This is a genomic window from Streptomyces albus subsp. albus (assembly GCF_000719865.1).
In the GTDB taxonomy this organism is placed as follows: Bacteria; Actinomycetota; Actinomycetes; order Streptomycetales; family Streptomycetaceae; genus Streptomyces; species Streptomyces albus_E.
In genome coordinates, this window is the sequence record NZ_JOID01000032.1 from 1 (window position 1) to 57,482 (window position 57,482).

49 protein-coding genes and 2 pseudogenes (1 of these 51 running past the window's edge) are annotated in these 57,482 nt (G+C 72.0%); 11 read left to right on the forward strand and 40 right to left on the reverse strand.

Annotated elements, in window-relative coordinates; translation table 11 throughout:
- The 5 genes from IF83_RS0125640 to rarD all read left to right on the forward strand — a co-directional run.
- A partial coding sequence (locus IF83_RS0125640) for a sensor histidine kinase (RefSeq protein ID WP_030548069.1) occupies positions 1-297 on the forward strand: 297 nt, incomplete at its 5' end.
- 242 nt (positions 298-539) lie between these two features.
- On the forward strand, positions 540-1,199 hold the full coding sequence (locus tag IF83_RS0125645; RefSeq protein WP_030548071.1) for a response regulator transcription factor: 660 nt from the start codon (positions 540-542) through the stop codon (positions 1,197-1,199).
- Between the two features lie 572 nt (positions 1,200-1,771).
- On the forward strand, positions 1,772-3,697 hold the full coding sequence (locus tag IF83_RS0125650; RefSeq protein WP_030548073.1) for a 2-oxoacid:acceptor oxidoreductase subunit alpha: 1,926 nt from the start codon (positions 1,772-1,774) through the stop codon (positions 3,695-3,697).
- Positions 3,690-4,829 carry a 2-oxoacid:ferredoxin oxidoreductase subunit beta gene (locus IF83_RS0125655; protein WP_030548075.1) on the forward strand — a complete coding sequence of 380 codons (1,140 nt, stop codon included), beginning with the start codon at positions 3,690-3,692 and terminating at the stop codon, positions 4,827-4,829. The genes IF83_RS0125650 and IF83_RS0125655 overlap by 8 nt, the downstream gene beginning before the upstream one ends.
- A gap of 229 nt (positions 4,830-5,058) precedes the next feature.
- Positions 5,059-6,156: an EamA family transporter RarD gene (rarD, locus tag IF83_RS0125660; RefSeq protein ID WP_051723407.1), complete on the forward strand. Its 1,098-nt coding sequence runs from the start codon at positions 5,059-5,061 to the stop codon at positions 6,154-6,156.
- 143 nt (positions 6,157-6,299) lie between these two features.
- Here rarD and IF83_RS0125665 read toward each other — a convergent pair whose 3' ends face one another.
- The 3 genes from IF83_RS0125665 to IF83_RS0125675 form a co-directional block, all read right to left on the reverse strand.
- Positions 6,300-6,710: an ester cyclase gene (locus IF83_RS0125665; RefSeq protein ID WP_030548079.1), complete on the reverse strand. Its 411-nt coding sequence runs from the start codon at positions 6,708-6,710 to the stop codon at positions 6,300-6,302.
- A 102-nt stretch (positions 6,711-6,812) separates the two neighbouring features.
- Positions 6,813-7,412: a Uma2 family endonuclease gene (locus IF83_RS0125670; protein WP_051723409.1), complete on the reverse strand. Its 600-nt coding sequence runs from the start codon at positions 7,410-7,412 to the stop codon at positions 6,813-6,815.
- Between the two features lie 163 nt (positions 7,413-7,575).
- Positions 7,576-8,238: an alpha-ketoglutarate-dependent dioxygenase AlkB family protein gene (locus tag IF83_RS0125675; RefSeq protein ID WP_030548083.1), complete on the reverse strand. Its 663-nt coding sequence runs from the start codon at positions 8,236-8,238 to the stop codon at positions 7,576-7,578.
- Between the two features lie 290 nt (positions 8,239-8,528).
- Here IF83_RS0125675 and IF83_RS0125680 point away from each other — a divergent pair, with 290 nt between their 5' ends.
- Positions 8,529-9,914: a M28 family metallopeptidase gene (locus IF83_RS0125680; protein WP_078843871.1), complete on the forward strand. Its 1,386-nt coding sequence runs from the start codon at positions 8,529-8,531 to the stop codon at positions 9,912-9,914.
- Between the two features lie 251 nt (positions 9,915-10,165).
- Here IF83_RS0125680 and IF83_RS0125685 read toward each other — a convergent pair whose 3' ends face one another.
- The 10 genes and pseudogenes from IF83_RS0125685 to IF83_RS0125730 all read right to left on the reverse strand — a co-directional run.
- Positions 10,166-11,257 (reverse strand): sulfite exporter TauE/SafE family protein, encoded by a 1,092-nt coding sequence (locus IF83_RS0125685; RefSeq protein WP_347877125.1) that lies wholly within the window; start codon positions 11,255-11,257, stop codon positions 10,166-10,168.
- Positions 11,254-11,850 (reverse strand): rhodanese-like domain-containing protein, encoded by a 597-nt coding sequence (locus IF83_RS0125690; protein WP_030548089.1) that lies wholly within the window; start codon positions 11,848-11,850, stop codon positions 11,254-11,256. The genes IF83_RS0125685 and IF83_RS0125690 overlap by 4 nt, the downstream gene beginning before the upstream one ends.
- A gap of 275 nt (positions 11,851-12,125) precedes the next feature.
- Entirely contained in the window at positions 12,126-13,514 is a 1,389-nt protein-coding gene (locus tag IF83_RS0125695) for an MBL fold metallo-hydrolase (RefSeq protein WP_030548092.1), read from the reverse strand.
- A 197-nt stretch (positions 13,515-13,711) separates the two neighbouring features.
- Positions 13,712-14,938 (reverse strand): NAD(P)/FAD-dependent oxidoreductase, encoded by a 1,227-nt coding sequence (locus IF83_RS0125700; protein WP_394297377.1) that lies wholly within the window; start codon positions 14,936-14,938, stop codon positions 13,712-13,714.
- Positions 14,939-15,105: 167 nt separating this feature from the next.
- A complete protein-coding gene (locus IF83_RS0125705) occupies positions 15,106-16,146 on the reverse strand; it encodes an ABC transporter permease (RefSeq protein ID WP_244177206.1) in 1,041 nt (346 codons plus the stop codon).
- Positions 16,133-17,200, reverse strand: coding sequence for an ABC transporter ATP-binding protein (locus IF83_RS0125710; RefSeq protein ID WP_030548098.1), 1,068 nt, complete (start codon positions 17,198-17,200; stop codon positions 16,133-16,135). The genes IF83_RS0125705 and IF83_RS0125710 overlap by 14 nt, the downstream gene beginning before the upstream one ends.
- A 427-nt stretch (positions 17,201-17,627) precedes the next feature.
- Positions 17,628-19,001, reverse strand: a complete 1,374-nt coding sequence (locus tag IF83_RS0125715; protein WP_030548099.1) for a LolA family protein — start codon at positions 18,999-19,001, stop codon at positions 17,628-17,630.
- 443 nt (positions 19,002-19,444) lie between these two features.
- The gene (locus tag IF83_RS0125720; protein WP_030548101.1) at positions 19,445-20,455 is read right to left on the reverse strand and encodes a polyprenyl synthetase family protein; all 1,011 of its coding nucleotides are present in this window, start codon (positions 20,453-20,455) and stop codon (positions 19,445-19,447) included.
- Between the two features lie 302 nt (positions 20,456-20,757).
- Positions 20,758-21,951: an NAD(P)-binding domain-containing protein gene (locus IF83_RS0125725; RefSeq protein ID WP_030548103.1), complete on the reverse strand. Its 1,194-nt coding sequence runs from the start codon at positions 21,949-21,951 to the stop codon at positions 20,758-20,760.
- A gap of 657 nt (positions 21,952-22,608) precedes the next feature.
- Positions 22,609-23,826: pseudogene (locus IF83_RS0125730) on the reverse strand (carboxylate--amine ligase); the annotation flags it as partial.
- Positions 23,827-24,110: 284 nt separating this feature from the next.
- Here IF83_RS0125730 and fahA point away from each other — a divergent pair.
- Positions 24,111-25,334: a fumarylacetoacetase gene (fahA, locus tag IF83_RS0125735; protein WP_030548107.1), complete on the forward strand. Its 1,224-nt coding sequence runs from the start codon at positions 24,111-24,113 to the stop codon at positions 25,332-25,334.
- Positions 25,335-25,410: 76 nt separating this feature from the next.
- On the opposite strand, the gene IF83_RS0125740 is transcribed toward fahA, so the two are convergent.
- The 16 genes from IF83_RS0125740 to IF83_RS0125815 form a co-directional block, all read right to left on the reverse strand.
- Positions 25,411-25,803, reverse strand: coding sequence for a PIN domain-containing protein (locus IF83_RS0125740; protein WP_051723411.1), 393 nt, complete (start codon positions 25,801-25,803; stop codon positions 25,411-25,413).
- On the reverse strand, positions 25,803-26,084 hold the full coding sequence (locus IF83_RS0125745; protein ID WP_030548111.1) for a ribbon-helix-helix protein, CopG family: 282 nt from the start codon (positions 26,082-26,084) through the stop codon (positions 25,803-25,805). Before IF83_RS0125745 ends, IF83_RS0125740 begins: the two co-directional genes overlap by 1 nt.
- A gap of 163 nt (positions 26,085-26,247) precedes the next feature.
- Positions 26,248-27,900, reverse strand: a complete 1,653-nt coding sequence (nuoN, locus tag IF83_RS0125750) for an NADH-quinone oxidoreductase subunit NuoN (RefSeq protein WP_030548112.1) — start codon at positions 27,898-27,900, stop codon at positions 26,248-26,250.
- Entirely contained in the window at positions 27,897-29,540 is a 1,644-nt protein-coding gene (locus tag IF83_RS0125755) for an NADH-quinone oxidoreductase subunit M (protein WP_030548114.1), read from the reverse strand. Before IF83_RS0125755 ends, nuoN begins: the two co-directional genes overlap by 4 nt.
- A gap of 2 nt (positions 29,541-29,542) precedes the next feature.
- Complete coding sequence (gene nuoL / locus IF83_RS0125760) at positions 29,543-31,483, reverse strand: NADH-quinone oxidoreductase subunit L (protein WP_030548116.1); 1,941 nt, start codon at positions 31,481-31,483, stop codon at positions 29,543-29,545.
- 12 nt (positions 31,484-31,495) lie between these two features.
- Complete coding sequence (nuoK, locus tag IF83_RS0125765; protein WP_019707766.1) at positions 31,496-31,795, reverse strand: NADH-quinone oxidoreductase subunit NuoK; 300 nt, start codon at positions 31,793-31,795, stop codon at positions 31,496-31,498.
- Positions 31,792-32,616: an NADH-quinone oxidoreductase subunit J gene (locus IF83_RS0125770; RefSeq protein WP_030548119.1), complete on the reverse strand. Its 825-nt coding sequence runs from the start codon at positions 32,614-32,616 to the stop codon at positions 31,792-31,794. The genes nuoK and IF83_RS0125770 overlap by 4 nt, the downstream gene beginning before the upstream one ends.
- The gene (gene nuoI, locus IF83_RS0125775) at positions 32,613-33,224 is read right to left on the reverse strand and encodes an NADH-quinone oxidoreductase subunit NuoI (protein ID WP_030548121.1); all 612 of its coding nucleotides are present in this window, start codon (positions 33,222-33,224) and stop codon (positions 32,613-32,615) included. The genes IF83_RS0125770 and nuoI overlap by 4 nt, the downstream gene beginning before the upstream one ends.
- Complete coding sequence (gene nuoH / locus IF83_RS0125780) at positions 33,214-34,626, reverse strand: NADH-quinone oxidoreductase subunit NuoH (protein WP_051723413.1); 1,413 nt, start codon at positions 34,624-34,626, stop codon at positions 33,214-33,216. The genes nuoI and nuoH overlap by 11 nt, the downstream gene beginning before the upstream one ends.
- Positions 34,623-37,235 carry an NADH-quinone oxidoreductase subunit G gene (locus IF83_RS0125785; protein WP_030548125.1) on the reverse strand — a complete coding sequence of 871 codons (2,613 nt, stop codon included), beginning with the start codon at positions 37,233-37,235 and terminating at the stop codon, positions 34,623-34,625. The genes nuoH and IF83_RS0125785 overlap by 4 nt, the downstream gene beginning before the upstream one ends.
- A complete protein-coding gene (nuoF, locus tag IF83_RS0125790; RefSeq protein WP_037681379.1) occupies positions 37,232-38,617 on the reverse strand; it encodes an NADH-quinone oxidoreductase subunit NuoF in 1,386 nt (461 codons plus the stop codon). Before nuoF ends, IF83_RS0125785 begins: the two co-directional genes overlap by 4 nt.
- On the reverse strand, positions 38,614-39,414 hold the full coding sequence (gene nuoE, locus IF83_RS0125795) for an NADH-quinone oxidoreductase subunit NuoE (RefSeq protein WP_037681390.1): 801 nt from the start codon (positions 39,412-39,414) through the stop codon (positions 38,614-38,616). Before nuoE ends, nuoF begins: the two co-directional genes overlap by 4 nt.
- Before the next feature lie 41 nt (positions 39,415-39,455).
- A complete protein-coding gene (locus tag IF83_RS0125800) occupies positions 39,456-40,778 on the reverse strand; it encodes an NADH-quinone oxidoreductase subunit D (RefSeq protein WP_030548131.1) in 1,323 nt (440 codons plus the stop codon).
- Positions 40,779-40,887: 109 nt separating this feature from the next.
- Positions 40,888-41,664 carry an NADH-quinone oxidoreductase subunit C gene (locus IF83_RS0125805; RefSeq protein WP_030548133.1) on the reverse strand — a complete coding sequence of 259 codons (777 nt, stop codon included), beginning with the start codon at positions 41,662-41,664 and terminating at the stop codon, positions 40,888-40,890.
- Complete coding sequence (locus IF83_RS0125810) at positions 41,661-42,215, reverse strand: NuoB/complex I 20 kDa subunit family protein (RefSeq protein WP_030548135.1); 555 nt, start codon at positions 42,213-42,215, stop codon at positions 41,661-41,663. Before IF83_RS0125810 ends, IF83_RS0125805 begins: the two co-directional genes overlap by 4 nt.
- An 18-nt stretch (positions 42,216-42,233) precedes the next feature.
- Positions 42,234-42,593, reverse strand: coding sequence for an NADH-quinone oxidoreductase subunit A (locus IF83_RS0125815; protein ID WP_019707756.1), 360 nt, complete (start codon positions 42,591-42,593; stop codon positions 42,234-42,236).
- 827 nt (positions 42,594-43,420) lie between these two features.
- Between IF83_RS0125815 and IF83_RS0125820 the strand changes: the two genes are divergently transcribed.
- Positions 43,421-44,248 carry a C40 family peptidase gene (locus IF83_RS0125820; RefSeq protein WP_030548137.1) on the forward strand — a complete coding sequence of 276 codons (828 nt, stop codon included), beginning with the start codon at positions 43,421-43,423 and terminating at the stop codon, positions 44,246-44,248.
- Between the two features lie 137 nt (positions 44,249-44,385).
- Here the strand turns inward: IF83_RS0125820 and IF83_RS0125825 are convergent, their stop codons facing one another.
- From IF83_RS0125825 to IF83_RS0125840, 4 genes are all read right to left on the reverse strand, one after another.
- On the reverse strand, positions 44,386-44,811 hold the full coding sequence (locus IF83_RS0125825; protein ID WP_030548144.1) for a PIN domain nuclease: 426 nt from the start codon (positions 44,809-44,811) through the stop codon (positions 44,386-44,388).
- Positions 44,808-45,017 (reverse strand): type II toxin-antitoxin system VapB family antitoxin, encoded by a 210-nt coding sequence (locus tag IF83_RS0125830; protein ID WP_030548146.1) that lies wholly within the window; start codon positions 45,015-45,017, stop codon positions 44,808-44,810. Before IF83_RS0125830 ends, IF83_RS0125825 begins: the two co-directional genes overlap by 4 nt.
- Positions 45,018-45,082: 65 nt before the next feature.
- Positions 45,083-46,369, reverse strand: coding sequence for a geranylgeranyl reductase family protein (locus IF83_RS0125835; protein ID WP_030548147.1), 1,287 nt, complete (start codon positions 46,367-46,369; stop codon positions 45,083-45,085).
- Positions 46,370-46,814: 445 nt separating this feature from the next.
- Positions 46,815-47,813: an asparaginase gene (locus IF83_RS0125840; RefSeq protein ID WP_030548148.1), complete on the reverse strand. Its 999-nt coding sequence runs from the start codon at positions 47,811-47,813 to the stop codon at positions 46,815-46,817.
- A 237-nt stretch (positions 47,814-48,050) separates the two neighbouring features.
- Between IF83_RS0125840 and IF83_RS0125845 the strand changes: the two genes are divergently transcribed.
- Together IF83_RS0125845 and IF83_RS0125850 are read left to right on the forward strand one after the other, a co-directional pair.
- Entirely contained in the window at positions 48,051-48,506 is a 456-nt protein-coding gene (locus IF83_RS0125845) for an Lrp/AsnC family transcriptional regulator (RefSeq protein WP_030548149.1), read from the forward strand.
- Between the two features lie 389 nt (positions 48,507-48,895).
- Positions 48,896-50,557 carry a cation:proton antiporter gene (locus IF83_RS0125850; RefSeq protein ID WP_030548150.1) on the forward strand — a complete coding sequence of 554 codons (1,662 nt, stop codon included), beginning with the start codon at positions 48,896-48,898 and terminating at the stop codon, positions 50,555-50,557.
- Between the two features lie 141 nt (positions 50,558-50,698).
- On the opposite strand, the gene IF83_RS33875 is transcribed toward IF83_RS0125850, so the two are convergent.
- The 3 genes and pseudogenes from IF83_RS33875 to IF83_RS35060 all read right to left on the reverse strand — a co-directional run bounded on the left by IF83_RS33875 (position 50,699) and on the right by IF83_RS35060 (position 52,280).
- Positions 50,699-51,010, reverse strand: a complete 312-nt coding sequence (locus IF83_RS33875; RefSeq protein ID WP_158711106.1) for a hypothetical protein — start codon at positions 51,008-51,010, stop codon at positions 50,699-50,701.
- Positions 51,011-51,375: 365 nt separating this feature from the next.
- Positions 51,376-51,837: pseudogene (locus IF83_RS35055) on the reverse strand (polymorphic toxin-type HINT domain-containing protein); the annotation flags it as partial.
- Positions 51,795-52,280, reverse strand: a complete 486-nt coding sequence (locus IF83_RS35060; protein ID WP_244177207.1) for a hypothetical protein — start codon at positions 52,278-52,280, stop codon at positions 51,795-51,797. The gene IF83_RS35060 and the pseudogene IF83_RS35055, both read right to left, overlap by 43 nt.
- Positions 52,281-52,682: 402 nt before the next feature.
- Between IF83_RS35060 and IF83_RS0125865 the strand changes: the two genes are divergently transcribed.
- Positions 52,683-54,470, forward strand: coding sequence for a stealth family protein (locus tag IF83_RS0125865; protein WP_030548153.1), 1,788 nt, complete (start codon positions 52,683-52,685; stop codon positions 54,468-54,470).
- Positions 54,471-54,595: 125 nt separating this feature from the next.
- Here IF83_RS0125865 and IF83_RS0125870 read toward each other — a convergent pair whose 3' ends face one another.
- The 4 genes from IF83_RS0125870 to mqnC form a co-directional block, all read right to left on the reverse strand.
- Entirely contained in the window at positions 54,596-55,288 is a 693-nt protein-coding gene (locus IF83_RS0125870; protein WP_030548154.1) for a demethylmenaquinone methyltransferase, read from the reverse strand.
- A 68-nt stretch (positions 55,289-55,356) separates the two neighbouring features.
- Positions 55,357-55,971: a Uma2 family endonuclease gene (locus IF83_RS0125875; protein WP_030548157.1), complete on the reverse strand. Its 615-nt coding sequence runs from the start codon at positions 55,969-55,971 to the stop codon at positions 55,357-55,359.
- A gap of 114 nt (positions 55,972-56,085) precedes the next feature.
- Positions 56,086-56,673: an imidazolonepropionase-like domain-containing protein gene (locus IF83_RS0125880; protein ID WP_030548159.1), complete on the reverse strand. Its 588-nt coding sequence runs from the start codon at positions 56,671-56,673 to the stop codon at positions 56,086-56,088.
- Between the two features lie 46 nt (positions 56,674-56,719).
- Positions 56,720-57,482, reverse strand: partial view of a cyclic dehypoxanthinyl futalosine synthase gene (gene mqnC / locus IF83_RS0125885; RefSeq protein WP_030548160.1) — the 3' portion only. 452 nt of this gene lie beyond the right edge of the window; only the last 763 of its 1,215 coding nucleotides appear in the window; the start codon falls outside the window, past its right edge; the stop codon is at positions 56,720-56,722.

Genomic DNA, 57,482 nt, shown 5'->3' on the forward strand with positions numbered 1-57,482 from the left:
GCCATCGAAGGCATCGCCTACTTCACCGTCTCCGAACTCCTCCAGAACATCAGCAAACACAGCCACGCCCACCACGCCACCATCGACATCTGGCACACCCGGAACCGACTCCTCATCCAGGTCACCGACGACGGCAAAGGCGGCGCGGCCGCGGCCATGACGGCCGACGGACCGGCGCCGGGAACGGGGCTGGCCGGGCTGGCGGAGCGGGTCGAGGCGGTGGACGGCGTCCTCGCCGTGGACTCCCCCGCCGGCGGCGGCACCGTGGTCACGGCCGAGCTGCCCTGGCGGGACTGACCGCCGGGGCACGGCGAAGGAGCACGACGCGGGAACACGGCGAAGGAGCACGGCACGGACGGCGCGGCGGGGGAGCACGGCCCCGCCCCTCGGCTCCGTCCGCGTTCGACCGGCGACAGGCGCGCGCCCGTATCCGATACCTGGGATGCTGGTGCCGACCGTCGGGGGAACGCGGAACTGGGGGACCGAACGTGAACGACACGGGCAGCACGGCACGGACGCGGGAGCGGGAGAACAGCAGGGTGCGCGTGGTCATCGCCGAGGATTCGGTTCTGCTCCGGGAGGGGCTGACCCGGCTGCTCACCGACCGGGGCCACGAGGTCGTCGCCGGAGTGGGCGACGCGGAGGCCCTCCTCAAGGTCGTCGGGGAACTGGCGGCCGACGCGGCGCTGCCGGACGTGGTGGTCGCCGATGTGCGGATGCCCCCGACCCACACCGACGAGGGCGTGCGGGCGGCGGTGTCGCTGCGCCGCGACCATCCGGACCTGGGCGTGCTGGTGCTGTCGCAGTACGTGGAGGAGCAGTACGCGACCGAGCTGCTGGCGGCGAGCAGCAGGGGCGTGGGCTATCTGCTCAAGGACCGGGTCGCCGAAGTGCGCGAGTTCGTCGACGCGGTGGTGCGGGTGGCCGGCGGCGGCACCGCCCTGGACCCGGAGGTCGTCGCCCAGCTGCTCGGCCGCAGCCGCAAGCAGGACGTGCTCGCGAACCTCACCCCGCGCGAGCGCGAGGTGCTGGGGCTGATGGCCGAGGGACGGACGAATTCGGCCATCGCGCGGCAGCTGGTGGTGAGCGACGGCGCGGTCGAGAAGCATGTGAGCAATATCTTCCTGAAGCTCGGCCTCTCGCCGAGTGACGGGGATCACCGCCGGGTGCTGGCGGTACTCACGTATCTGAAGTCCTGACCACCGCCCGGCCGGGCTGTCGTGCTCTCCCCGGAAGGGGCCGGGCGGGCTCCCGGTACGCCCGGGAGGCCGCTCCCCCGCCGGGTCCGCCGGGTCCGGGCCGGGCGGGCGCGGAGGCACGGCGGTACCGGGCGCGGGGTCCGCCGTCACGCCCGCGCGGGCCGGTGACCGGGGCGGAAGAGAGCCGGTCACCGGGGTGTTGGACCATGGGCCGGGCGGGGCGCGACGCAAGGGTGCACTGCGCCCCGACCGCGGGTTACCGTCGGTACGTCCATCGCCCGGGGCCGCGGACGCCGCGACTCCGCGGACGGAGCGGAGCGGGGCGGGACCGCGGGACGGAACGACGGCGGAGGGACGGAGGAACCAGCCATGGGCACCACCGGAGGCCGCCCGGAAAGGCACTGGGGAATGACGGAAATGACCGGTACTGGCCTTTCATGTCCGTCTCATAATCAAGTCCACCATATGAACTATCCAGGGAAGGCCACCCTTACCGACGTAGAGTGGCCAGCGGGACGGCCGGCCGACGTGTCCGGATCCCGGAGTCGCCGCCTCAAGGGAGGTCCAGTTCAGTGACCAGCCAGGTCAGTAGCCCAGCCGAGCAGGACGGCGGGGCAGCCGCCGGGAACCACGCGCCCGGCACGAAGGAAGTCCGCCGTCTCGACCGTGTGATCATCCGCTTCGCGGGCGACTCGGGCGACGGCATGCAGCTGACGGGTGACCGTTTCACCTCGGAGACCGCCTCCTTCGGCAACGACCTCTCCACGCTGCCCAACTTCCCCGCCGAGATCCGCGCCCCCGCCGGCACCCTGCCCGGCGTCTCCAGCTTCCAGCTGCACTTCGCCGACCACGACATCCTCACCCCGGGTGACGCGCCGAACGTCCTGGTCGCGATGAACCCGGCCGCGCTCAAGGCGAACATCGCCGACCTGCCGCACGGCGCGGAGATCATCGTCAACACCGACGAGTTCACCAAGCGCGCCATGGCCAAGGTCGGCTACGCCGCGAGCCCGCTGGAGGACGGCTCCCTGGAGGCGTACCGGGTCCACCCGGTGCCGCTGACCACGCTGACCGTCGAGGCCCTGAAGGGCTACGACCTCTCCCGCAAGGACGCCGGCCGCTCCAAGAACATGTTCGCGCTGGGCCTGCTGTCGTGGATGTACCACCGGCCGACCGAGGGCACCGAGCGCTTCCTGCGCAGCAAGTTCGCCAAGAAGCCGGAGCTCGCCGAGGCGAACGTCACGGCCTTCCGGGCGGGCTGGAACTTCGGCGAGACCACCGAGGACTTCGCGGTCTCCTACGAGGTGGCCCCGGCCGCCGCCGCGTTCCCCACCGGCACCTACCGGAACATCTCCGGCAACCTCGCGCTGTCCTACGGACTGATCGCCGCGTCTCAGCAGGCGGACCTTCCGCTCTACCTGGGCTCGTACCCGATCACCCCGGCCTCGGACATCCTGCACGAGCTGTCCAAGCACAAGAACTTCGGTGTGCGCACCTTCCAGGCCGAGGACGAGATCGCCGCCATCGGCGCGGCGCTCGGCGCGGCCTTCGGCGGAGCGCTGGCGGTGACCACCACCTCCGGCCCCGGTGTGGCGCTCAAGTCCGAGACCATCGGCCTCGCGGTCTCCCTGGAACTGCCGCTGCTGATCGTCGACATCCAGCGCGGCGGCCCCTCCACCGGCCTGCCCACCAAGACCGAGCAGGCCGACCTGCTGCAGGCGATGTACGGCCGCAACGGCGAGGCCCCGGTACCGGTCGTCGCCCCGGCGACCCCCGCGGACTGCTTCGACGCCGCCATCGACGCCGCCCGGATCGCGCTCGCCTACCGCACCCCGGTCTTCCTGCTCTCCGACGGCTACCTCGCCAACGGCTCCGAGCCCTGGCGCATCCCCGAGGTCGAGGACCTGCCCGACCTCACCGTGCGCTTCGCCTCCGGGCCCAACCACGAACTGGCCGACGGCACCGAGGTGTTCTGGCCCTACAAGCGCGACCCGCACACCCTCGCGCGCCCGTGGGCCGTGCCCGGCACCCCCGGCCTCGAACACCGCATCGGCGGCATCGAGAAGCAGGACGGCACGGGCAACATCTCCTACGACCCGGCCAACCACGACTTCATGGTCCGCACCCGCCAGGCCAAGGTCGACGGCATCGAGGTCCCGGACCTCGTGGTCGACGACCCGTCCGGCGCGGCGAAGGTGCTGGTCCTGGGCTGGGGCTCGACCTACGGGCCCGCCACGGCCGCGGTCCGCCGCGTCCGCGCGGAGGGCCGTTCCGTCGCCCAGGCCCATCTGCGCCATCTCAACCCCTTCCCGCGGAACCTGGGCGAGGTGCTGGAGCGGTACGACAAGGTCGTCGTACCGGAGATGAACCTCGGCCAGCTCGCCGCGCTGCTGCGGGCGAAGTACCTGGTCGACGCCCGCTCGTACAACCAGGTCAACGGGATGCCGTTCAAGGCCGAGCAGCTTGCCGGCGTGGTCAAGGAGGCCATCGATGACTGAGACAGTGGCGGAGGGGGCGACCGCGGGGGCGGCGAACGGCAGGTCCGGCGCCCCGTTCGAGGCGCTCTCCCTCGTTCCCCGGGCCGGGGCCCCGCAGTCGATGAAGGACTTCAAGTCGGACCAGGAGGTCCGCTGGTGCCCCGGCTGCGGTGACTACGCCGTGCTGGCCGCCGTGCAGGGCTTCATGCCCGAGCTGGGGCTGGCCAAGGAGAACATCGTCTTCGTCTCCGGCATCGGCTGCTCCTCCCGTTTCCCGTACTACATGAACACCTACGGGATGCACTCGATCCACGGCCGCGCCCCGGCGATCGCGACCGGTCTCGCCTCCTCACGGCGCGACCTGTCCGTCTGGGTCGTCACCGGCGACGGCGACGCGCTCTCCATCGGCGGCAACCACCTGATCCACGCGCTGCGCCGCAACGTCAACCTCAAGATCCTGCTGTTCAACAACCGGATCTACGGGCTGACCAAGGGCCAGTACAGCCCGACCTCCGAGGTCGGCAAGATCACGAAGTCGACGCCGATGGGCTCGCTGGACGCGCCCTTCAACCCGGTGTCGCTCGCGATCGGCGCCGAGGCGTCCTTCGTCGCCCGCACGGTCGACTCCGACCGCAAGCACCTCACCGAGGTGCTGCGCCAGGCCGCGGCCCACCCGGGCACCGCGCTGGTGGAGATCTACCAGAACTGCAACATCTTCAACGACGGCGCCTTCGAGGTACTGAAGGACAAGCAGCAGGCGCAGGAAGCCGTCATCCGCCTCGAACACGGCCGGCCGATCCGCTTCGGCCTCCCGTGGAGCGAGGAGGACGGCGGCGACGGCCTCGGCTCCAAGGGCGTCATCCGCGACCAGGCCACCGGCGACCTCCTCGTCGTCGACGTGACGGCGGAGAACGCCGCCGCGGTCCTGGTCCACGACGCCCACGCCACGTCCCCGACCACGGCCTTCGCCCTCTCCCGGCTGGCCGACGCGGACACCCTGCACCACACGCCCATCGGCGTGCTGCGCAGCGTCGAGCGCCCGGTCTACGACACCCTCATGGCCGACCAGCTGGAGGCCGCCGTCGAGCGCCACGGCAAGGGCGACCTCTCCGCCCTCCTCCACGGCAACGACACCTGGACCGTCGCGGGCTGACCGCCCGCCCCACCCGGGCTCCGAGGTAAGGGCCGCCGCCCCTGGGCAGCGGCCCTTACCCATGCCCGGCCCTCGCCCCTGCCCCTCGCCCCTGCCCCTCGCCTCTCGCCCCTCGCCCCTCGCCCGCTCGCGTCATGACCATGGAGCGATACGGACATGACAGGGCCCCCTCGGCGGCGTTACCGTCGTTGCTGTCGCCGTGCCGCCCCTGGAGGAACCCTTGAAGCCGATGAGCGAGCACCGGACCGGGCTGGCCTACGGGTTCGCCGCCTACGGGATCTGGGGCCTCTTCCCGCTCTACTGGCCGCTGCTGGAACCGGCGGACGCGGTGGAGATCCTGGCGCACCGCATGGTGTGGTCGCTGGCCGTGGTGGGGCTCGTCCTGCTGGTGCTGCGCCGCTGGTCCTGGCTGCGGCCGCTGCTGCGGCAGCCCCGGCGGATCGGGCTGATCGCCCTGGCCGCCGCGGCGATCTCGGCCAACTGGGGCCTGTACATCTGGAGCGTCAACTCCGGCCATGTCGTCGAGGCCGCCCTCGGCTACTTCATCAACCCCTTGGTCAGCATCGCCTTCGGTGTGCTGCTGCTGCGCGAGCGGCTGCGGCCCGCGCAGTGGGCGGCCGTCGGCATCGGCGCCGTGGCCGTCCTCGTGCTCACCCTCGGCTACGGCGAGCTGCCGTGGATCGCCCTCTCGCTGGCCTTCTCCTTCGCCTTGTACGGCCTGGTCAAGAAGCACGTGGGGCTGGACGGCCTGGAGTCCCTGGCCGCCGAGACCTCCCTGCAGTTCCTGCCGGCCCTGGGCTTCCTGCTCTTCCTGGGCTCGCGCGGCGAGAGCACCTTCACCACCGAGGGCACCGGGCACGCCCTGCTGCTCATCAGCGCCGGCGCGGTCACCGCGCTACCGCTGGTCTGCTTCGGCGGCGCCGCCGTCCGGCTGCCGCTGTCCACGATCGGCCTGCTGCAGTATCTGACGCCCACCGCCCAGTTCCTGCTGGGCGTCGCCGTCTTCCACGAGGAGATGCCGCCGGAGCGATGGGCCGGCTTCTCCCTGGTTTGGCTGGCCCTGTCCGTGCTGACCTGGGACGCGCTCCGCACCGCGCACCGGACCCGGGGCGACCTGCGCCGGGCGGGCGCCGCGGCGGCGGAGAAGGCCGCGGCGGAGGCGGAAGCCGCGGCGGACGCGGCGGCGAAGGCGGGGGCGGGCACCGGGCCCAACACCGCTCCCGGCGGCGCGGAGCACCCCCGTACGGAGCTTCCGCCGGCGGGCCCCGTCACGCAGGCCGAGACGGCCGCCGCCCGCGCACAGGCCCAGGGGCCGGCGGGTTCCTGAGACCCGGGCGGCGGGCCGGGGCGCGGAGGGCGGCGGGCCGGGGCGCGGCGCGCACGGAGCGATGGGCGAGGTGCCGGGCGGGATGCGCCTGCGGGCGCGCACGGAGCCGGCCCTCTCAGCCCTCGCCAGGGCCGTAGGTCCCGTCAGCCGCCGAGCGCGCCGAGGCGGGTCATCATGCCGAGGACGTCGGAGACCACCCAGTACTCGGCGAAGCGGCGCCCCTCGGCGCGGAAGATGTCGTGGCCGGTGAAGCTGATCCGGGTACCGGGCGGGGCGGTGGTGCCGGGGATTCCGCCCTGGTAGGTGCCGTGGAAGGTCCACCGGGCGGCGAGCCGGTCGCGGTCGATGACCGGGCCGACGTCGAGGGTGGTGTTGATGTCGCTGAAAAGGGCGTGGGACCGGCGGATCGCGTCGACGGCGCCGTCCGGGCCGTGCACGTCGCGGTCGGGCCAGTGGCCGGTGAAGCCGGGGCTCAGGATCTCGGGCGCCAGGTCGAAGTCGCCGCCCCAGAGGTCCTGCAGCCAGTGCCGGTAGAGCTGTTCGAGATGGTCCATGCGGTCCAGTCTGGGACGGCCCGGGGCCCGCGTCACCCCGGAGGACGCCGCCGGGGCGGGCGCACTCCGCGCCGCCGGGCCGGGGGCACTCGGCCCCTTCCCTCAGTCCTCCAGGTCGTCCAGCAGCGCCGTGACGTCCAGATCCACCGGGAACGCCCCGCCGACCTCGACGCTCTGCTTGGCCGTGACGCGCTGGACCTCACGGTAGGTGTCCCCCGAGAGCTCGTGCACCAGCACGGTCGGTTCCGGTTCGAGCTCGATCCGCCAGTAGGCGGGAACCTTGGCCTGGGCGTAGAGCGCGGGCTTGAGAATGCGGTCGGCCGCCCGGTTGTGCGGCGAGACGATCTCCGCCAGCAGCAGCACGGCCTCCAGGGGGACCGCGACGGTGTCCCGCCGGACGGCCGACCGGTCCACCACCACGATGTCGGGAATGAACAGCCGCGACTCACCGACCACGTTGGACGCCGCTGCGACGAGAAAGGGCGCACCGGCGGCGGCGATCGCGTCCTCGATACGGTGGACGAGGCACGTGGAGGCGATCTGGTGCGCCCAGCCGGGCGCGGGGGACACCATCAGGACACCGTCCACCACCTCGTACCGGGCGCGTGCCGGGTGCTCGGGGAGGGCGAGGACTTTGTCCACGGTCCAAGGGCCTGCGTGGTCGTCCACGCACGGGTGCCGCATGACGCTCTTCTTCGTCATCACCGCGTCCTCGTATGCCTCGGCACAGCGCCCCACGCCGCTGTGCATCCCGCCAACTCTCGGCTACCAGACATATCTGCGAGGGCGAACCCGCACGGAACACCCGAACTGGTTACTGCGGTCCGCGGCGGCTTGACGGCGGGGGCATCGGCGGTCAGCCCGCTCAGTCCGCCGGGAGGCCGGTCTCGCGGAGGGTGATGTTGAGGCGGCCGGTGAGGCCGAGGGCCGGGTCGGCGGTGCCCGGCAGGGTCTTCGGGACGGCGTGGTACGCGTAGCGGGAGGGGCCGCCGAAGACGAACAGATCGCCGGAGGCCAGTTCGAGGTCGGTGTACGGCTTGGTGCGGGTCTCCGTGTTGCCGAAGCGGAAGACGCAGGTGTCGCCGAGGGAGAGGGAGACGACCGGGGCGGCGGAGCGTTCGTCCTTGTCCTGGTGCATGCCCATGCGGGCCGTGGCGTCGTAGAAGTTGACCAGCGCGGTGTCGGGGGCGTACGCGGCGCCGGCCGCCGGGTCCCCGTAGGCGTCGGCCACGGCGCGGCGGCCCAGTCCGGCCAGCCAGTCCGGCAGTTCGGCCACCCGGCCGCCGCCCGCGTCCACGGCGGTACGGGTGTAGCGGTACGGGGACCAGTGCCAGCCCAGGCAGACGGTCCGCACGGACATCACGCCGCCGCGCGGCAGCCGGGTGTGCCGGATCGGCACCGGGCCGCGGGCCCAGTCCCGGCAGGCGGCGACCAGGCGGCGCTGCTCGGCCGGGTCGAGCCAGCCGGGCACGTGGACCGCCCCGGGCGCGACCTCCCGTCGGGCGGGCGGGAACAGGCCGTCGGTCATACGGCGAGCCTAGGCGTCGGGCCGGGTTCACCGCGTCCGGCCGCCCGGGGGCGGCCGCCGCGCGGTACCCGCCCCGGTCGGCCTCGGGAAGAACCTTGACGCCCGATCGTGTCCGATTTCCGAACAGTCCGGTCCGGATTGCGTCTTGACGGGATGGCGGCGCGGAGCCGACCATCATGCTCACGTCAATCGAACGTTCGTTGAACTCCCGCCCCGCGCCCACCCAGCGCGGGGCGGCCCGCGCGGTCCGTCATCCACCCGTTCGCACCCCGTCCGGAAACGGAGCCCCCATGCGCCCCACTCCTCCGCACCCTGAGCACCGTGAGCACCGCCCCGCCCGAAGACCACGTCCGCGCCCCCGCCGGACCGCCGTGGCCTCCGTCGCCGCCGCCGTGGCGCTGCTCGCCCCGGCCGCCGTCGCGTCGACCGCGTCCGCCGCGGAGGCCGCGCCCCGGGCGTCCGCCGCCGCGGCCCCGGACATCCCGCTCTCCGCCGTCAAGGCGCATCTCACCGATCTGCAGTCGATAGCCTCCGCCAACGGCGGCAACCGCGCGCACGGCCGGCCCGGCTACAAGGCCGCGGTCGACCACATCAAGGCGAAGCTGGACGCCGCCGGGTACACCACCACCGTCCAGCAGTTCACCTCGAACGGCTCCACCGGCTACAACCTCATCGCCGACTGGCCCGGCGGCGACACCGGCGACGTCCTCATGGCCGGGGCCCACCTCGACTCCGTCAGCAGCGGTGCCGGGATGAACGACAACGGTTCCGGTTCGGCGGCCGTCCTGGAGACCGCGCTCACCGTGGCGCGCGAGGGCCACCAGCCGGACCGGCATCTGCGCTTCGGCTGGTGGGGCGCGGAGGAGCTGGGCCTGGTCGGGTCCAATTACTACGTCCGCAATCTGACGAGCGCCCAGCGGTCCTCGATCGGCGGCTATCTCAACTTCGACATGATCGCCTCGCCGAACCCCGGCTACTTCGTCTACGACGACGATCCGGCCATCGAGAAGGTCTTCAAGGACTTCTTCGCCGCCAAGGGCGTGCCGACGGAGATCGAGACCGAGGGCGACGGCCGCTCCGACCACGCCTCGTTCAAGAACTACGGCATCCCGGTCGGCGGGCTGTTCACCGGCGCGAGCCGCACCAAGACCTCGGCGCAGGCCCAGAAGTGGGGCGGCACGGCCGGGCAGTCGTTCGACAACTGCTACCACTCGTCCTGCGACACCATGGCGAACGTCAACGACACCGCCCTGGACCGCAACAGCGACGCCCTCGCCCACGCCGTCTGGACCCTCGGCGCGGACGGCGGCGGTGGTCCGGACGACCCGTCCGGCTCTTACGAGAACACCGCCGACGTCACCATCCCCGACGGCACCTCGGAGGCGGTCTCCGCCATCGAGGTCGCCGGCCGCACGGGCAGCGCCCCGGCGGCGCTCAAGGTCGGGGTCGACATCAAGCACAGCTACCGGGGCGACCTGGTGATCGATCTGCTGGCCCCGGACGGCACCGCATACCGGCTGAAGGACTCCAGCAGCTGGGACGGCGCCGACGACGTGGTCACGACCTACACGGCCGACGCCTCGGGCGAGACGGCGAACGGCACCTGGAAGCTGCGGGTGCGGGACGTCTACCGCCAGGACAGTGGCTACATCAACGGCTGGAAGCTCACCTTCTGAGGGGCCCGGGGCCGGCCTCACCGGCGGCCCCGGTTCCGCCCCGGACCGGGCACCGGCGCACGCCTGTACGCGCGGCCCGGCGTCCGCCCGTACCGGTGCCCGGGAGACGGCCGGTACGGGGCGGTGCCCCGGCACACACGAGCCCGCGGTGGCACGGTACGTACCGTGCCACCGCGGGCTGTGCCGCGCAGCGGGCGGCCCCTCTCGCTCCGGTGACCGGGCCTTCGCCCGGGTGACCGGGCTGGAAGGTGTCAGGCCCGGTGCGAGCCGGTGCTGCCGGCCCGCAGCCGCTCGCGCCGCCGGGTCTCGGCGTCGCCCTCGGCGCCGTCCGGCCCGTGGCCCGGGGCACCGGCCACCGTGTCCTTCGCGGCGGGCGCGGCCCCGGCATCCCGGGCAGCCCCGGCCTCCCGGGCCGCCTTCGCGTCCTCGCGGGCGGCGATGTCGCGTTCCGCCGGGCAGCCGGGGCCGTCCTGGCCGGCGGCGGTACCGGCGGTGCCGGCGGGGCAGCTCTTGCGCCGGATCCCGAAGATCAGGAACGCCGCGAGAACGGCGACCGCGGCCCAGGTGACGGGGCTGGTCAGCACCGTCTCCCGGATGTCCGCGCTGACCTGCTGGCCGAGGACGAAGACGCCCATGACGACCACGAACCAGCCGAAGCCCTTGCGGAGGGTGTCCTGCGGGATGCGTCCGGCGACCCGTCCGCCGATCAGGCTGCCGACCACGGCCGCGGCGGTGACGATGCCCGCCAGACCCCAGTCGATCTGCACGCTGGAGAGGTAACCCGCCAGTCCGGCGAAGGACTTCATGGAGATCACCAGCAGCGAGGTCCCCACGGCCACGCCCATCGGCAGCCCGCCCAGCAGGGCCAGGGCCGGGACGATGAGGAAGCCGCCGCCGGCGCCGACGAGACCGGTGACCAGGCCGACGACCACACCGTCGACCAGGACGTGCAGGACCGGCATCTCCTCGTGCTTGCTCTTGAGCTCCTTCTTGCGGCCCTTGAGCATGGCGACCGCCGTGGCGAGCATCATGAGGGCGAAGGCGATGAGCAGCACGGTCCCCGGGATGAACTCGGCCAGCCGGCCGCCCCCGTAGGCACCGATCATGCCCGCCACACCGAACAGCAGTCCGGTCCGCCAGCGGACCCGGCCCGCACGGGCGTGCGACACCAGGCCGGCGAGCGAGGTGACGCCGACGACCAGCAGCGAGGTGGCGATGGCCGCCTTCGCCTCCATGCCGGCCAGGTAGATCAGGATCGGGACGGTCAGGATGGAGCCGCCGCCGCCGAGGATGCCGAGGCTGATCCCGATGAGCAGCGATCCCGCGATGACGAGTGCTATCACGCGCGGTCACCCCGCAAGGACTGGATGACGGTCTTGAGGTCCGTCTTGGGCCCGCGGTTGTAGGGGAGCTTGGAGAGCATCATCCCCATGGCGCAGGTGTTGCTGACCGCCGCGAAGGTCAGGCCGGCGCCGACGAAGGTGCCGACCAGGTGCCAGCCCGGGAAGAAGACCCCGGCGACGCCGCTGATCAGGACGATCAGGCCGGCGACCAGCCGGACCTGGCGCTCCAGGTCCCAGCGGTCGGCCCCGCGCCTGACGTCGCCGCCGGAGGTCTCCCAGGCGACCATGCCGCCGTCGAGCACCCGCAGGTTGGGGAGGCCGGCCTCGGCCAGCGCCTGCTCGGCCTGGGCCGCGCGGCCTCCGGAGCGGCAGATCAGCACGACGTCCTCGTCCAGGTGCGACAGCAGCTCCTGGCGGTGCTCCTTGAGGGTGTCGAGCGGGACGTTGTAGGAGCCGGGGATGTGGACGCTCTGGAACTCGCCCGGAGTCCGAACATCCAGCAGGCGGGGGCCTCCGCCGTCCCGGATCAGCGCCTGCAGGGCGCCCGGACCGAGCTTCGCGGTGGTGGTGTCGCCCGTGGAGTTGGGGCTCATATCTGGATCCTCACTGTTTCGGGGGTGTGGGTGCACTGGGGATGCACCGGGGTCATTGGGGTATTGACCGGTGGTCTCAGGGCCCGGAGGTCTTCCGGGAGCGGGCACCCGGCCCCGGGGGCCGGGTGCCCGCGGGCGGCTCGCGGGTAACGGGGGATGCCGGCGAGCCGGCGGGCTCCGGCGGCGGAGTCATCAGGGCAGGACCTCTCCGCCGCCGGCGCCCGGTACGGTCCGTGCCCCGGGGGGACGGGCACGGGCCGCGCTGGGGGCCCGGGTCAGGAACGGGCCGCGGGCTCGGGCAGCAGCAGCCAGGCGCCGTAGCCGCCGAGCAGGTCCGAGACGTCGCCCAGGCCGGCGTGGCGCAGCAGGCTGGCGCCGATGGACGAGCGGTGGCCGCCCGCGCAGTGGACGACGACCGGGCGGTCCGCCGGGATCTCGTCCTTGCGCTTGGCCAGCTCGGCGAGCGGGATGTGCAGGGAGCCCTCGATGTGGCCCTCCTCGCGCTCACCGCCGCCGCGCACGTCCACGACCACCGGGGCCTGCTCGGAGGCGAGCGCCTTACGGAGCTCGTCCGCGGTGACCCGGCTGGCCTGGGTCATCTCCGCGGCCAGGCCGGGGAAGACGCCCTCGGGGTCGCGCAGGTAACCGGCCACGTGGTCGAAGCCGATCCGGGCGAGCCGGGTGACGAGCTCCTCCTCGCGGTCCTCCGGGGCCACGACGATGATCTCCGCGTCCGGGGCGACGACCGAGCCCGCCTGCTCGGCGAAGCGGCCGTCGGCCGGGACGTTGACGGAGCCGCGCAGGTGGCCCGCGGCGAACTCCTGCGGGTCGCGGCCGTCGACGATCACGGCACCGGCGTCCCGGCGGGCCAGGAACTCCTCCGCGGAGAGGGAGGGCGCCGTGGTGCTCGGGTCGAACAGCTCGTGCGTCTTGCGGTTGAGGATCGCGTCGTAGACGAAGTAGCCGGGGGCGGAGGGCTGGCCCGCCGTGACCACGGCCAGGAACTGGTCCTCGTCCATCGGGGCGCAGGCGTAGTTGGTCGCGCGCTGCTCGCCGATGGTGGACTGCCGCTGGGTGGAGAGGTTCTTGCCGCAGGCGGAGCCGGCGCCGTGGGCCGGGTAGACCCGCACCTCGTCCGGGAGGGCCATCAGCTTGTTGTGGACGCTGTCGTAGAGCATCCGGCCCAGCTCATCGGCGGTGACGCCGATGGAGGCGAGCAGGTCGGGGCGGCCGACGTCGCCGATGAAGAGCGCGTCACCGGTGAGGACGCCGTAGGCGACCTCGTCGTCCGCGTGCTCGTAGACCAGGACGCTGACGGACTCCGGGGTGTGGCCCGGGGTCTCCATGATCTCCAGGGTCACGTCACCGAGGCTGATGCGCTCGCCGTCGGTCAGCTTGCGGCTCTCGTACTCGGTCTCCGCGCGCTGCCCGTAGCCGATCCAGGCGCCGGTGCGGTCGGCGAGCTCCAGGTGGCCGGCGATGAAGTCGGCGTGGAAGTGGGTGTTGATGACGCCCACGATGGTGAAGCCGCGGTCCTGGGCGTCGGCCACGTACTCGGAGACGTCACGGCGGGGGTCGACGACGACGGCCTTGCCGGTGGTCTCGTCGGCGATCATGTACGAGGCCTGGGAGAGGCAGTCGAGGTAGTACTGGGCGAAGAACATGCGGAGCCTCCGTGTCGGAATCTCTCGGGTCTCGGATACCTAGGGGGGTATATAAGAAGGTAAGCGATACCGGGCCGGGTATATTTCCCGGCTCGCGGCGGGTTATGCGGAAAATCAGAAATCAGCAGGTCAAGCGTGGGTGCGCGGGGCGCCGACGGGCCCCGGCCGGTCGGACGCGGCCGGTCGGAGACGGCCGGTCAGAGACGGCCGGTCATCATCCCGCGCCAGTACACGACGGGCAGGACGTAGCGCTTGAACACCCACATGTCGCGGCGTTCCTTGAAGGTGTTGATGCCCGGGAAGCTCGACGCCGGCTTGAGGTCGTAGTCGAACTCGGCCAGCAGCATCTTGTCGCGCGCGGTCACCAGCGGGCACGAGGTGTAGCCGTCGTACTCCTTGGCGGCCTCGGAACCCTTCATGGCGGCGACCATGTGGGCGACCACCACGGGGGACTGCTTGCGCACCGCCGCGCCGGTCTTGGACGTGGGCAGGTTCGCCACATCGCCGAGCGCGAAGATCTCCGGGTGGTCCGGGCTGCGCAGGGTGTGCTTGTCCACCTTGACGAAGCCGTACGGGCCCTCGGCGAGCGGGCTCGCCTTCACCCAGTCCGGAGCGCTCTGCGGCGGGACGAGGTGCGCCATGTCGTAGGCGAGGGTCTCCTCGGCACCGGTCTTCTTGTCCGTGACCGTCAGCTCGCGGCGCGCGCCGTCCACGGCGGTCACCTCGGACTCGTACCGCACCTCGATGCCGTACCGCTCGACGACCTTCTCCAGCGCCCTGGTCCACACCGGGACCTTGAAGAGCTTGGGGTCGGGGATCACGAAGACGATGCGGATCTTGTCCAGGACACCCTGCTTCCGCCAGTAGTCGGCGGCCAGATAGGCGATCTTCTGCGGGGCGCCGCCGCACTTCAGCGGGGTCGCGGGGTGGCTGAAGACCGCGGTGCCGGAGCGCATGCCCTTGATGAGCTCCCAGGTGTAGGGGGCGTACTCGGGCGAGTAGTTGCTGGTCACGCCGTCGTGCCCGACGGCCTCGGCGAGGCCCGGGACCTTGTCCCAGTCGAGCTGGAGACCGGGGGCCATGACCAGGTAGTCGTAGCCGATCCGGCCACCCCCGGCGAGGGTCACCGTACGGGCCTCCGGGTCGACCGCCGCGGCCGCCTCCCGGACCCAGTGCACGCCGTCCGGGATCAGGGACGCCTCGCTGCGCCGGGAGGTCTCCAGCGGGGCCTGCCCGCCGCCGACGAGGGTCCAGAGCGGCTGATACCAGTGGGTATCGGAGGGATCGAGTACGGCGATGTCACCGACGCCCGCGCGACGGAGCCGGGCCGCGACGCTGATGCCGGCCGTTCCGCCGCCGACGACGACCACGCGGTGATGGCGAGTGGAGCCCGTGGGTTCCGTGGAATGGGGGGACAAGTCCAGAACCTCCTTCCGATACCCCTATGGGTATCCATGCCAGGGAGCGTAAACCACACGCGGCAGGGTTGGCAAATACCTCAGGGGGTATACGGGCCCGGCATGTCGCGCGCCCGGCGTCCCTGCCGTCCGGGACCCCCGGCCGGCGGTGCCCGGCACCTGCGCCGGCACCGTCACACCGTGATGTCCCGGTTGGAGAAGCGTGCCCAAGCTACGGAGCCGAAGACCGCCGCGTACAGGGCCTGAAGGCCCAGGTTCCGCAGCAGCTCCTCCCAGTGGACGGGGGCGCGGAGGAGGTCCGCGAAGCTCAGCCAGTAGTGCGGGAAGAGATAGGGGTGCACCGCGTCGAGCTGCGGAATGGTGTTGACGATCTGGACGGTGATCAGCAGCCCCACCGTGGCCGCCATCGCCGCGATCCCGCTGTTGGTGAGGGTGGAGACGAACAGGCCCAGCGCCGCGAACCCGGTCAGGGAGGCCGCGACGGCGACCGCCACGGCCAGCGCCCGCAGCAGGCCCTCGCCGAAGGAGATCGTCGTCCCGGAGATCAGCGTGACCTCGCCGAGCGGGAACAGCAGGGCGCCCACCGCGAGCGCCGAGACGGCCACCGTCACCGTCGCGACCAGGCAGAAGGCCAGGACGGCGGCGAACTTGGCGAGCAGCAGCCGGGTCCGGCCCGCCGGTGCCACCAGCAGATAGCGCAGCGTGCCCGCGCTCGCCTCACCCGCGATCGCGTCCCCCGCGACGACGCCGACGGCCAGCGGGAGGAAGAGCGGAAGCGTGGCCGCCAGGCCGGTGAAGACGAGGAAGAGGCCGTTGTTGGTGATCTGCGTGAGGAACGCCGGACCGCCGCCACCGTGGCCGCCGCCGACGGATCCGCCGTCGCCGGTCTCGATCCGCACCGCGATCCCGATCAGCAGCGGCACGGCGGCGAGCACCCCGAGCAGCGCGAGCGTCCGCCAGCGGCGGAAGACCGTCACCAACTCGCTGCGGAAGAGGCCGAGGGCCCACAGGGGGCTGGGGTTGGGTGCGCCGGTCCTCCCGGCCCGGCCGGCCTGTCCCGTCCGGACTGCCGGCTCCGGCCGGACTGCCGGCTCCGGCCGCACCGTCTGCCCCGGCCGCACCGTCCCCTCCGTCCACCCCGTTTGCTCCGGCCGCTCCGCCCGCACCGTCTGCTCCGTGCGCTCGCCGCGCCCGGTGCCGTCAGCCCGCGACATCGAATCCCTCCCCGGTCAGTGCCACGAACGCGTCCTCCAGCGAAGCCCGTTCGAGGCCGAAGCCCCGGACCCGCACGCCGTCCCGGACGAGCGCGGCGTTGAGGTCGGCCGGGTCGAACGCCCCGGCCTGCCCCGGCGGGCCTTCGGCCGGGCCGTCCGGACCCTCAGGACCAGGTGCGCCGTTCCGCGGGCGGGGCGGGGAGCCGGCCGGCGGCTCGCCCGTCACCCTGCCGTCCGTCACCACCAGGTTCGTCACCCCGTGCTCCTTCAGCACCCGGACGGCGTCCGCCGTGTCCGGTGTGGTGACGGACAGCCGGCCGCGCGCCCCGGCCGCCAGTTCGGCGACCGGGCCCTGCACCACCAGCCGCCCCCGGGCCATCACCGCGGCGTGGGTGCACACCTGCTCGATCTCGTCCAGGAGGTGGGAGGAGAGGAACACCGTGGTGCCGTCCTCCGCCACCTCCCGTACCAGGGCCCGGATCTCCCGCATGCCCTGCGGGTCCAGGCCGTTGGTCGGCTCGTCGAGCACGAGCAGCCGGCGCGGGCGCAGCAGGGCCGCGGCCAGGCCGAGGCGCTGCTTCATGCCGAGGGAGTAGGCCCGCGCCTTCTTGCTCCCGGCGGCGGCCAGCCCCACCCGCTCCAGGGCCGCGGCGATCCGGGCGTCGCGGGTGCGCGGATCGGCGTCCGGGTCGGCGGCGTCCAGCCGCCGGAGGTTGTCGCGGCCGGAGAGGAATCCGTACAGTGCGGGGCCCTCGATCAGCGCGCCGACCTGCGGCAGCACCCGGCGGGCGGCGCCCGGCATCGCGGCGCCGAGCACCCGGGCGGTACCGGAGGTGGGGCGGATCAGGCCCAGCAGCATCCGGATGGTGGTGGTCTTGCCGGAGCCGTTCGGCCCGAGGAAGCCGAAGACCGAGCCGGCGGGAACGGTGAGGTCGAGCCCGTCGACGGCCAACTGCCCGCCGCGGAACCGCTTGGTGAGACCACGGGTCACGATGACGCTCCCCCCGTCCGCCCCGCCCGCGCCCCCGGCGGTGTTGGCGGCGGTTTCGGCCATGGCATGGCCGGATCCGGGTGCGGCTGCGGTTCCGGGAGCCCCGGAGGTCCGGGGGGCGCCGGGGCTCTGCCCGGCGGCTCCCGTCGCGGCGGCTCCGGTGGCGGGCCCGGCCGCCGTCCCGGTGGCGCTCGCGTTCCCGGGCTCGGCGGGGGGCTCGGAGGCGCCGGTCCCGGTCCCCGTTCCGGACGCGTTTCCGGCGTCGTCCCCGGTTCCCGTTCCGGTTGTGCTCCGGGCGGCGGGCGGCTGCTTCATCGTTCTCCTGTCCGGCCGCGGGTGCGGCTGCGTCCGGCACGCGGGCCGGGGGCGTACGGCAAGGGAGGCGTACGGTACCGGCGGCCCGGCCCGCCGCCCCGTATCCGGTGGAACGGCGCGCTGCCCGCCCGGGATTCGGGCGGGCAGCGCCGGTGGTGCCGGGACCGTGCGGCCCCTACTCCGCCTTCTCGGCCTTCTCGGCGGCCTTCACCAGCGCGGCCTTGTCGACCGCGCCCGCGTAGACCCCGCCGTCGTCCGTCATCAGGACGTTGACCAGCCGGGTGCTGAAGACCCGGCCGGTGCCGAAGTCGCCGCGGACCCGCTCGCCGAAGCTGTCGAGCAGCTGCTCCGCCTCGGCGGGAAGCTCCTCGCCGCCGGGGCCGCGCTTCCCCGCCGGGGCCTGGAGCTGCGCGACGCTCGTCCAGCCCTCACCGATGACGTTCAGCCCGGCGGAACCGATCTCCCCCGCCTTCGGGGCACCGTGCCGGCCGCGCTCACCGGCATCGCCGTTCTCGCGGTGTCCGGCGTGCTTCCCGGCGCGCTCGCTCAGATCCTCCTCGGTGACCTTCGTGCCCTTCGGGGGCTTGAACTCGAAGGTCTCCGCCGCCGGCTTGCCGAAGTCGACGGACGTGAAGCCCACGTCGATCGCGGCCTTGCCGCCGCTCCTGGGCGTCAGCGTGAACTTCAGCGGCACGCCGTTCTCCGCGTCCACCGAGATGCGGACCGCCTCGACCGTGGACTCCGGGGCCTTCGGCATGATCACGAGCTGGTAGGCGTCCCGGCCGGCGATCTTGGCCGTGCCGTCCACCTTGACCGTGGTCGTCTCGTCGACGGCCTTCAGCGCGTGCTCGGCGAGCTGGCGCGGGGTGGCGTCCGCCATCCCTTCCGGCAGGCCGTGCTTGCCGTCCTGCCCCTTCTTACCGTTCTTGTGGTGCTCGGCGTGCTCGCCGGCGTCGTGCTCCGGAAGCGCCGCGTGGTACGCGGAGTTGCTGCCCGAGTCGTACGCCCAGAGGTCCTCGCCGTTGTGGATGACGCTGTACTCGGCGGCCTTGTCCATGATCGACAGCCGCTGCTTATCGGGACCGTCGGCCGCGACCCGCAGCGTGTGCGAGCCGGACGCCAGCTCCATCAGCTTCGCCTGCGGATCGGCGGGCGAGCCCTGCTCGTCACCGCCGCTTCCCGGGCCCGCGACTCCCCGGTCCCCGTCGGGTCCGTCGCCGCCGTGGCCGGCCCCCAGCCCGCCGAAGCCGCCGCTCCCGCCCCCCATCCCGGGCAGTGCGGGAAGGCCCAGATCAGTGTTGACCTTGACGGTCCCGGACAGCCGCTCGGTGTCCGACTCGGCCATCCGCTCGATGAGTTCGGCCGCGGTGATCTTCGGCAGGTCGGGGCTGCCCGAGCTGGCGATGGCCGGTACGAGACCGATGCCCGCCACCGCCACTCCGGCCACCGCGACCGGCACCCCCCAGCGCGCCAGTCCGCGCGCCGGTGACGACGGAGTGCCCTCGCCGTCCCATGTGTCGGTGGTCTGTGTCGGTCGCTTTCCTGGCATGTGCCCTACCTCCGTGGTCGGCGGCGGTTCGCGGAGCGCCTTCGGCCCCGCCGCCCGGAGTTCCGGGCCGGTCGGGGCGCTGCCCACCCGGTTCATTGTCTCCCGAGTCCGCCGCGTTCGTAGTCCCATCACACCAAAGAGAGCGGCGCGGGGCGTCAACCGACGGCAGCAACTTCGCGTAGTCCCAGGGGAGGAGACCTCTACGCCCCCGGTCGCGTTCGCTACCACCGATGGCGCAGCGGCCCGTAGGGGTGGCCCGGCCACCGCTCGGACCGGGACCCGACCGGAGGGCTCGGTCTCCGCGGACCACAGGGCTCGGAATCCGAGGCTCCCGGGGCTCGGGCTTCGCGGCCGACGGGAACTCCCCGGCGCGCACCCTCCACGGCCGGGCCGGCACGGCACACGGCGCTCAACCCGCCCGGCACTCCGCCGGGCCCGGGGCGTCAGCCCGCCCGGTGCACCACCGCGTCGCACAGGCTCTCCAGCGCCGCCTTCGCCGGTCCGTCCGGCAGCGGGCCGAGGGTGGCGCGGGCCTCCTCGGCGCAGCGCACGGTGTCCTGGCGCGCCTGCTCCAGTGCCGGGTGCGCGCGCAGCCGGCGCAGGGCCTCGGCCACCACCGCGTCGTCCGTGAGGTCGCCGTCCAGCAGCGCAACCAGCTCGCGGTCCTCCGGGCGGCCGTGTCTCCCGGCCGCCGCCCGCAGATGCAGCACCGGCAGCGTGGGGATGCCCTCGCGGAGGTCCGTGCCCGGGGTCTTGCCGGACTCGCTGCTGTCGCTGGCGATGTCCAGGACGTCGTCCGCGAGCTGGAAGGCGGTGCCGAGCCGCTCGCCGTACTGGGTGAGGACGTCCACGACCGGCTCGCCGGCGCCCGCCATCATGGCGCCGAAGCGGCCGGCGACGGCGATCAGCGAGCCGGTCTTACCGGCGATCACGTCGAGGTAGTGGGCGATCGGGTCGCGCCCGGCACCCGGCCCGGCGGTCTCCAGGATCTGGCCGGTGACCAGCCGCTCGAAGGCCTCGGCCTGGATGCGGACGGCCTCCGGGCCGAGATCGGCCAGCAGGTGCGAGGCGCGGGCGAAGAGGAAGTCGCCGGTGAGGACGGCCACCGAGTTGTCCCAGTTGGCGTTGGCGCTGGGCACGCCCCGGCGCACATCCGCCTCGTCCATGACGTCGTCGTGGTAGAGCGTGGCGAGATGCGTCAGCTCGACGACGACGGCGGACGGCACGACGCCCGGCGCGTGCGGATCGCCGAACTGCGCGGCGAGCGTCACCAGCAGCGGGCGGAACCGCTTGCCCCCGGCCCGGACCAGATGCTGGGCGGCCTCGGTGATGAAGGGCACGTCGCTCTTGGTGGCCTCCAGCAGGCCCTCCTCGACAGCCGCCAACCCGGCCTGGACATCGGCTTCCAGAGCCTGGTCCCGCACGCTCAGCCCGAAGGGCCCGACGACGGTCACGAGGGGTTCTCCTGTCTGCGGACGACCCCGCGGCGGCTCACGCACGGTCCGCGGAATGTCGATGTATCGCTGTCACGGCCATCACCATCACGCGCAGCGTATCCGGTCGCCCGACGATCACAGCGGGCGCCCGTTCGCCCGGCGGGACCGCCCGGAGCGCCTTCCCGCGGCGGCTCCCGGCAGTCGGCCGCGGCGGACGGTACCGGATGTGTTCTTGGTCACGCCGGAGGGGCCCTCGTTCCCCTCCGGTCCCGTCCGCGACGGCGGCCCCGGCCCCCGCCGGCCGGTCCGCCGGCCGCCCGTCACCAGCAGTCGGCGGCCACCGCCTTCGCCAGCCGCGGTGAGGCGTACTCCGTACCGCAGACGAAGCGCATCACCGGCCCGTACGAGAACGCCGCCGGCAGTCCGGTGAAGTAGAGGCCGGGGAGCGAGGAGCGGTAGCCGGCGCGGAGCCGGGGGGCGCCGTGGTCGGCGGCCAGCTCGGTGCGCAGCCCGGGCCCGAGGAAGTCCATCGCGGCCAGGTCCACGCGGTAGCCGGTGGCGGCCATGACGTGGTCGGCGGAGAGTTCAGCGGTGGAGCCGTCGAAGCCGGCGACGGCGAGGACCGGACGGCCGTCCTCGATCCGCGCCGCCCGGATCGCGCGCACCGCCGTCACGGGGACGCGGCCCTCGAACCGCTCCCGCAGCCACCAGGCGCCGAGCGGGCCGAGCACCCGGCGGACGAGGTGGTGCCGGAGGCGGGCGGGCAGCAGACGGTACGCGTCCGCGTAGTGGCTGACGGCGTGCAGGGACCAGGCCCGGCCGAAGGGCGAGTCGGGGCGGAAACGGGGCTGCCGCCAGGGCGGGGAGCCGAAGCCGACGGCGCCCCGGCCGCGGGCGACGACACGGACCTCGGCCCCCGCCTCCCGCAGCAGTGCGGCGTTCTCCAGCGCCGACTGCCCGGCGCCGACGACCAGCACCGACCGCCCGGCGAAGCGGCTCGGATCGCGGTGGTGGGAGCTGTGCGAGACGGGGCCGGTGGCCGAGGGGCCACCGGGGACGGCGGCGGCCAGCGCGGAGGGGATCCGGGCCAGCCCGCTGTGACCGGTGGCGACGACCACGGCCCGGGCGGTGAACTGCTCCCCGGAGTCCAGCTTCAGCTCGTAGCCCCGGCCCTCCGCCCGCCGCTCCACGGAGACCACCCGGACCTGCTCCAGCCGGGGCACCAACTGCTCCTGGAACCAGTCCCCGTAGGCGGTGAAGGTCTCCACGGGGATCAGGTCCTCGTCGGTGACGAGCCGGGGGATGCCCGCCGCGTCGCAGTAGTCGGCGAGGGTGTGCCCGTTCTGCGGCGCGTCGATGTTCGAGGCGGCCGGGGTGGATTTGAGGATCATCCCGGCGGGCATGTGCTCGCGCCAGCCGGCCATCGGGGAGCCGAAGACCCGCACGGGGAGGGAGCGGGCCCGCAGATGGGCGGCCGTCGACAGCCCGTACGGGCCGGCCCCGATGACGGCCACGGGACCGGGATACGCGGCGGAGGAACCGGCCCGGCCGGACCGGCCGGACGGGCCCGGAGCGGTCGCGCCGGACCCACCGGACGGGCCGGAGGGACCGGACCGGCCGGACGGGGCCGAAGCGGTCGCGCCGGACTCACCGGCCAGGCCGGAGGGGCCCGAGGAGCCGGAGGAGCCGGAGGAGCCGGAGAGACCGGGCTCACCGGCCGGGCCGGGAGAACCGGGCGCGCCGGAGGGGCCGTTGAGGGCGGACTCACCGGACGGGCCGGGCCCACCGGGCCCACCGGACCCACCGGACGGCGACGACGGCACGGAGGAGGCTGCGGGACTGCTCACGGACGATTCCCTCCCGGGGACATGACGGGCTCGGCACCGGCGGAAGGCTCCGCGGCGCCACGTGCTGCTGATACGTCATCCGGCTTTCCGCCGGGGTCTGCTGCCGGCCCGGCGGCCGAACACCGCCCGGACGGCGGCCGTCCGCGCATGACGGGCCGCCACCCTCCGGACGGCCGCACTCGGGAGCGCGGTACCCGGGACCGCCGCACCGCGGTCCCCCGCGGCCGCGTTCCCGGCGGCGCCCCCGGCCGGCGTACTCCCGGCCGCCGGACCACTGGCCACCGGGCCCCGCCGCCGCCCCGCCCGTAACCGCGCGGCCCGCGACCGCTTCGCGCGCCGCCGTTGCAGCAGATGCCGGGCGCCGGGCCGGACGAAGCGGGCGAGCATGGTGAAGAACGGCTTGAGGTCGTCCCTGGCCAGCCAGGCCAGCTCCGTGCCGGAGGGCCGCGCCGGGGCGTGCGGGGTGGTGTAGCCGCTGCGCCGGTAGGCGAGGAGCGCCGGCAGGTCGATGTTCTCCACGACGAAGCGGTGCCCGGAGCGCTGCGCGGCGCCGGGCACCGGGCGGCCGGTGAGGTCCAGGTGCTGGGCGCGGACCACGTCGACGCCCGCGGCGTTCTCGAACAGCCGGAACTGGGCGCCCATCCGGGGGTTGAAGTCGAGCAGCTTGTACCGGCCGTCGCGGCGGTCGTGCCGCAGGTCGAGGTCGATGATGCCGGTGAAGCCGATGCTCTTGATGAAGCGCGCCGCGAGCGCCGCCAGTTCCGGGTTGTCCACGACGTACGCGCTGGCGGTCATGCCGGCGTGCGGCGGCCAGGAGCGGACCTTGACGCCGGTGAAGAGGGCGAGCGCGTCGCCGTGGGCGTCGAAGTAGCCGTGGACGATCCAGTCCTCGGCCTCCTCGCGCGGCAGGTACTCCTGGAGCACCACCCCCGGCCGGGGCCCCCAGCCCTCCGCGAGCCGCAGCAGCTCGGCGGGGCCGCCGATCCGGGTGGTCCCGGGCACCGCCGGAGCGCTGCGGCGGACGAACGCCTCCCGGTTCTTGGCGACCACCGGGAAACGGGCAGTGGCCGCGAACTCCTCGATGTCGGCGTACGAGTCGGGGAAGGCGGCGGCGGGCGACGGAACCCCGTGCTCGGCGCAGAGCTCGTGCAGGCCCTGCTTGCTGGCCAGCCGGCGCGGCAGCCCCGGTTGGACCCGGGGGAAGAGGAAGTGCTCCGCGAGCGCCCCGGCGTGCTCCGCGATGAGCACCGCCGCCTCCTCGTCGGTGGGCACCAGGACCGCGGGGCGGCCGATCTCCCGCCCGACGTCGAGGAGTTGGCCCACCAGCTGCTCCGGGGCCTCCCGGCCCGTCGTGGGGCGGACGAAGGCCCGCCGCAGATAGCGGGAGACGGCCGCGGGCGTCCAGCGGTCCTCCGTGAGGGCGTACATTGGCACGCCGAGTCTGCCGAGACTGCGGATGGCGCCCACGCCGCCGTGGTGCAGCGGGTAGTCCCCGATCTTGACGATCAGCCCGGGCACGGCCCGGTCAGCCCGTAAGGGCACGCTTCGGCTCGCCACTCCCCCGCCCCCCTCGGCCACAGCGGCCAGCGGCCCCCCGCTGTCCGTGACCCGCTGGGAAGTTACTCCGGAATGTCCGCTTCCAGCAATGCTTTTCCGGACATTGCACATTCTGCACACTGTTTCCGCCCACTTCAGGGCGGATCTCCTTCGCCTGGGATCGCATCGGCCCGGCCCTCGATCAGACCCCGAGCCCGGCGCACCCGCCCCTCGGCCCCGTAACCTGAGGCCGAGCACGCTTGAGGCGACATGAAGGCGAGGCAGTGTCCATGCCCCAGCAGGATCCGTTCGATCTCGCGAGACCCGCGGTCAACGACCGCGACGATCTCTACGGTGCGCACAACCTGCCCTACGGCGTCTTCAGCACCCCCGACGAGCCCGGCCGCAAGCGCATCGGCGTGCGCTACGGCGACCGCGTCCTGGACGTGCACACGGCCGCCACCGCCCTCGGCTCCCCGCACGCCGACGTGCTGGCACACCCCACCCTCAACCCGCTGATGGCCGCCGGACGCCCCACCTGGCGGGCCGTCCGGGCGAGCGTGGCCACCTGGATCGGCTATCCCGCCATCGAGCCGTTCCTGCATCCGCTCACCGAGGTGACGCTGCACCTCCCCTTCGAGGTCGCCGACTACGCCGACTTCTACTCCAGCGAGCACCACGCCACCAACGTCGGGCGGATCTTCCGGCCGGACGGCCCCGCGCTCACCCCCAACTGGAAGCATCTGCCGATCGGTTACCACGGGCGGGCGGGCACGGTCGTCGTCTCCGGCACCCCGGTCATCCGCCCGAACGGCCAGCGCCTGGCGGGGGACACGCCCGTCTTCGGCCCCACCCAGCGGCTCGACATCGAGGCCGAGGTCGGCTTCGTCGTCGGCGCGCCCTCACGGCTCGGCGAGCGGGTGCCGCTCTCCGCCTTCCGCGAGCACGTCTTCGGCGTCTGCCTGCTCAACGACTGGTCCGCCCGGGACGTCCAGTCCTGGGAGTACCGCCCCCTCGGACCGTTCCTCGGCAAATCCTTCGCCACCTCGGTCTCCGCCTGGGTCACCCCGCTGGACGCCCTCGACGCGGCCCGGATCCCGCCGCCCCCGCGCGACCCCCGGCCGCTGCCGTACCTCGACGACACGGCGGAGGCCGAGCCCGGCGGCTTCGACCTCCGCATCACGGTCGCCGTCAACGGCCACACGGTCGCCGAGCCGCCGTTCTCCGCCATGTACTGGACGGCGGCCCAGCAGCTCGCTCACCTCACCGTGAACGGCGCCTCCCTGCGCACCGGGGACCTCTACGCCTCCGGCACCGTCAGCGGGCCGGAGCCGCACCAGCGCGGCTGCCTGCTGGAACTCACCTGGAACGGCCGCGACCCGCTGGACCTGCCCGGCGGCAAGCGCGCCTATCTGGAGGACGGCGACGAGGTCACCCTCACCGCCTGGGCCCCGGGCCCGGAGGGCACCCGCCTCGGCCTCGGCGAGGTCACCGGCCGCATCGTCCCGGCCTGACCGCCGCGGCCCCGCCCGCCCGGGGCCGTTCGGAAGCCTGCGGGGCGGGGCCGCGGACGGTCCGTGCGGCAGGGCGTCAGACCGCCAGAACCGGATGCTTGAAGGCGTCCAGCGCCTCCAGCAAGCTCCGGATGTCGCCCTCGTCACCGGTCACGACGGGTGCCCGGTGGACGACAGCGGTTGCCGCGACGATCGCGTCGACAGCGTCGTCCGTGCCGGTTTCCCGCAGCGCCCGCGCGGCCAGATCGGCTATCTCCCGGTCGGCCCGGTGCAGCTCCGCGGCTTTCAGCACGACGTGCAGGCCGTGCTGCCGGGGATCGGCCCGGTACACCTGCACATACACCGGGACCGGGACGAGAAGCGTCCGCCGGGCCGCGACGAACGTCTGGTGCAGGAGGCAGAAGCGCCCCTGCTTCCGCTGCGCCGCCACCAGGGCACCGGCGTCGTACACCACGAACGCACCGGCCACTACGAGGCCCTTCCCAGCTGCTCCTCGCCGTGCCTGCGGTCGAACTCCTCCACCTCGTCCAGAAACGCCGCGACGTCACGCTTGTCCTGATCGGACAGCGGACCGTGCTCGGCGATGGACTCCGCCAGCAGGCGCTGGGCCTCGGCGAGATTGCGGGCGGCGTCCAGATCCCGTCTGGCGGCCTCGGTCAGTATGGCCGAGATGCTGGTGTTCTCCTCCCTGGCCCGCGCCCGCAGTGCGCGCTCCAGATCGGCCGGGACACTGATGGACAGCTTGCCCATGACACTCTCCTCCATCCGCCGGATACCACCGCCATACTACCTGTACAGGCCGCGTTCCGAAGCCCTGAGCCACCGCTCGGGCGCCGCCCCGGACACCGGACACGGCGACGGGCCGCCGCCCCCTGCTGTCAGGGGCGGCGGCCCGTCGCCGTGCCGTGGTGGGTCAGCGCACGAAGACCCCCGCCTGGCCGGCCAGGTCGAGGAAGTACTGCGGCGCGATGCCGAGCACGAGCGTGGCGACGACACCCACCGCGATGGCCGCGGAGGTCAGCGCGCTGGGCACGGCGACCGTCGGGCCGCCGGCCTGCGGCTCGTTGAAGAACATCAGCACGATGACGCGGATGTAGAAGAAGGCCGCGATGGCCGACGAGACCACACCGACCACGACCAGCGCGCCCGCGCCGCCCTCCGCCGCCGCCTTGAACACCGCGAACTTCCCCGCGAACCCGGAGGTCAGCGGGATGCCCGCGAAGGCCAGCAGGAAGATCCCGAAGGTTGCCGCGACCAGCGGGGACCGCCGGCCCAGCCCGACCCACTTCGACAGGTGCGTGGCCTCGCCGCCCGCGTCGCGGACCAGCGTCACCACGGCGAAGGCGCCGACCGTGACGAAGGAGTAGGCCAGCAGATAGAAGAGCACCGAGGAGATGCCGGACGGCGTGGTGGCCACGACACCGGCCAGGATGAACCCGGCGTGGGCGATCGACGAGTACGCCAGCAGCCGCTTCACATCGGTCTGGGTGACCGCGACGATCGCGCCGACCGTCATCGTGACGATGACGACGCCCCACATCACCGGCCGCCAGTCCCAGCGCATCCCCGGCAGCACCACGTACAGGATCCGCAGCAGCGCGCCGAAGGCCGCGACCTTGGTGGCCGCCGCCATGAAGCCGGTGACCGGGGTCGGGGCGCCCTGGTAGACGTCCGGCGTCCACATGTGGAACGGGACGGCGCCGACCTTGAAGAGCAGGCCCATCAGCACCAGCGCGGCGCCGATCAGCAGCAGCGCGTCATTGCCCATGGTGGCCGCCACGGCGGGCTCCACCTGCTGGAGGTCACCGGAGATCACCTGCGCGATGCCGCCGTAGGTGACGGTGCCCGCGTAGCCGTACAGCAGCGCGACGCCGAACAGCAGGAACGCCGAGGAAAAGGCGCCGAGCAGGAAGTACTTGACCGCCGCCTCCTGCGACAGCAGCCGCTGCCGGCGGGCCAGCGCGCACAGGACGTACAGCGGCAGCGAGAGGACTTCCAGGGCCACGAAGAGCGTCAGCAGGTCGTTGGCCGCCGGGAAGACCAGCATGCCGGTGACCGCGAACAGCAGGATCGGGAAGACCTCGGTGGTGGTGAACCCGGCCTTCACCGCGGCCTGTTCGGCCGGTCCGCCGGGGGTGGCGGCGCCCTGCGCGGCGAAGGAGTCCACCCGCTTGCCGTGCGCCACCGGGTCCAGCCGCCGCTCCGCGAAGGTGAGGACGGAGAGGAGGGCCACCAGCAGCACGGTGCCCTGGAGGAAGAGCGCCGGGCCGTCGACGGCCAGCGCGCCCATCGCCGCCACCTTGGCCTTGTCCGTGCCGTGCCCGCCCGCCGCCAGGCCGATGACGGAGGCGAAGGCCGCGGCCAGGCCGACCGAGGTCAGCCCGACCTGGGCGTAGTAGCGGGCCCGGCGCGGCAGGAACGCCTCGAACAGGATCCCGACGACCGCCGCGCCCAGCACGATCAGCACCGGGGCGAGCTGGACGTACTCGATGTCCGGGGCCTCGATCTTCAACGGCGCCTCGGCCGAGGTCGTCCACAGGCTGTGGACGGATGCCATGGGGCTCACTTCGCGGCCTCCACATCAGGTGACGGAATGTCGACGTCGGGCTCGGGGTCCGTCTTCCGCACGTCCGACATGGTGTGCTCGACAGCCGGGTTGACGATGTCCGTCAGCGGCTTCGGGAAGACGCCGAGGAAGATCAGCAGGGCGATCAGCGGCGTCACGACGGCCAGTTCCCGCAGCCGCAGATCGGGCATCTTCAGCACGCCCTTCCCCACCGGCCCGGTCATGGTGCGCTGGTAGAGCACCAGGACGTAGATCGCGGCGAGGACGATGCCGATGGTGGCGATGATGCCGATCACCGGATACCGGCTGAAGGTGCCGACCAGCACCAGGAACTCGCTGACGAACGGGGCGAGTCCGGGCAGCGACAGCGTGGCCAGACCGCCGATCAGGAAGGTGCCGGCCAGCACCGGGGCCACCTTCTGCACCCCGCCGAAGTCGGCGATGAGCCGCGAGCCGCGCCGCGAGATCAGGAAGCCGGCGACGAGCATCAGCACCGCCGTCGAGATCCCGTGGAAGACCATGTAGAGGGTCGCCCCGCTCTGGCCCTGGCTCGTCATCGCGAAGATGCCGAGGATGATGAAGCCGAAGTGGGAGACGGAGGCGTAGGCGATCAGCCGCTTGATGTCCCGCTGGCCGACCGCCAGCAGCGCGCCGTAGACGATGCTGACCAGGGCCAGTACCAGCACCACCGGCGTCGCCCACTCGCTGGCCTCCGGGAAGAGGCCGAGGCAGAAGCGGAGCATCGCGAAGGTGCCGACCTTGTCCATCACCGCGGTGATCAGCACGGCGACCGGGGCCGTCGACTCGCCCATGGCGTTGGGCAGCCAGGTGTGCAGCGGCCACAGCGGCGCCTTCACCGCGAAGGCGAAGAAGAAGCCGAGGAAGAGCAGCCGCTCGGTGGTGGTCGCCATGGTCAGCTCACCGGAGGCGCGGGCCTCGGTGATCCGCTGGAGCGAGAAGGTGCCCTCGCCGAGCTGGTCGGCGGTGACGGCGTAGAGCCCGACGACCGCGGCGAGCATGATCAGGCCGCCCGCCAGGTTGTAGAGCAGGAACTTCACGGCGGCGTAGGTGCGCTGCTTGGCCGCCTCCTCGTCGCTCTGGGCGTGCGCCCGGTCCCCGAAGCCCCCGATGAGGAAGTACATCGGGATGAGCATGGCCTCGAAGAAGATGTAGAAGAGGAAGACGTCGGTCGCGGCGAAGGAGATGATCACCATCGCCTCGACCATCAGCATCAGCGCGAAGAAGCCCTGCACCGGCCGCCAGCGCCGGCCGGGCCGGTCGCCGTTCTCCTCGGCCGCCGGATCGGCGTCGCGCCAGGCGGCGAGGATGATGAAGGGCATCAGCAGCGCGGTGAGCCCGATCAGGGCGGCGCCGATACCGTCCACGCCCAGCTCGTAGCGGACGCCGAAGTCGGCGATCCAGGCGCGGGACTCGGCCAGTTGGTAGCGGTCCCCGCCCGGGTCGAAGCGGGCCAGCACCACGCCCGCCAGCACCAGGGTGCCCAGCGAGAAGAACAGCGCCGTCCACTTGGCGGCGGCGCGCTTCGCGGCGGGCACGGCCGCGGTCGCGATCGCTCCCAGCGCCGGCAGCACGGCCGTGGCCGTCAGCAGCGGGAAGCCGTCGTTGACAACAGAAGACATGATCAGACCGCCCTCATCAGCAGGGTCGCGGCGATCAGGACCGCCGTACCGCCGAACATCGAGACCGCGTAGGAGCGGACGAAGCCGTTCTGCATCCGCCGCATCCGGCCGGAGAGTCCGCCGACCGCCGCCGCGGTGCCGTTGACGACCCCGTCCACGCCCTTGTTGTCGACGTAGACCAGACCGCGGGTCAGATACTCGCCCGGCTTCACCAGCACGACGTGGTTGAAGTCGTCCTGGAGCAGATCGCGGCGGGCGGCCCGGGTGAGCAGCGAGCCGCGCGGCGCCGTGGCCGGCACGGGCTTGCGGCCGTACTGCAGCCAGGCCACGAGCACACCGAGCAGCAGGACGACGACGGTCGCGCCGGTCACGGCCGCCGCGCTCAGCGGGGAGTGGCCGTGGTCGTGTCCGGTGACCGGCTCCAGCCAGTGCAGGAAGGAGCTGTTCCAGCTGAACAGCCCGCCCGCGAAGACCGATCCGAAGGCCAGCACGATCATGGGGATCGTCATGGACTTGGGCGACTCGTGCGGGTGCGGCATCGTGTGGTCGCCGGCCGTCTCGGCGGCGGGCTCCACGTCCGGCGCGTCCGGGGAGGGCGTCGGGGCCCAGCGCTTCTCACCGAAGAAGGTGAGCAGCATGACGCGGGTCATGTAGTACGCGGTGATCGCGGCGCCCAGCAGGGCCACGCCGCCCAGAATCCAGCCCTCGGTGCCGCCCTTGGCGAAGGCGGCCTCGATGATCTTGTCCTTGGACCAGAAGCCGGACAGGCCCGGGAAGCCGATGATCGCCAGATAGCCGAGGCCGAAGGTGACGAAGGTGACCGGCATGTACTTTCGCAGGCCCCCGTACTTCCGCATGTCGACCTCGTCGTTCATGCCGTGCATGACCGAACCGGCGCCGAGGAAGAGCCCGGCCTTGAAGAAGCCGTGGGTGACCAGGTGCATGATCGCGAAGACGTAGCCGATCGGGCCCAGTCCGGCGGCCAGCACCATGTAGCCGATCTGCGACATCGTCGAGCCGGCCAGCGCCTTCTTGATGTCGTCCTTCGCGCTACCGACGATCGCACCGAAGAGCAGCGTGACCGCGCCGACGATGGCGACGACGAGCTGCGCGTCCGGCGAGCCGTTGAAGATGGCGCCGGAGCGGACGATGAGGTAGACGCCGGCGGTGACCATGGTGGCGGCGTGGATGAGGGCCGAGACCGGGGTCGGGCCCTCCATCGCGTCACCCAGCCAGGACTGCAGCGGCACCTGGGCCGACTTGCCGCAGGCCGCCAGCAGCAGCATCAGGCCGATGGCCGTCAGCATGCCCTCGGAGGTCTCGCCCGCCGAGGCCAGCACCGGCTCGAAGGCGAAGGTGCCGAAGGTCGTGAACATCAGCATGATCGCGATCGACAGGCCGAGGTCGCCGACGCGGTTGACGATGAACGCCTTCTTGGCGGCGGTGGCCGCGCTCGGCTTGTGCTGCCAGAAGCCGATCAGCAGGTAGGACGCCAGGCCGACGCCCTCCCAGCCCGCGTACAGCAGCAGGTAGTTGTCGGCCAGGACCAGCAGCAGCATCGCCGCCAGGAACAGGTTGAGATAGCCGAAGAATCGGCGGCGCCGCTCGTCGTGCTCCATGTAGCCGATCGAGTAGATGTGGATCAGCGAACCCACACCGGTGATCAGCAGTACGAAGGTCATCGACAGCTGGTCCAGCTGGAAGGCGACATCCGCCTGGAAGCCCTCCACGGGCACCCAGCTGAACAGGCGCTGGTGCAGGGCGCGGTCCTCGCCGTCCCGGCCCAGCATGTCGGCGAAGAGCACCGCGCCGACGACGAAGGAGGCCACCGCGAGCGCCGTGCCGATCCAGTGCCCGGCGCGGTCCAGCCGCCGGCCGCCGCACAGCAGCACGGCCGCGCCGAGCAGCGGCGCCGCGACGAGCAATCCGATGAGGTTCTCCACTTCTTCGACCCCTTACAGCTTCATCAGAGAGGCGTCATCGACCGAGGCCGAGTGGCGGGTACGGAAGAGCATCACGATGATCGCCAGACCGATCACGACCTCCGCGGCGGCGACGACCATCGTGAAGAAGGCGATGATCTGCCCGTCGAGGTTGCCGTGCATCCGGGAGAAGGCGACCAGCGTCAGGTTGCAGGCGTTCAGCATCAGCTCGACGCACATGAACACGACGATCGCGTTGCGCCGCAGCAGCACCCCGGCGGCGCCGATGGTGAACAGCAGGGCGGCGAGATAGACGTAGTTCACCGGGTTCACTTGCCGGCCTCCTCAGATGTGGCGTCCCGGCGCTCCAGCCGCACCTCGGAGCGCTGCTCCAGGGCGGCCAGCTGGGCCAGCGCGTCCCCGGACACGTCGCGGACCTGGCCGCGGGCGCGCAGCGTCGCGTTGACGGTGAGTTCCGAGGGCGTGCCGTCGGGCAGCAGCCCGGGGATGTCCACGGCGTTGTGCCGGGCGTAGACGCCGGGGGCGGGCAGCGGCGGGACGTGCTTGCCCTCGCGGACCCGGCGCTCGGCGAGTTCCCGCTGGCTGGGCATGCGCTCGGTGCGCTCGCGGTGGGTGAGGACCATCGCGCCGACGGCGGCGGTGATCAGCAGGGCGCCGGTGATCTCGAAGGCGAACACGTACTTGGTGAAGATCACCTCGGCCAGCCCCTGGACGTTCCCGCCGGAGTTGGCCGTGCCGAGCCCGGCGAAGGTGGAGAGCGAGGCGTTGCCGATGCCGGCGATCAGGAGGATGCCGAAGCCGAGGCCGGTGAGGGCGGCCAGCCAGCGCTGGCCCTTCAGGGTCTCCTTGAGCGAGTCGGCGGCGGTGACGCCGACGAGCATCACCACGAACAGGAACAGCATCATGATCGCGCCGGTGTAGACGACGATCTGGACGACGCCCAGGAAGTAGGCGCCGTTGGCCAGATAGAACACCGCCAGGATGATCATGGTTCCGGCGAGGCAGAGCGCGGAGTGGATCGCCCTGCGCAGCAGGATCGTGCCGAGCGCCCCGAGGACGGCCACGGTGCCCAGCACCCAGAACTGGACGGCCTCCCCGGTGGAGGTGGTGTAGGCGGCGGCGAGCGTGTTCATCGTTCGACCACCTTCTCGGAGGCGGGCTCGCCCGGGCCGAAGTCGGAGGCCGCGTCCTGCGGCATCTCGCCCTTGGAGACGGCCGGCTGCTGGACGGTCCCGGGGGCGGCCTCGGTGACCAGGCCCCGGTAGTAGTCCTGCTCGGTCATGCCCGGGAAGATCGCGTGCGGCGAGTCGACCATGCCCTCCCTCAGCCCCGCGAGCAGCTCCTCCTTGGTGTAGATGAGCGACTCGCGGGTGCGGTCGGCGAGCTCGTACTCGTTGGTCATGGTGAGCGCCCGGGTGGGGCAGGCCTCGACGCAGAGACCGCAGAGGATGCAGCGCAGATAGTTGATCTGGTAGACGCGGCCGTAGCGCTCGCCCGGCGAGTAGCGCTCCTCGTCGGTGTTGTCGGCGCCCTCGACGTAGATGGCGTCGGCGGGGCAGGCCCAGGCGCAGAGTTCGCAGCCGACGCACTTCTCCAGCCCGTCCGGGTGGCGGTTGAGCTGGTGCCGGCCGTGGAACCGGGGCGCCGTCGGCTTCTTCTCCTCCGGGTACTGCTCGGTCAGCCGCTTCTTGAACATGGCCTTGAAGGTCACGCCGAAGCCGGCCACGGGGTTATCGGGCATTGTCGGCCTCCTCTCCGTTGGTCGTCGCGTCGGAACCGGCGGCGACGGTCACGGGCGGCTGCTCGTGACGGGGACGCCGGCGCGGAACCGGGGGCAGCGTCTGCCCCGGCATCGGCGGCACGGGGTAGCCGCCGGCCATCGGGTCGAACTCGCCCCCGGCGCCCCCGCCCTCCGCGCCGGTGCCGTCCGGCTGCTCCTGCCTGCCGCGGAAGAGGTCCGCGACGAAGGACAGCAGCAGGACCACGAGCACGGCGCCGATCACGTAGAACGCGATCTCCTGGAAGTCGTAGTTCTCGTTCCGCAGGGCCCGGACGGTGGCGACCATCATCAGCCAGACCATCGCGACCGGGATGAGGACCTTCCAGCCGAGCTTCATCAGCTGGTCGTAGCGGACCCGGGGGAGGGTGCCGCGCAGCCAGATGAAGCCGAAGAGCAGGAGGTTGACCTTGATGACGAACCAGAGCATCGGCCACCAGCCGTGGTTCGCGCCCTCCCAGAAGGTGCTGACGGGCCAGGGCGCGCGCCAGCCGCCGAGGAAGAGGGTGACCGCCACCGCCGAGACGGTGACCATGTTGATGTACTCGGCGAGCATGAACATCGCGAACTTGATCGACGAGTACTCGGTGTTGAAGCCGCCGACGAGGTCGCCCTCGGACTCCGGCATGTCGAACGGCGCCCGGTTGACCTCACCGACCATCGACACCATGTAGATGAGGAAGGACACCGGCAGCAGGATCGCGAACCAGCGGTCCTCCTGCGCGTCCACGATGGCCGAGGTGGACATCGAGCCGGAGTAGAGGAAGACGGCCGCGAAGGACAGGCCCATCGCGATCTCGTACGAGATCACCTGGGCGACCGAGCGCATGCCGCCGAGCAGCGGGTACGTCGAGCCGGAGGACCAGCCGGCGAGCACGATGCCGTAGATGCCGACGGAGGCGACCGCCAGGATGTACAGCACGGCGATCGGCAGGTCGGTCAGCTGCAGCGCGGTGCGCTCGCCGAAGATCGACACCTCGTTGCCGGGCGGGCCGAAGGGGATCACCGCGATCGCCATGAAGGCGGGGACGGCCGCGACGATCGGCGCCAGGACGTAGACGAGCTTGTCGGCCCGCTTGACGATGATGTCTTCCTTGAACATCAGCTTGGCGCCGTCGGCGAGCGACTGGAGCAGACCCCAGGGGCCGTGCCGGTTGGGGCCGATGCGCAGCTGCATCCAGGCGACGACCTTGCGCTCCCACACGATGGAGAACAGCACGGTCAGCAGCACGAACGCGAAGCAGAAGACCGCCTTGAGGGCGACGAGCCACCAGGGGTCGCCGCCGAACACCGACAGGTCCTCGGCCGCGAGGTGCAGGGTCCGGCCGGGCTCCGCGGCCGCGGCCCACAGCGGGGCGGAACTCATGAGCGCGCCTCCTCGGCTTCGGTGCCCGCCGCGGCGATGGCCGCCGCGAGCCGGACGAGCTCCCCGGGACGGGCCCCGGTGTCGGCCGTCACGCCGCCGCCCACCGAGTTCAGCGGCAGCCAGACGACGCGGTCGGGCATCTCCGTGATCCGCAGCGGCAGTTCGACCGAACCGGCGGGACCGGAGACCCGCAGCGGCTCGCCCTCGGCGATCCCGGTCTCGGCGGCCGTGGCCGCGGAGAGCCGGGCGACCGCTTCGTGCCGGGTGCCGGCCAGCGCCTCGTCACCGACCTGGAGGACGCCCTGGTCGAGCAGGAGCCGGTGGCCGGCGAGGACGGCCTCGCCCGCGGACGGGCGGGCCGCGGACCGGGCGGTGCCGCCCGCGGGACCGCCGTAGTCGGAGTCGCCGGGCCCGGCGGGCACGGCACCGGCCCAGCCGCCGAGCCGGTCCATCTCCCGGCGGACGGCGAGCAGATCGGGCAGGGCGAGCCGGGCGGCGGACCGCTCGGCGCCGCGCTCGCCGTCACCGGCGCGGAGGTCCGCGAGGGTGTCGGCGAGCATGTGCAGCACGCGGCTGTCGGAGACGACGTGGCGGCGGGTCATCTGGTCGGGCTTGATGGCCGCCTCGAACATGCGGGCCCGGCCCTCCCAGTTGAGGAAGGTGCCGGCCTTCTCGGCGACGGCGGCGACCGGCAGGACCACGTCGGCCCGCTCGGTGACCTCCGAGGGCCGCAGCTCCAGGCTGACCAGGAAGCCCACCTCGTCCAGGGCCCGCCGCGCCAGCGCCGGGTCGGGGAGGTCCGCGACCTCCACGCCGCCGACGATCAGCGCGGCCAGTTCGCCGGTGGCCGCGGCCTCGATGATCTCGCCGGTGTCCCGGCCGAGGCGGTGCGGCAGTCCGGCGGCGGAGACGCCCCAGGCGGCGGCGGTCTCCTCCCGGGCGCGCGGGTCGGTGGCCGGGCGGCCGCCGGGCAGCAGCCCGGGCAGGGCCCCGGCCTCGATCGCGCCCCGCTCGCCGGCCCGGCGCGGGATCCACACCAGCCGGGCGCCGGTGGCGGTCGCGGCCCGTACGGCGGCGGAGAGCGCGCCCGGGGAGGCGGCCAGCCGTTCGCCGACGACGATCACGGCGCCCTCGGCGCGCAGCGCGTCGGCCGCGGCCTCGCCGTCCGCCTCCAGGCCGATCCGGCCGGCGAGGGCGTCCAGCCACTCGGCCTCGGTGCCCGGCGCGGCCGGCAGCAGGACGCCGCCGGCCTTGATCAGGCCCGGGGTGGCCCAGGGGGCGAGGGAGAAGGTCTTCTGGCCGTGCTTGCGCATGGCCTTGCGGAGCCGCAGGAAGACGCCGGGGGCCTCCTCCTCGGACTCGAAGCCCGCCAGCAGGACGGCGGGCGCCTTCTCCAGCGAGGTGTACGTGACGCCGGTGCCGTCGAGGTCCTTGCCGCGTCCGGCGACCCGGGAGGCCAGGAAGTCGGCCTCCTCGGCGCTGTGGACGCGGGCGCGGAAGTCGATGTCGTTGGTGTCGAGGGCGATCCGCGCGAACTTGGCGTACGCGTAGGCGTCCTCGGCGGTGAGCCGGCCGCCGGTCAGCACACCGGTGCGGCCGCGGGCGGCGGAGAGCCCGCGGGCCGCCGCCTCCAGGGCCTCCGGCCAGCTTGCCGGCTCCAGTTCACCGCTCTCGGCGCCGCGCACCAGCGGGGTGGTGAGCCGCTCCGGCCGCTGGGCGTAGCGGAAGGCGAAGCGGCCCTTGTCGCACATCCACTCCTCGTTGACCTCCGGGTCGTTGCCCGCGAGGCGCCGCATGACCTTGCCGCGCCGGTGGTCGGTGCGGGTGGCGCAGCCGCCCGCGCAGTGCTCGCACACGCTGGGCGAGGAGACCAGGTCGAACGGGCGGGAGCGGAACCGGTACGCGGCCGAGGTGAGCGCGCCGACCGGGCAGATCTGGATGGTGTTGCCGGAGAAGTAGGACTGGAACGGGACGTCCTCTCCGGTGCCGATCTGCTGCAGCGCGCCGCGCTCCAGCAGTTCGATCATCGGGTCGCCGGCGATCTCCTTGGAGAAGCGGGTGCAGCGGGCGCAGAGCACGCAGCGCTCGCGGTCCAGCAGCACCTGGGTGGAGATCGGGACGGGCTTCTCGTACGTCCGCTTCTGTCCCTCGAAGCGGGTGTCGGCCTGGCCGGTGCTCATCGCCTGGTTCTGCAGCGGGCACTCGCCGCCCTTGTCGCAGACCGGGCAGTCCAGCGGGTGGTTGATGAGGAGGAACTCCATCATTCCGCGCTGGCTCTTCTCGGCCACGGGCGAGGTGAGTTGAGTCTTCACCACCATCCCGTCCGTACACGTGATCGTGCAGGAGGCCATGGGCTTGCGCTGGCCCTCGACCTCGACCATGCACTGACGGCAGGCGCCAACGGGATCGAGGAGGGGGTGGTCGCAGAACCGCGGGATCTCGATGCCCAGTTCCTCGGCGGCGCGGATGACGAGCGTGCCCTTGCGGACGCTGGTCTGGATGCCGTCGATGGTGAGCGTGACGAGGTCCTCCGGCGGCACGGCCGCCTCACCGCTCCCGGAGGACCCCGCGGCGGAGCCGCTGTTGGACGCTGCGGCGGTGACGGTCATGCGTTCACCTCCAGGTGAGAGGTCGTGGGCCCGTCGGCCCAGAGGGTGGAACGGGCCGGGTCGAAGGGGCAGCCCCGGCCGGTGATGTGCTGCTCGTACTCCTCGCGGAAGTACTTCAGCGAGGAGAAGATCGGGCTGGCGGCGCCGTCCCCGAGCGCGCAGAACGCCTTGCCGTTGATGTTGTCGGCGATGTCGTTCAGCTTGTCGAGGTCGGACATCTTGCCCTTGCCGGCCTCGATGTCCCGCATGAGCTGGACGAGCCAGTAGGTGCCCTCGCGGCAGGGGGTGCACTTGCCGCAGGACTCGTGGGCGTAGAACTCGGTCCAGCGGGTGACGGCGCGGACCACGCAGGTGGTCTCGTCGAAGCACTGGAGCGCCTTGGTGCCGAGCATGGAGCCGGCGGCGCCGACGCCCTCGTAGTCGAGGGGGACGTCGAGGTGCTCGTCGGTGAGGAGCGGGGTGGAGGAGCCGCCGGGCGTCCAGAACTTCAGCCGGTGCCCGGGGCGCATCCCGCCGCTCATGTCGAGGAGCTGGCGCAGGGTGATGCCGAGCGGGGCCTCGTACTGGCCGGGGCGCGCCACGTGCCCGGAGAGCGAGTAGAGCGTGAAGCCCGGGGACTTCTCGCTGCCCATCGAGCGGAACCACTCCTTGCCGCGGGCGAAGATGGCGGGCACGGAGGCGATGGACTCGACGTTGTTCACCACGGTGGGGCAGGCGTAGAGGCCGGCGACCGCGGGGAACGGGGGCCGCAGCCGGGGCTGGCCGCGGCGGCCCTCCAGCGAGTCCAGCAGCGCCGTCTCCTCACCGCAGATGTACGCGCCGGCGCCGGCGTGCACGGTGATGTCGAGCTTCTTGCCGCTGCCGAGGGCGTCGGGTCCGAGGATGCCCGCCGCGTACGCCTCGCGCACCGCCTCGTGGAGCCGGCGGAGGACGGGGACCGTCTCACCGCGCAGGTAGATGAAGGCGTGGCTGGAGCGGATCGCGTGGCAGGCGATCACCATGCCCTCGATGAGGGAGTGCGGGTTGGCGAAGAGGAGCGGGATGTCCTTGCAGGTGCCGGGCTCCGACTCGTCGGCGTTGACGACGAGGTAGTGCGGCTTGCCGTCGCCCTGCGGGATGAACTGCCACTTCATGCCGGTGGGGAAGCCGGCGCCGCCGCGGCCGCGGAGGCCGGCCTCCTTGACGTAGGCGATGACGTCGTCGGGGTCCATCGCGAGGGCCTTGCGCAGCCCCTGGTAGCCGTCGTGGCGGCGGTAGGTCTCCAGGGTCCAGGACTCGGGCTCGTCCCAGAACGCGGAGAGCACCGGGGAGAGGAGTTTCTCGTGGCCCATCCCGGCTCCGTTCCCGTTGCCGTTGCCGCCGGTGCGGTCGGACGCGGTCATCGCTCGCCCTCCTCGGACACCGGTCCGGCCGGGTTGGCCGGGTCGGACGCGGCGGTCTTCTGCGGGGCGTCGTGCGAGCTGGGGTGGGTGTCCCGCTGCTCGCCCGTGGGGGCCGCGCCGTGCGACGGCCCGGTGGCGCCCGGTTCCGGTTCGCCCTTGGCCAGCCGGAGTCCGGCCAGCGAGGCCGGGCCGGCGCCGCCGCTCTCCGCGACCGCGCCGGGCCGCTCGTCGGGGAAGCCGGCCAGGATGCGGGAGGTCGCCTTGAAGTCGCAGAGCTTGGCGCCGCGGGTCGGGGCGACCTCGCGGCCGGCCCGCAGGTCGTCGACGAGCGCCTTGGCGCTCTCCGGCGTCTGGCTGTCGAAGAACTCCCAGTTGACCATCACGACGGGCGCGTAGTCGCAGGCCGCGTTGCACTCGATGTGCTCCAGGGTGACCTTGCCGTCCTCGGTGGTCTCCTGGTTGCCGACGGCCAGGTGTTCCTTCAGCTCGTCGAAGATCTGGTCGCCGCCCATGACCGCGCACAGCGTGTTGGTGCAGACGCCGACCTGGTAGTCGCCGGAGGGCTTGCGGCGGTACATGGTGTAGAAGGTCGCGACGGCGGTGACCTCGGCGGTGGTCAGCCCGAGCATCTCGGCGCAGAACTTGACGCCGCTGCGGGTGACGTACCCCTCCTCGGACTGCACGAGGTGGAGCAGCGGCAGCAGCGCGGAACGGCTGTCCGGATAGCGGGAGATCACCTCCTTCGCGTCCGTCTCCAGCCGGGTGCGGACCTCGGCGGGGTAGTCGGGGGCGGGCATCGCGGGGATGCCGAGCGCCACCTCGCGGTTGGCTGGTGTGGTCACCGGTCCACGCCTCCCATCACGGGGTCGAGGGATGCGACGGCGACGATGACGTCGGCGACCTGGCCGCCCTCGCACATCGCCGCCACGGCCTGCAGGTTGGTGAAGGAGGGGTCCCGGAAGTGGACCCGGTACGGGCGGGTGCCGCCGTCGCTGACGGCGTGCACGCCCAGCTCGCCCTTCGGGGACTCCACCGCCGCGTACGCCTCGCCCGGCGGGACCCGGAAGCCCTCGGTGACCAGCTTGAAGTGGTGGATGAGGGCCTCCATGGAGGTCCCCATGATCTTCTTGATGTGGTCCAGGGAGTTGCCGAGTCCGTCCGGGCCGAGCGCGAGCTGCGCGGGCCAGGCGATCTTCTTGTCGGCCACCATCACCGGGCCGGGCTCCAGCCGGTCCAGGCACTGCTCGACGATCTTCAGGCTCTGCCGCATCTCCTCCAGCCGGATCAGGAACCGGCCGTAGGAGTCGGCGGTGTCGGCGGTCGCCACCTCGAAGTCGTAGGTCTCGTAACCGCAGTAGGGGTCGGCCTTGCGCAGGTCGTGCGGGAGGCCGGTGGAGCGGAGGACGGGGCCGGTGACGCCGAGCGACATGCAGCCGGTCAGGTCGAGGTGGCCGACGTTCTGCAGGCGCGCCTTGAAGATCGGGTTGCCGGTGGCCAGGGCGTCGTACTCCGGGAGGTTCTTCCGCATCTGCTTGATGAACTCGCGGACGGCGTCGACGGTGCCGGCCGGCAGGTCCTGGGCGAGGCCGCCGGGGCGGATGTACGCGTGGTTCATCCGCAGGCCGGTGATCAGCTCGAAGAGGTCCAGGACGAGTTCGCGGTCGCGGAAGCCGTAGATCATGATCGTGGTGGCGCCCAGCTCCATGCCGCCGGTGGCGATGGCCACCAGGTGGGAGGAGATCCGGTTGAGCTCCATCATCATCACGCGGATGACGTTCGCCCGGTCCGGGACGTCCGCCTCGATGCCGAGCAGCTTCTCCACGGCCAGGCAGTACGCCGTCTCGTTGAAGAACGGCGTGAGGTAGTCCATGCGCGTGACGAAGGTGGTGCCCTGCGTCCAGGTCCGGTATTCGAGGTTCTTCTCGATGCCGGTGTGCAGATAACCGATGCCGCAGCGGGCCTCGGTGACCGTCTCGCCGTCGATCTCCAGGATGAGCCGGAGCACGCCGTGCGTGGACGGGTGCTGCGGGCCCATGTTGACGATGATGCGCTCGTCGTCCGCCTGGGCCGCGGCCTGGGCCACCTCGTCCCAGTCACCGCCGGTGACGGTGTAGACCTTGCCCTCGGTGGTCTCGCGCTCCTGCGCGTGCGAGGTCGTCATCGGGTCCCTCCCCGCGTGGTCGTGGCCTGCCCGCCGGGCCCCGTGGGGGCCGCGGCCGGCGGCTGCTGGTGCGTCTCGGGGGCCGGTCGCCCCCCGGGGATGCGCGGCATCAGTGGTACGACCTCCGCTGGTCGGGGGCCGGGATCTGGGCACCCTTGTACTCGACGGGGATGCCGCCGAGCGGGTAGTCCTTGCGCTGCGGGTGGCCCTGCCAGTCGTCCGGCATCATGATCCGCGTCAGCGCCGGGTGGCCGTCGAAGACCAGCCCGAAGAAGTCGTACATCTCGCGCTCGTGCCAGTCGTTGGTCGGATAGACCTCGACGACCGAGGGGATGTGCGGGTCGCTGTCCGGCGCGCTCACCTCCAGCCTGATCACCCGGTTGTGGGTGATGGAGCGCAGGTGGTAGACGGCGTGCAGCTCGCGGCCCTTGTCGTCCGGGTAGTGGACGCCGCTGACGCCCATGCACAACTCGAAGCGGAGCGCCGGGTCGTCGCGGAGGGTGCGGGCCACCCGGGGCAGGTGCTCGCGGGCGATGTGGAAGGTCAGTTCGTTCCGGTCGACGACGGTCTTCTCGATGGCGTTCTCCGGGAGCAGGCCCTGCTCGTCCAGGGCGCCCTCGAGTTCGTCCGCGACCTCGTCGAACCAGCCGCCGTACGGGCGGACGGCCGGGCCGGGCAGCCGCACGGTGCGGACCAGCCCGCCGTAGCCGGAGGTGTCGCCGGGGCCGTCGGCGCCGAACATGCCGCGGCGGACGCCGATGGCCTCGCCGCGGTCGCCGCGGTTGCCGGGCAGGTTCTGGGTGTTGAGGTCCTGGTCGGGGTTGACCCCGCTCGCCCCGGCCTCGCGGCCGGTCGGCGCGCTCTCGTTCCCGTTCTTCTCGCTCACCTCAGCAGGCCCTTCATCTCGATCGTCGGGAGCGCCTTGAGCGCCGCTTCCTCCGCCTCGCGGGCCGCCCGCTCGCGGTTGACGCCGAGCTTGGAGCCCTGGACCTTCTCGTGGAGCTTGAGGATGGCGTCGAGCAGCATCTCGGGACGGGGCGGGCAGCCGGGCAGATAGATGTCGACGGGGACGATGTGGTCGACGCCCTGCACGATCGCGTAGTTGTTGAACATGCCGCCGCTGGAGGCGCAGACGCCCATGGAGATGACCCACTTGGGGTTGGGCATCTGGTCGTAGACCTGGCGCAGCACCGGGGCCATCTTCTGGCTCACCCGGCCGGCCACGATCATCAGGTCCGCCTGCCGCGGCGAGCCGCGGAAGACCTCCATGCCGAAGCGGGCGAGGTCGTAGCGGCCGGCTCCGGTGGTCATCATCTCGATGGCGCAGCAGGCGAGTCCGAACGTCGCCGGGAACAGCGACGACTTGCGTACCCAGCCCGCGGCCTGCTCGACCGTCGTCAGCAGAAAGCCGCTCGGAAGTTTCTCTTCGATACCCATGGCTTCTCCTCCCGTCCCCTAGTCCCAGTCCAGTCCGCCGCGGCGCCAGACATAGGCGTAGGCGACGAAGACGGTGAGCACGAAGAGGAGCATCTCGACGAGTCCGAAAATCCCGAGCATGTCGAAGGAGACGGCCCAGGGGTAAAGGAAGACGATCTCGATATCGAAAATGATGAAGAGCATCGCCGTCAGGTAGTACTTGATCGGGAACCGCCCGCCGCCGGCCGGCTGCGGCGTGGGCTCGATCCCGCATTCGTACGCCTCGAGTTTGGCCCGGTTATAGCGCTTCGGGCCGACGATCGACGCCATGACCACGGAGAAGATCGCGAAGCCTGCACCGAGGGCGCCGAGCACGAGGATGGGTGCATAGGCGTTCACGCTGCTCGCTCCTTCCAGTCGACGGTGACTGCTGGTCCCCCGCCCTGGGCGGAGGGGCGGCCGCACCGTGGCCGCCCCACGAAGATCGTGATTATGTGAGGCAGTTCACAAGCCCAGGCCGATGGCATCTTATGCCCGGGGCTCTGTGAGCTGCGACACGGGGGTCACCTCGACCTTTGTGATCTCCACCACCCGGCCGGCGGACGGAAAAGCGGAAGCCCGCGAGGGCCTGGACGCTCTGCGTCCACCTGACCACTCACCGCGATACAACCCTTAGTCACCGCAGGTCAGAGCGTTGCTTGCACTATCAATAACCAAGGCCGGAAAACAAATTGGCGCTGGACGGCAGCAAGTGATAGATGCCGCGCGGCCGTCGGCCCCATCGGTCGCCGACGGGACGGACCGCCGGCCCGGCCCCAAGATCGTTGGCACGTGCACGGATTCACGTACGGATCCGGCGGCCGGACCCGGATCGGAACGGCCGGCTTCCGACGCCCCGCGGGAGCGGTTCCATCGCCCGCCGCACCGGACGGCGTCGGCTCACTCCGCCGACGGACCCCCGGGGAGCCGGAATACGTGAGCTTTCCCACCCCGCCCCCGGTGAACGGAAACGGTGGTTGATCCGTACGCGGAGGGGGTGCTAAGCCCGGAACAAAACGGGCGAACCCTTGAAAGGGCTAGCTCATGACGGGTTTGTGAATCCGCTATCACAGCGCGATAACGACACCTGAAGATCGAGTTCCGGTTATTGCCGTCGCGTACGCGTCAACTGTGGCCCATCCCACTTCTGTTGATCGCGGCGACAATTCTTTGATAGCCAGGACCCCATGGCCCATACCGCTCACATACCCAGCCACCGGAAACCCCGGCGCAACGTCTCCACCAGAACGCTGCGTTCCGGAGTTGCCGGTGGCGTCCTCAGCACCATCGCCGTGACGGCGGCGGCCTCCTCCGCCAACGCCGCGCCCGCCGCCCAGACGGCGGAAATGCCCACCATCAGCGCCTCGTTCGCCGAGGACGCCGCGATGTCCACCGCCGCCACCCAGCAGGCGGCCCTGAACCTGGAGATCGCGAGCGAGCGGGAAGCCCTCGCCGCCGCGGAGAAGAAGGCCGCGAAGCAGGCCCGTGCCGAGGCCGAACGGAAGGCCGAGGCGGAGCGCAAGGCCAAGGCGAAGGCCGCCGCGGAGCGCGCCGAGGCCGCCCGCGAAGCCGCCGCGGAGCGCTCCGACCGCTCCGAGGACCGCACGAAGCTCAGCACCGCCGCCGCGTCCACCGCCTCGCAGGCCGGCTCCTCCGCCACGGGAAGCGCCGCCACCGTGGTGAACTTCGTCAAGGCGCAGGTCGGCAAGGCGTACGTCAGCGGCGCCGTCGGCCCCTCCGCGTACGACTGCTCGGGCCTCACCACCGCCGCGTTCCGCACCGTGGGCGTCTCCCTGCCGCGGGTCTCCCAGGACCAGTCGACGGCGGGCACCCCGGTGTCGCTGAGCAATCTCCAGCCGGGCGACATCCTTTACTGGGGCAGCGCCGGCAGCGCGTACCACGTGGCCGTCTACATCGGCGACGGCAAGTACGTCGGCGCGCAGAACTCCAGCACGGGCGTCGTCGAGCGCACCCTCGACTGGGACCCGCCGACGGGCGCCGTCCGCGTCCTCTGACAGACCCTCACCCCGCAGGCCCGTCCCGGGCACCCAGAGCACCCGGGCCCGCCCGGGCCACGCGGCGCACACGCCAAGGGCCGTCATCCCGTTCGAGGATGACGGCCCTTGGTGCGTCCGGCCGCCGGGGAAAGGCGCTACTTGGCCGAGTCCGGGTCAGCCAGCCAACAGGTGGGTTGGCCGGTGTGCCGGGCGATGGTCTCGAAGTCGCGGTCGTGATGGAGAAGGGTCATACCCGAGAGTTCGGCCACCGCCGCGACCATGAGATCCACGGGACCGGCCGATCGGTGTTCGCCATGGTCGGTGAGGAGCTGCTGGATCTCCCGGGCCCGCTGCAGTATGCCGTCGGGCACGGGAGTCCAGCTGAACAGCCACCGCAGCCGCTCCTGCTTGTTCTCCCTGTCCGGCCCGGAGCGGGCCGAGTAGAGCAGTTCGAGTTCCGTGATGTCACACAGAGCGATCAGCCCGCGAGTGAGTGCCTCGCCCCAGCGGCCGTCGTGTTCATCACTGAGCAGCAACCGGGCGGCCGCCGACGTGTCGATCAGATAGGGAGGCGAACTCACCCGCGATAGTTCCTCTTGTCGAGCAGGATGTCGAAGTCGCCCTGGGCGCCCATTTCCCGGAGCTCGGCAAGCGCCTTGGCACGCTTCCGAAACCGGGCGACCTCCAGCAGAGCGGTGTTCACCGTGTCCTTCTTCGTCGCCGTTCCCAGTATTTCGGCGGCTTCGGCGAGCGCGTCGTCATCCACCTCGACCAGCAGCTTGGACATGAAGCCTCCCTTATATAGGAGACGTCAGTCTATATATAGAGAGGTCTCACGTCCAACCGTGCCCGTCAGGCCCGCGGGGCCACCTTGCTGAGGCCGTTGATGATGCGGTCCATCGCGTCGCCGCCCGTCGGGTCGGTGAGGTTGGCCAGCATCTTGAGGGTGAAGCGCATCAGCAGCGGGTGGGTCAGGCCACGTTCGGTCGCGATCTTCATGACCTTCGGGTTGCCGATCAGCTTCACGAAGGCGCGGCCCAGGGAGTAGTAGCCGCCGTAGGTGTCCTTGAGGACCTTCGGGTAGCGCTGGAGGGCCAGTTCGCGCTGGGCCGGGGTCTGCCGGGCGTGCGCCTGGACGATCACCTCGGCGGCGATCTGCCCGGACTCCATGGCGTAGGCGATGCCCTCGCCGTTGAACGGGTTCACCAGGCCGCCCGCGTCACCGACCAGCAGCAGACCGCGGTGATAGTGCGGCTGCCGGTTGAAGGCCATCGGCAGCGCGGCCCCGCGGATCGGGGTGGTCATGTTCTCCGGGACGTAGCCCCAGTCCTCCGGCATCGAGGCGCACCAGGCCTTGAGCACCTCGCGCCAGTCCAGCTCCTTGAAGGCCGAGCTGCTGTTGAGGATGCCGAGGCCGACGTTGGAGGTGCCGTCGCCCATGCCGAAGATCCAGCCGTAGCCGGGCAGCAGCCGGTCCTGGGGGCCGCGCCGGTCCCACAGCTCCAGCCAGGACTCCAGGTAGTCGTCGTCGTGGCGGGGGGAGGTGAAGTACGTGCGGACGGCCACGCCCATCGGCCGGTCCTCGCGCCGGTGCAGGCCCATCGCCACCGACAGCCGGGTGGAGTTGCCGTCGGCGGCCACCACGACCGGGGCGTGGAAGGTGACGGGCGTCTTCTCCTCGCCGAGCTTCGCCTCGACGCCGGTGATGCGGCCGGTGCGGGGGTCGAGGATCGGGGCCCCGACGTTGCAGCGCTCGTGCAGCCGGGCCCCGGCCTTCTGGGCGGCGCGGGCGAGCTGCTCGTCGAAGTCGTCGCGCTTGCGGACGAGTCCGTAGTCGGGGAACGAGGCCAGCTCCGGCCAGTCCAGCTCCAGCCGGACCCCGCCGCCGATGATCCGCAGGCCCTTGTTGCGCAGCCAGCCGGCCTCCTCGGAGATGTCGATCCCCATGGCGACCAGCTGCTTGGTGGCGCGCGGCGTCAGGCCGTCACCGCAGACCTTCTCGCGCGGGAAGGCCGTCTTCTCCAGCAGCAGGACGTCCAGCCCGGACTTCGCCAGGTGGTACGCGGTCGCCGAGCCGGCGGGTCCGGCGCCGACGACGATGACATCGGCGCTGCGCTCGTTGAGGTCGGTGTCGGTCACGTCGGCACTCCCGGCGAGAGGCGGAGCGCAGGCCCTCGTGGGGGCGGCCTGCGGGGAACGGCTCAAGTCTATGCAGGGGCACGGACGGTGTTCGGCCGGGTCGGCCTCCGGCAGCGGGGCCGCCGTCCGGCGCCGCCGGGCGTCCCGGCGGCAGTCCCGGCGGACGGCGCCGGGGTGAGGCGGGGCGGGGCGGCGCGGACCGGACCGCACCCCGGCCCGGCGGGCCGGCCGTGAAGCCGTACGGGGTGTCGCGGGGGCGCCGTACGGATGGACGGCCATATCAGCCGGAGCCCCGGTTCCGGGTGGAACCGGGGCCTCCGTGGGGGGAGTTGGGGGGACGTGGGTCCGGACGTCCGGGGGCCCGGGCCGGACCGGGGCGCGGCCGGGCCGGAGCCGAGCCGGCCCTCGCGGCCCGGGCCCGTACCCGGGCCCGGACCCGGGGGGGTCAGGCCGGGACCGGGGCCTCGCTCGGGTCAGCGATACGGCGCAGGGTGGCCGTCTGCTCCGCCGTGTCCGCGGAGGACATCAGGGCGGCCAGGACCGCCATCCGCGACTGCCCGGCCCGCAGGGAACCGGTGGGCACCGCGCCGGCCTCGATCAGGTCCACGGCCCCGCCGCCCGTGTAGATGGGGGTGACGGGGCCCGCCGGGACGCGGGTCGTGAGGGCGACCAGCACCCCCCGCCCGACGGCTCGCGTGACCGCTTCCGTGAACGCCGGGGTGGCGTTGCCCGCGCCGGTGGCGACGAGCACGATGCCGCGGGCACCGGCCTCCACGGCGGCGTCGAAGAGCAGCGGGTCGGCGTCGGCGTGGTGCATGACCATGTCGACGCGCGGCAGGGGCGCCTCGACGGGCGGCAGCGGCAGCGCCTCCGTGCGCTCGGGGCGGCGCCGTACGGTGACCCGGCCCCAGCCGACCTTGCCGACCGCGTCGCAGGACGGGTCGTGGAAGGCGTCGGGGGCGGTGGTGTGGGTCTTGATCGTGCCGCGGGCGGCGTGGATCCGGCCGGCGAAGACGGCCAGGGTGCCCAGGTCCTCGACGGAGGCGGCGGTCAGCAGGGCGTCGTAGAGATTGCCGGCGGCGTCGCCCTCGGCGTCCTCCAGCGGGCGCTGGGCGCCGGTGAAGACGACGGGGCGGCGGTCGGCGTGGTGCAGGTCGAGGAGGAAGGCGGACTCCTCCAGGGTGTCGGTGCCGTGGGTGACGACGACCCCGTCGACGCCCGGGTCCTCCAGCACCTCGTGGACCGCGCGCAGCAGGGTGATCTGGTGCGCGGTCGTCAGCCGGGGGCTGTTGACCGTGAAGAGATCGACGACTTCGGTGGTCACGTCCTCGGGGAGATCGGCGGCGGCGAGCACGTCCTGCCCCGCCGCGTCCGCCGCGTATCCCTTGCCCTGCCAGCGGCTGGCTATCGTCCCGCCCGTGGTGACCACGACGACACGTCGCATACTGCCCCCTCGCCCGTCCGGAATCCGGAGAAGAACCTTGAAGGAAGAGCACCCGGGCCGACGGCTCGGCGCGCTCCGGGATCCTTGAACGGAACCCGTGGGCGGCCCGAGCCCGCGCCCGGAGAAGACCCATACGGACGAGTAACCTCGTCCCACCAGCAAGAATAGCCAGTTTTGCCCAAAATAAGTTGCCAAGTCCTGTGGTCTACGCGCCTTGATTTGGCAGACAATGACGCCATGGACGCCATCGACCGCAGCATCTTGCGCGAACTCCAGAAGGACGGCCGGCTCACCAACCAGGAACTGGCCCAGCGGGTCGGCCTCTCCCCCTCCCCCTGCCTGCGCCGGGTCCGCCAGCTCGAACAGGACGGCGCGATCCGCGGCTACCGCGCCCTGCTGGACCCGGCGGCGGTGGGCCGGGGCTTCGAGGTGCTCGTCTCCGTGGAGGTCCGCCGCGACCGCGAGACGGTGGAGGCCTTCGAGGACGCCCTGCAGGACCTCCCCGACGTGGTCGAGGCCTACCGCCTCTTCGGCAGCCCGGGCTGCCTGCTGCGGATCGCGGTCGCGGACATCGAGACGTACGAGCGGCTCTGGATCGAGAAGATCACGGCCCTGCCGGGGGTGACGGAGGTCAACTCCCAGATCGTGATGAAGCGCATCAAGGAGCCGCAGGGACTGCCCATCGGGGGCTGACGCCGGTCCGGCCGACGGCCGGGCCAAGGCGACCCGGAGGGACGCGTCCCCGGCCGGCGCGGCCAACCGGCCGGGGATACGCCGGTGTTCGGGACAGGCGGCGGCTCGCGGGGCGGGAACTCGGCGAGGGCGCCGCGTCCGGTGTGTAGCCTGAGCGGGCAAACGCGGCTTTTTCGGCTTTATTCGGGTGGCCCCCGGGGAGGGCGTGGCGCGACTCGGTCAGGTGCGGGGAGTTACCGACTCGTCCCGTCCCTCACGGGAGCCGCGCCGCGAACCGGGCGGCACAGCCGGGCGGGCCGGGCGGACCGCCGCAACGGGACCCGAGGCGCTCGTTCCGGGACCGCGTCCGCGTACCGCCCTGAACGGACGGCCCTGAACGGACGGGAGCCATGAGTCTGAACGGGTTCGCCCTGATCGCCGTCGTCCTGGCGGTCTCCGCAGCCGTCGGGCTGCTGGCCGTACGCCTGCGGCAGCCGCTGATCGTCGGGTTCATCGGCGTGGGCGTCCTGGTCGGCCCGACCGGCTTCGGCTGGGTGGAGGCGCAGGGCACGGTCGATCTGCTGGCGCGCATGGGGATCGCGATCCTGCTGTTCCTCGTGGGGCTGCGACTGGATCTGCATCTGATCCGGACCACCGGACCGATCGCCGTGGCCACCGGACTCGGCCAGATCCTGTTCACCTCGGTCATCGGCTTCTTGATCGCCATCGGCCTCGGCATGGACACGGTGACGGCCCTGTACGTGGCCGTGGCCCTGACCTTCTCCTCCACGATCATCATCGTGAAGCTGCTGTCCGACAAACGGGAGCTGGAGCAGCTCCACGGGCGCATCGCGGTCGGCTTCCTCATCGTCCAGGACATCGTCGTGGTCCTGGTGATGATCGTCCTGACCGCGTTCGGCCGCGAGGCCGACGGCAGCCTGCCCGTCCACATCGCCCTGGTCTTCGCCAGGGGGTTGGGACTGCTGGCCGGTGCGGCCCTGCTCATGCGCTACGTGCTGCCGCGGCTGGTGCGCCAGGTGGCCCGCTCCCCGGAGCTGCTCGTCCTGTTCGGCGTGGCCTACGCCGCCCTGGTGGCCACGCTGAGCGACTGGCTGGGTTTCGGCACCGAGGTCGGGGCGTTCCTCGCGGGCGTCTCGCTCGCCGGCACCCCGTACCGCGACGCGCTCGGCGCCCGGCTCGTCAGCCTGCGGGACTTCCTGCTGCTGTTCTTCTTCCTGGAACTGGGCGCCCGCCTGCAGTTCGACGACGCCTCCCAGCAGCTCGCCCACGCGGCGGTCCTCTCCGTCTTCGTCCTCGTGGGCAACCCGCTGATCGTCGTCCTGATCGTGACAGCCATGCGCTATCCGGTACGGGTGGGGTTCCTGGCCGGGCTGGCAGGGGCGCAGATCTCCGAGTTCTCCCTCATCCTCGCCGCCCTCGGGCTCGGCCTCGGCCACATCACCGGGGCCACGGTCAGCCTCATCACCGTCGTCGGCCTCGTCACCATCGGCGGATCCACCTATCTGATCCTCTACTCCCAGCAGATCTACGCACGCCTGGAACGCCGGCTGTCCGTGCTGGAGCGGACGGACGGAAGAAAACGGGACCTCGCAGGACACGAGCGGGAGGCCGACGTGATCCTCTACGGTCTGGGCCGCTTCGGCGGAGCCGTCGCCGACCGGCTCGGCCGGGCGGGACACCTCGTCCTGGCCGTGGACCACGACCCCCACCGCGTCGCCCGCAACGACCGGGAGGGCGTCGCCGCAGTGTTCGGCTGCGTGGAGGACATGCACCTCCTCGAAACCCTGCCCCTCTCCCACGCGCGCTGCGTGATCAGCACGGTGCCTCTCCCGGAGACCGGGAAGGCCCTCGTCCAGGGCCTGCGGCAGTTCGGTTTCCGGGGGAGAGTGGTGCTCACCGCCCGCTCCGGGCACGACGCCGAACTGCTCGACGAGGCAGGCGCCGACCTCGTCCTCCAGCCGTACCCCCTGGCGGCAACGGCCACGGCCGAACTCCTCGCCGGCCTCCTGCGCCGGGGCGGCAGCGGGGGCGGCCCGGGCGGGCGGGGGTGAGCGGGGCTCCCTTGCTCACCGCACGGGGGCCGAGCCGGGACCGCCCCCACTCGCCGCGCCGGCGACCTGCCCCTTCACCGTCCCCCCGCACACCGCGCCCTTCCGTTCCACTTCCGACCGCAAATCTGATTCAATTGCACGCTACTCCCGGCTTCCTCGCGCGGCGTTGACGCGAGCGGTGAGCAATTGAACCCACGGGTTTTCGACGTTCCTCGAGTACTCCGCATTCTGAGCATTTGGCGCCGATTCAATCAGATGCAGCAGGGTCCACGAAAGGCCGTAACAGTTGTCGAGGCCGAAGCACACCGCCAGCACCTGTGCCTCTTCATCCGAGACCGGCGCGGTAATGTTCTCAAGAAGCTGCTGAGCCCGAGCGATTTCCTCTTCGGAAGCGTCCTCTGAGGGGAGCGGTCCCGCGCCAATCAGGTCTTCGATCTCGCGCCGAACTGGCATCCTGCACTTCCCTTCTAAAGGCGACCAATGCTCCGATAGTAGGCGAGTAGACCCTGGGTTCCCTTGTTGTAGTAGCCGGGATCACCATATTGCTGTTGCCCTATTCGGCGCAGATCCCAAATATCTCTGGCGAGTACTGTCCGGAATGGAAGCCCAGCTTCCGCGGCCTTGGTGGCCCTGCCACGAGCGCCATAGGTGCGAGTAAGAGCATGGTCCGCATGCTTCATCACGATCGCACCGCCGTCGTTTCTGGGCAGGTGTCCAAGCGCGTCCTGAGGCATGTGATGGGGCGTGAGTCCGTCACCTGGCACACCGGGATTCATATCGCCAAACCGTCCAGCCTGGTTCTCGACGACAGTCTTGCAGTTTGCGTTGTGAACGAGTACCGGCGTAGCCCCCGCCAGCGCGTAGTACGTATGCAGGCCGTCCACCGTGAGGTTGTGGACCGTGGCCGACTGCGTCGTCCAGCGCTTGATTGCCGTGACCTGGACGAGGGTGCCGGCGCTGGTGCGGAGCCAGGTGCCGGGCTTCAGGTCCGTGGCGTCGATCCACTCGCCCAGTTCCGGGATCCAGAAGGGGTGGCCGTCGGTGGCCGTGACCGATGCGGTCTTTCCGCCCTTCTTGCCGTCGAGGTCGACGGTGACCCGGACCAAGTGCTTCAGGCCCTTGCCCTTGATCTCGGCGGTGACCGTCCGGGCCGAGGTCTCTCCGGTTTCGGGGTCGGTGGCCAGGACTCTGTCGCCGATGTCCACGTCTTCGATGGCCTTGGCTGAGCCGTCGGCCATCAGGACCTTGGTGCCCGGCGTGAAACTGTTGACCTCGCAGGACGCGTACCGCTTCGCGGCGCGGGTGTTCTTCCACCAGTCCCGCAGGAGCCGCCGAGCAGCTTGCCGGCCAGGCCCCAGAGTTTCTTGCCCAGGGCCACTGCCTTGTGCCATTTCATCGGCAGGCCGTATTTCACGGCCAGTTTGCCGACCATGCCGCCGACGAAGCTGGTGACCACGTTCACCGCCGTCGCCCCGCACGACCCCAGGGCGCCCGTGGTGAAGCAGTCCAGGGCGTCGGTGATGCCCAGCTCGTCGGCGACGATCTTGGCCAGCTCCTTGGCCGCCATGATCGCCCGCTGCTTGGCCGCATCGGCCTTGGCCTGCGCCTTGCGGGCCTTCTCCCGCGCCGGGGTCGGCTTCGGCGCCTCGTAGCCGTAGTACGTGTAGTAGGTCTTGGTGGGCTTGACGTCCCAGCCGCCGGTGCGGGTGAGGGTGCACTGCACGCCGACTTTGATGCACGCGTCCGGCGCGAGGCCGCAGCCGATGCTGGGCACGCAGGATCTGCACGATTACGTCAAGAATGTGTTCACTTGGTGCCCTTGTGGTGCACACCTCGGAGATGAACTCCACAGGGCGCCCTCATGACCCAAAAACATACAAAAAGGAAGCGTGGTCCGGATTCCGACTTGACGGCCCATCAGCTCTTGGAACATAGTTCATCGGCTCGAACACGTAGGCGGTTCGAGTTGCCGCACTGACCCCCGGCATCGTCTCCCGAGGTATTCCGCCCCGGTTTCGCCCCGCCTGCCCGACCCACACAGAACGCCGCCGCTCCCCGCGCCGCCGCGCCCCCGTCGGCCGGACGCTGACCGAGCACCGGCCCCACGAAGAAGCCCAGGTTGTCCATGAAGCACCCCGCCAGATCCCTCGCCGAACGGTTACTGCCCGCCCGTGTGCGGGAAGAGCGGGAACGGCAGCGCGAAGCCGCCCGGGCCGAGGCCGCCGAGCGGAAGCGGGCCGAGCGCATCGCGGCACGGCGTGCGGCGATGCTGCGAGCGGACGGCGAGGTACGCGAGTTCACCGTCGGCGGCGCGGTGCGCTTCGGGCGGCGGGTCCGCCGGTTCACGGCCGCCGACGCCTCCGCGCACAACCTGGGGCTCGTCGCCGACGCCCTGGCCGAAGCCGGCGTGGACCACTTCCTGGTACCGGGGCGGTCCCGCACCCGCCACGTCGTGGGGATGCGCCGCAGCGACCGCAAGGTGTTCCTCGACGCGATGCGGAAACTGCACGGCTCACGGCCGCTCTACGTCACCAAACCGAGCAGGGATCCGCAGCCCTCCGACACCGCGCTTTACGCGGACGGAGCCCTCCCCGCCGCGCTCAAGCGGCAGAGCGTCCTCCGCTTCGGCGAGATGCTGCTGGGCCCGCGCGACCAGGTCCTCGCCGACCTCTCCCACGGCTGCGACGTGGAGTTCTGGGACGAGGGCGAACGGCTCGCCGAGGACAGCCGCGGTGCCGACCGCGTCGCCGCACTGCGCACCCAGCCCCCGCCGGCCATGCTCACCGGCGCCCTGGTGGCACCGCGCGGCAACGCCGTCTCGGACATCCTGCCCGCGGACGCCCGGACACCCGCCGTGCGCGAGATCGCCGGCCGCGAGCACCCCACCTTCGCCGGTTTCCTGCAGCCCCGCGTCGAGACGGTGGGCTTCCCCCTGGACATCGTCTACACCTGGGTGGACGGGGCCGACCCCGAGCTGAGCGCCAAGCGGGCCGCGTACCGCGACGGCGGGGCCGGGGGCGACGGCGGGGGCGAGGCCGTGGGTGCGGGCGGGAAGGAGCCTCCGCGCATCCACGCCCGCGAGACCGGCGCATCCCGCTACACCAGCCGCGACGAGCTGAAGTACTCACTGCGGTCCCTGGAGATGTACGCGCCGTTCGTGCGCAGCGTCTACATCGTCACCGACGGGCAGGTCCCCTCGTGGCTCAACACCGCGGCACCGGGCATCCGGGTCGTGGACCACAAGGAGATCTTCACCGATCCGACGGGCCTGCCGGTCTTCAACTCCCATGCGATCGGCACCCAGTTGCACCACATACCCGGGCTGTCCGACCGCTACCTCTACTTCAACGACGACGTCTTCCTCGGCCGCCCGGTCGGGCCGGAGGCGTTCTTCCACGGGAACGGCATGGCCAAGCTGCCGTTCTCCCCCGCGCAGCTCGGCCTGGGCGCGCCGCACCCGGACGAGCCGGCCCCGAACTCGGCGGGCAAGAACGTACGGCGGCTGATGCTGGAGGCCCACGGGCGCTTCACCGTCAACAAGTTCATGCACACCCCGCACCCGCAGATCCGCGCGGTGATGGAGGAGATCGAGGAGCGCTTCGCCGAGGACGTGGAGCGCACGTCGCGCTCCCGCTTCCGCTCGGTGACCGACATCGCCATGGGCGCGTCCCTGCACCACCACCACGCCTACCTCACGGGGCGCGCGGTCCCGGGGTCGTACAAGCTGCGGTACGTCGACGTGGCGCGGCCGGACGCGGAGGAGCGGCTGGCCGAGCTGCTGAGCACCCGCTGCTTCGACTTCTTTTGCCTGAACGACGTCGACACCCCGGCCGGCGAACAGGAGCGGATCGCGGCCCGGCTGCACGCCTTCCTGGAGGAGTACTTCCCCTTCCCGAGCCGCTTCGAGCGCTGAGCGCTCAGCGGGACCGGTCCCCCGGGACACCGGTCCCGCTCCCTGGGCGCCGGTCCCGTTCCGGGGATGCCGGTCCCGCCGCGCCGTCGGCCCCCGTGTCCCGGGAGGCCGGCCGGCGTGCCGGTTCAGGCCCGGACGCCCCGGTGGAGGGCCACGATGCCGCCGGTCAGGTTGCGCCAGGCCACCTTCGACCAGCCGGCCTTCTGCAGCCGGGCGGCCAGCGCCGGCTGGTCGGGCCAGGCGCGGATCGACTCGGCGAGGTAGACGTAGGCGTCGGGGTTGCTGCAGACCGTGGTGGCGATCGGCGGCAGGGCGCGCATCAGGTACTCGGTGTAGACGGTGCGCAGCGGGGCCAGGACGGGGTGGCTGAACTCGCAGATCACCACTCGGCCGCCGGGCTTCGTGACGCGCAGCAGTTCGGCCAGGGCGGTGTCGGTGTCCTGGACGTTCCGCAGGCCGAAGGAGATCGTCACGGCGTCGAAGACCCCGTCGGCGAACGGCAGCTTCGTCGCGTCGCCCGCGGTGAACGGCAGATGCGGCTGCCGCTTGCGGCCCTCGCGGAGCATGCCGAGGGAGAAGTCGCAGGGGACGACGTACGCGCCGGCGGCGGCGAAGGGTTGGGAGGAGGTACCGGTGCCGGCGGCCAGGTCGAGCACCCGCTCACCGGGGCGCGCGTCGACGGCCCGCACCACGGCCTTGCGCCACAGCCGGGTCTGGCCCAGCGACAGCACGTCGTTCGTCAGGTCGTACTTGGGCGCCACGTCGTCGAACATGGCGGCGACTTCGTGCGGCTGTTTGTCCAGGGATGCTCGGGTCACCGCTCCATTGTGTCCGGTCCCGGCCGGGGATGGTGCGGCGGGGGCGTACCGCTCCCGGACCGCACCGGTCACAGCTCCACCAGGCTGTGGAGGTCGATCGTCACGGGGAAGGGCAGTTCCGTGTCGAGCTTCCCGCTGTGGGAGGGGTGAGCGGGGGCGGGTACGTACGTGCCCAAGTCGCGGTGGAGCCACAACTCGTGCACCACCGGAAGGCCGTCGTCGCCCCGCTCCACCCGCCAGTAGTACGGCACCTTCGCCTCCGCGAACATCGCGGGCTTGCGCACCCGGTCCTCCTGCCTCGAGAGGGGTGAGACGACCTCCACGACCAGGGCCACCTTCGCGACGGGCAGGTACTCCGCCGTGAAGAGGTCCAGGTCCCGCTTGTCGTAGACGGCGATGTCGGTTGTGGTGACGTTGTATTTGTCAACGAGGACGCAGCGCTCCACGTTCACGGCGAAGGGCTCCCGCCGTGCGCTCTTGAGCCGGTCGTACATCCCGTCCCGGACCCCGTCGTGCCACAGGGCCGTCATCCCACGCGTCACGATCCTCCCGTCCACCAATTGCCAGTCGAAGGGCAGCTCCAGGTCCTTCACCCGGTCACTGGTCCAGCCTTCCTCCGGCGGGAACATCCAGGTGTCGGGAGTGGCCTGCCGCTGCCGTCCGCCGGCCGTCGCTCCTGCCATGGGACGCATCATGCACGGGCGTACGGATCACGAGGTCGCGTACGAGGCCGCCTCACCCGAAGTGATGTCAACGCCCCGTGGATTGACGCCCGCCGCCCGGAAAATACCGCCGGCTCAGGCCCGGCGGTGGACCAGGCGGCCCGCGATGACCGTGGCCAGGCAGCGGGCGGGCTCCCTGCCGGGGGCGGCGTCCGGGCCCGTGAAGACCGCGAAGTCCGCGCGGGCGCCCGGGGTGAGCGGCGGCGGCGCGGCGGGGCCGCCCGGCGGCAGGACGCGGAGCCCGGAGCGGGAGACGACGGTGCGGACCCGCGGGCGGGTGAACGGGCCGGTCAGGCCGGTCGTGCCGGTGGCCAGGAGCTTCTGGAGGGCGCGTCGGGCGCTCTGGCCCCAGCGGGTGTCGGTCATCTCCAGGGCGGCCACGGCCTCGCCCGTGAGCGGGGCGCTGCCCAGTTCGTCCACCTCGAACGGGTCGTCGGGGTGGTAGACCGATTCCAGGAGGGTGGGTGCGTCCGGCTCGTGGCGGCCGGGGGTGAGTTCGCCGTCCCATTCCCGGACCCGGGCCCGTCCGCTGTACTCGGCGAACAGTTCCTCGTACGGGCCGATGGCCGCGATCCGGTCGCCGTCCACGACCAGGGCGTGCCCGGGGAGCGGCTCGCCCCCCGGCGTGCGCCGCACCACCCGCGCGCGGTGGATCGTCAGCACCGGCCCGTCCTTCCCGATCGGAGTGTTCCGGCCGCCCCCGCCGGGCTCAGCCCGCGTCGACGAGCTTGAGCTCCGGGTGGGCCGTGCCGCCCTCGATGGCCGTGGAGGAGAGGTGCGAGACGACGTGGTCGTCGACCGGGTCGTTCGCCGGGTCGTCGTGCACGACCAGGTGCTCGTACGTCGTCGAGCGCTGCGCCGGGACGCGGCCCGCGGCGCGGATCAGGTGGAGCAGCTCCAGCCGGTCGGAGCGGTGCTTGGCTCCGGCCGAGGAGACGACGTTCTCCTCCAGCATCACCGAGCCGAGGTCGTCGGCCCCGTAGTGCAGCGAGAGCTGGCCGACCTCCTTGCCGGTGGTGAGCCAGGAGCCCTGGATGTGGGCGACGTTGTCGAGGAAGAGCCGGGCGATGGCGATCATCCGCAGGTACTCGAAGAGCGTGGCCTGCGTCCGCCCCTTCAGATGGTTGTTCTCCGGCTGGTAGGTGTACGGGATGAAGGCGCGGAAGCCGCCGGTGCGGTCCTGCACGTCCCGGATCATCCGGAGGTGCTCGATGCGCTCGGCGTTGGTCTCGCCGGTGCCCATCAGCATGGTGGAGGTCGACTCGACGCCCAGCTTGTGCGCCGTCTCCATGATCTCCAGCCAGCGCTCGCCGGACTCCTTGAGCGGCGCGATGGCCTTGCGCGGCCGCGCGGGCAGCAGCTCGGCGCCCGCGCCCGCGAAGGAGTCGAGACCGGCGGCGTGGATGCGGCGGATCGCCTCCTCCGGCGTGACGCCCGAGATGCGGGCCATGTGCTCGACCTCGGAGGCGCCG

Coding starts and splice junctions, on each gene's coding strand:
- IF83_RS0125655 (WP_030548075.1), top strand. CDS start 3,690: ATGACTGAGACAGTGGCGGAGGGGGCGACCGCGGGGGCGGCGAACGGC.
- rarD (WP_051723407.1), top strand. CDS start 5,059: ATGAGCGAGCACCGGACCGGGCTGGCCTACGGGTTCGCCGCCTACGGG.
- IF83_RS0125665 (WP_030548079.1), bottom strand. CDS start 6,710: ATGGACCATCTCGAACAGCTCTACCGGCACTGGCTGCAGGACCTCTGG.
- IF83_RS0125670 (WP_051723409.1), bottom strand. CDS start 7,412: ATGACGAAGAAGAGCGTCATGCGGCACCCGTGCGTGGACGACCACGCA.
- IF83_RS0125675 (WP_030548083.1), bottom strand. CDS start 8,238: ATGACCGACGGCCTGTTCCCGCCCGCCCGACGGGAGGTCGCGCCCGGG.
- IF83_RS0125680 (WP_078843871.1), top strand. CDS start 8,529: ATGCGCCCCACTCCTCCGCACCCTGAGCACCGTGAGCACCGCCCCGCC.
- IF83_RS0125690 (WP_030548089.1), bottom strand. CDS start 11,850: ATGAGCCCCAACTCCACGGGCGACACCACCACCGCGAAGCTCGGTCCG.
- IF83_RS0125695 (WP_030548092.1), bottom strand. CDS start 13,514: ATGTTCTTCGCCCAGTACTACCTCGACTGCCTCTCCCAGGCCTCGTAC.
- IF83_RS0125705 (WP_244177206.1), bottom strand. CDS start 16,146: ATGTCGCGGGCTGACGGCACCGGGCGCGGCGAGCGCACGGAGCAGACG.
- IF83_RS0125710 (WP_030548098.1), bottom strand. CDS start 17,200: ATGGCCGAAACCGCCGCCAACACCGCCGGGGGCGCGGGCGGGGCGGAC.
- IF83_RS0125715 (WP_030548099.1), bottom strand. CDS start 19,001: ATGCCAGGAAAGCGACCGACACAGACCACCGACACATGGGACGGCGAG.
- fahA (WP_030548107.1), top strand. CDS start 24,111: ATGCCCCAGCAGGATCCGTTCGATCTCGCGAGACCCGCGGTCAACGAC.
- IF83_RS0125745 (WP_030548111.1), bottom strand. CDS start 26,084: ATGGGCAAGCTGTCCATCAGTGTCCCGGCCGATCTGGAGCGCGCACTG.
- IF83_RS0125755 (WP_030548114.1), bottom strand. CDS start 29,540: ATGTCTTCTGTTGTCAACGACGGCTTCCCGCTGCTGACGGCCACGGCC.
- IF83_RS0125770 (WP_030548119.1), bottom strand. CDS start 32,616: ATGAACACGCTCGCCGCCGCCTACACCACCTCCACCGGGGAGGCCGTC.
- nuoI (WP_030548121.1), bottom strand. CDS start 33,224: ATGCCCGATAACCCCGTGGCCGGCTTCGGCGTGACCTTCAAGGCCATG.
- nuoH (WP_051723413.1), bottom strand. CDS start 34,626: ATGAGTTCCGCCCCGCTGTGGGCCGCGGCCGCGGAGCCCGGCCGGACC.
- IF83_RS0125785 (WP_030548125.1), bottom strand. CDS start 37,235: ATGACCGTCACCGCCGCAGCGTCCAACAGCGGCTCCGCCGCGGGGTCC.
- nuoF (WP_037681379.1), bottom strand. CDS start 38,617: ATGACCGCGTCCGACCGCACCGGCGGCAACGGCAACGGGAACGGAGCC.
- nuoE (WP_037681390.1), bottom strand. CDS start 39,414: ATGCCCGCCCCCGACTACCCCGCCGAGGTCCGCACCCGGCTGGAGACG.
- IF83_RS0125800 (WP_030548131.1), bottom strand. CDS start 40,778: ATGACGACCTCGCACGCGCAGGAGCGCGAGACCACCGAGGGCAAGGTC.
- IF83_RS0125810 (WP_030548135.1), bottom strand. CDS start 42,215: ATGGGTATCGAAGAGAAACTTCCGAGCGGCTTTCTGCTGACGACGGTC.
- IF83_RS0125820 (WP_030548137.1), top strand. CDS start 43,421: ATGGCCCATACCGCTCACATACCCAGCCACCGGAAACCCCGGCGCAAC.
- IF83_RS0125830 (WP_030548146.1), bottom strand. CDS start 45,017: ATGTCCAAGCTGCTGGTCGAGGTGGATGACGACGCGCTCGCCGAAGCC.
- IF83_RS0125840 (WP_030548148.1), bottom strand. CDS start 47,813: ATGCGACGTGTCGTCGTGGTCACCACGGGCGGGACGATAGCCAGCCGC.
- IF83_RS0125845 (WP_030548149.1), top strand. CDS start 48,051: ATGGACGCCATCGACCGCAGCATCTTGCGCGAACTCCAGAAGGACGGC.
- IF83_RS0125850 (WP_030548150.1), top strand. CDS start 48,896: ATGAGTCTGAACGGGTTCGCCCTGATCGCCGTCGTCCTGGCGGTCTCC.
- IF83_RS33875 (WP_158711106.1), bottom strand. CDS start 51,010: ATGCCAGTTCGGCGCGAGATCGAAGACCTGATTGGCGCGGGACCGCTC.
- IF83_RS0125865 (WP_030548153.1), top strand. CDS start 52,683: ATGAAGCACCCCGCCAGATCCCTCGCCGAACGGTTACTGCCCGCCCGT.
- IF83_RS0125875 (WP_030548157.1), bottom strand. CDS start 55,971: ATGGCAGGAGCGACGGCCGGCGGACGGCAGCGGCAGGCCACTCCCGAC.